The sequence below is a fragment of the Undibacterium sp. GW821-FHT07F11 genome (genome assembly GCF_059418665.1).
Map to the genome: position 1 here is coordinate 618,888 of NZ_JBWKQH010000003.1, position 57,671 is coordinate 676,558.

The following is a 57,671-nucleotide window of genomic DNA, read 5'->3' on the forward strand; positions in this document are numbered from 1 at the left end:
CCTCCGTGGGCACCACAATTTGAGAGCCCGCTGATGAAAATCAGCGGGCTTTTTCAATTCCACCTCAGATCTTCTCATTCATACTCGGTATCATATCTACATCATCACATTCCAGGCCAGCCTACGGGCCAGGGACAAGCAACAACCAGACACACAATAAAAAAACTGCCAGCAGCGCATACCAGCACTCCCCCAAAAAAAACGGAAGCAAATAGCTTCCGTTTTTAACCAGCAATTACGCTGCGCCCTTTTTCAACCAGGCATTCAACTGATGCGGCCTGATGCTGTCATATTCTTCGAAAGGCTGATGTATCCAGGGATTGTTCGCCAGATAGTCCAGATAGTAATCCGGAGCCACTGATGAACATGCCTTGTACCAGATCACAGCTGATTTTACTTCGGTCACAGCCGGGAAATTTTCGCGCAAATGCACGAGCACCTTTTCCAGGGTAACGCCAGAATCAACCAGATCGTCCACTACCAGCACTTTGCCCTGCAGTGCGCCCTTGGTCATGGAAATATACTTTCCTATGTCCAGAGTACCCTGCACTGTGCCCGACTCTTCGCGATATGAACTGGTCGACAAAATCGCCAGAGGCACATCAAAAATTCTGGAGAAAATATCACCAGGACGCAAGCCACCACGGGCGAGACACAGGACTTGATCAAACTTCCAGCCAGACTCATGCACTTTCAGTGCAAGCTGCTCGATGGAACGATGATAAGCCTCCCAGGAGACCCACAAGTCCTTGTCTGTAGATGCAGGCATATTCATATTTTTATTTTTCCTTCTTAGATAAACGGGTGCCTTAACACGATGGTTTCTTCGCGATCTGGCCCGGTGGAGACCATATCGACAGGAACACCAACCAGTTCCTGAATACGCATGATGTAATTGCGGGCGTTGACTGGCAGAGCATCCATGCTTTGCGCGCCAACTGTCGTCTCAGACCAGCCTGGCATTTCTTCATAAATAGCTTCGCAACGTGCCGCTTCTTCAGCGCCAACCGGGAAGATATCAACAACTTTGCCATCAACTTTATAACCCGTACACAACTTCAGCGTTTCCAGGCCATCCAGCACATCAAGCTTGGTCAGGCACATGCCTGATACGCCATTGATTTGCACAGAGCGCTTCAACAGGGCTGCATCAAACCAGCCACAACGACGGGCGCGGCCGGTGACTGTGCCAAATTCATGACCCACACTGGCCAGATGCTTGCCTACGCCTGCATCAGTTGGCAATTCAGACGGGAATGGCCCAGAGCCTACACGTGTCGTGTACGCCTTGGTAATACCCAGGATGTAATGCAACATGTTAGGACCAACACCAGAACCTGCCGCTGCATTGCCTGCCACACAATTACTGGAGGTAACGAAGGGATAAGTACCATGATCGACGTCCAGCAAACTGCCTTGCGCGCCTTCAAACAAGAGGCTGGCACCAGCTTTGTGCGCAGCATACAAGGCACTGGAAACGTCCGCCACCATAGGACGGATACGCGGTACATTGGCCAGCGTATCATCCAGAGTTTTCTGGAATTCGACTGCTGGAGCTTTCAGATATTTGGTCAACACAAAATTGTGGTAATCCAGATTTTCACGCAGCTTTTCAGCAAAACGCTCTTCATTGAGCAAATCAGCTACGCGGATTGCACGACGGGCAACTTTGTCTTCATATGCCGGGCCTATGCCTTTGCCAGTAGTACCTATCTTGGCGGCACCACGGGCAATTTCACGCGCCGCATCAAGTGCGGTGTGATAAGGCAAGATAACCGGGCAGGCTTCTGAAATCTTGAGGCGGGAAGCAACTTCCACCCCATTGGCTTGCAATTTGTCGATTTCACGCAAGAGATCAGGCACGGACAAGACCACGCCATTACCGATATAGCAAGCTGTACCCGCGCGCATGATGCCTGATGGTATCAGTTGCAAGGCAGTCTTCTGACCGCCAATAACCAGCGTATGGCCAGCATTGTGCCCGCCCTGAAAGCGCACGACGCCCTGAGCGTGGTCCGTCAACCAGTCAACGATTTTTCCTTTGCCTTCATCGCCCCACTGGGTACCGATTACGACTACGTTTTTTGCAATTTTAGTTTGTGTCATCACTCAACCTACATTTTGAAGAATCCATTTACCTGCATCGAAAATGAGTGCGCGATTGCAGTCAAATTCGTCTTGTTCGTTCTCGTGCCCCGGCAGGCTTTGAATTACGATCTCACCCTCGCCACGCAATGCAGCAATTTTTTCCCGCAACGCAGGATCACTACCCCAGGGAGCGCGAATTGCGTCTTTTCTCTCGGCGGAGGGCAACAGACGTGCCAGCTCACGCAAATCCAGAGAAAATCCGGTCGCCGGGCGTGAGCGGCCAAAAGCTTCACCCACATGATCATAGCGACCACCACGTGCAACCGCGTTTGGTAAACCAGGTACAAATACATTGAACATTACACCACTATGATAGTGGTAGCCGCGCAAATCAGCGAGGTCTATTGTGACATGGGCAGCACCCGTCAAACGCACCAGATGCTCAAGCTCGTCCAGCGCAGTCTGTATGCCTTCGAATGCCGGCAATACTGTACGTGCTTTTTGAATGATGGAGATGTCGCCATATAAACCTGGCAAAGCCATCAATGCAGCACGCACCTCTGGTGAAAAATTCTGACTGAGCTTGTCTATGCTAGGCAAATCCTTGGCCTCCAACAAGGCATACAGAGTATTTTCTTCAGCCTTGGCCAACGGGTCAGCGGCCAATAAGGCGCGCAAAACACCGACATGGCACATATCCAGTCTGACATCTTTGACATGCGCCAAAGCCAGACAAGCCAATACCAGCTCCTGGATTTCAGCGTCTGCTTCCAGTCCAGCATGACCGTAGATTTCTGCGCCGATTTGCAAAGGCTCACGCGTGGCATGCAAACCAGATGGCTTGGTATGCAAGACACTACCTGCATAGCACAGGCGGGTCACAGTACGGCGGTTTAACAGATGCGCATCGATACGGGCAACTTGCGTGGTCATGTCAGCACGCAGGCCCATGGTACGCCCAGAAAGCTGGTCTACCAGCTTGAAAGTACGCAAATCCATGTCCTGACCGGCACCGGTCAGCAAGGATTCTATGTATTCCAGCATGGGAGGCATGACTAGTTCATAGCCATACAATCTAAAATTGTCCAGCAATACACGGCGCAACTCTTCTATCTTGCGCGCTTCCGATGGCAAGATGTCAGCGATATTTTCAGGTAAAAGCCAATTCGGCATGAAGAACAATCAAAAAAAACAAGAAATTAATTTAGTCTATCCGACAAACAGCGATCTGCACAAAATTTGTGCAGATCGCTGTCGTCACTACAATCGTTACATATAGTATGGGTACTACTTACCCTTTACTGCTGGTACAGCACCACCTACTGAGGATGGGCCTTTAAAATATTTAAAGAACTCAGAATTTGGGTCTACTACCAAAATATCATTCTTGGTCTTGAATGAGGCAGTATACGCTTCCAGGCTACGATAAAACTTATAAAACTCAGGGCTTTGGCTATAGGCTTGCGCATAAATCTGCGATGCCTCTGCATCACCCGCACCGCGTATTTTTTGCGCGTCACGATTAGCTTCCGCCTTGATTACCAGCCTTTGCTTGTCGGCATCAGCCCGGATCTCTTCGGATTCTGCTGCACCGGTAGAACGCAAACCATTTGCCTCACGAGTGCGTTCTGCCTTCATACGATCGTAAACCGAGTTGTTGATCTGCTCTACATAATCTACACGCTTGAGACGCACATCAATAATTTCAACGCCTATGTGCCTGGTTTCATCAGAAACCTTCTTCTTGATGGCATCCATGACCTTGCCGCGCTGAGTAGATATCACCTCACCCACTTTGCGCTTGGTTATTTCATCATTCAAGGCTGCCTTGATGATTTGCGACATTCTATCCTGCGCCCTGCGCTCTTCACCATTAAAACTGACGTAATACAGACGCGGGTCTTTAATACTCCATTTGACATAAGAATCAACCAGAATATTTTTCTTTTCAGAAGTCACAAAACGATCTGCTGAATTGGTGTCAATGGTCAAAATACGCTTATCCAAAAACAACACATTTTGGAATGGTGGCGGCAACTTGAAATGCAAACCTGGCTCACTAATCACGGACTTGACTTCACCCAAAGCGAATACGATGGCATGTGAGCGCTGATCAACAACGAAAATAGTCGAATATGCAACTAAAATTGCTGCGCACAGTGCAATGATGAAGGTAGCTAACTTATTCATTATCTGCCCTCCCTGTCACGTGTGTCGCGATTATCTTTTGATCTTCCATCCTTGCCATAACGCATTTCCACAGTAGGAATCTGTTCGACAGCCGGAGCCACCTGTTGGGCTGGTGCAGCAGGCTTGGCTACAGATTGATCAGCTTGATTGATCATCTTATCCAAAGGCAAATAAATCATGTTATTGCCAGTCTTGGTGTCCACCATCACTTTACTGGTGCTGGAGAATATTTGCTGCATTGCCTCCATATACAACCTGTCCCTGGTAACTGCCGGTGCCTTTTGATATTCCGTCAGCACTTGCTGGAAACGTGATGCACTACCCTGAGCGTTGGCAACCACACTTGCTTTATAGCCTTCTGCCTCTTGTATCATACGAGAAGCTTCTCCGCGCGCCTTAGGAATCACATCATTGGCATAGGCTATACCTTCGTTTTTCAACCGCTCTTTATCTTGCTTGGCTTTTTGCGCATCTTCGAAAACGGCCTGAACTTGCTCAGGCGCCTGCACATTTTGCATAGTTACCTGAGCGACTTGCACGCCTGAACGATAAGCATCCAGAATTTTCTGCATGCCCGCATTCACATCCAAAGCGATTTTTTCACGGCCTTCGTACAACACAAAATCCATAGAGCTTTTGCCGACAATCTCACGTACAACGGCTTCAGCCACCTGGCGTATCATCTCTTCCTGATCGCGGTTGTTATACAACCAGTCAGCAGCATTATTCAATTTATATTGAACAGCAAATTGAATATCAACGATATTCTCGTCGTCAGTCAGCATCAAAGATTCGCGTTCCCTGGAGCCTTTTTTGTAGCCGATTTCCACTGTTCTGACTTGCGACAGATTGACTATCTCATGCCCCTGAACAGGATAAGGCCAACGCCAGTTAAAACCAGCAGCCGTCTGATGACTGAATTTGCCAAAAGTGGTAATGACAGCTGTCTGACCTTCTTGTACGATGAAAAAACCACTGGATAACCAGACCAGAGCAATCACAGCAACAATTAGAGAGGCACCGATTTTAGCGCCTGCTGAGTCTGGTGAAAAATTACCACCATTGCCGCCGTTATCACCGCCATTTTGCCCAAGCAAACGTCCTAGTTTTTGGGTAAAGTCCTTCCACAGCTGATCAAGATCAGGTGGGCCTTCAGGCGGTTTTTTATTGTCTGGTTTATTATTCTGGTTATTATTTTGCGAACCACGCCCCCATTGCGGATCATTTATGGACATGGTCAAACCAATTCTTTTGAGAAGTGAAACAAGCATTCTGTCGCTATCCAATGAATAGTGGGTTGGACTACTGAAAATCAAAGCGGGCATCAACTGCCTCTGGTGTTGCCGATTGCACAATACCAGACATTTTTGCCAATGCGAATTCGGCTATGGATTCGCGTAATAAACCTATACCTGCCCCAGTGCGAGCGCTCAAAAAAACCCTTTGGATTTTATCACACTCATCCGTCTCGACCGACGGTTCCAGACCGGCAAGGTCTATCTTATTCCACACCAGTACCTGTGGAATATGATCAGCACCAATTTCCTGCAGCACTTGATTAACTTGTTGAATCTGGTCAAAGCGCACAGGACTACTTGCGTCCACTACGTGCAATAGCAAGTCCGCGTGTATGGTTTCTTCCAACGTCGCCCGAAATGCGGCAACCAGTTGATGCGGCAATTCCCGAATGAAGCCTACCGTATCAGAGATCACGATATTACCTGCATCACCAAGATACAAGCGACGTGAGGTGGTATCCAGCGTTGCAAACAATTGATTGGCGGCATAAGCGCCCGCCTTGGTCATTGCATTGAACAAACTGGACTTACCAGCATTGGTGTAACCAACCAGCGAAACCGACAAGGTGTTGCTACGTCCACGTGAACGTCTCTGGGTTTCCCTCTGCTTATGTAACTTATCCAGCTTTTGCTTGAGCATCTTGACCCGATCTCCCAATAACCGGCGGTCAGTTTCAAGCTGAGTTTCACCTGGACCACGCAAACCTATACCGCCCTTTTGCCTTTCCAAATGCGTCCAGCCACGTATCAGACGTGTTGCCAAATGTTGCAATTGCGCCAACTCAACTTGCACTTTACCCTCATGGCTTTGGGCGCGCTGGGCAAAAATGTCCAGTATCAGACTGGTGCGGTCCACCACCCTGACCTTCAGGTGACGCTCCAGATTTCTTTGTTGCGCTGGAGAAAGTGCATGATTGAATATGACGATATCCAGCGCGCCATCGGCGACAGCATCAGCAATCTCATCGGCCTTGCCGCTACCGACAAAAAAAGCAGCATCAGGACTGGATCGTTTGCAAGTGATGGTTGTGACGGGCTCAGCCCCCGCAGATTGCGAGAGCAAAGATAGTTCTTCGAGACTGGCGGCGAAGTCGTCTTTACCGAAATCAACGCCGACTAAAGCGGCGCGCATAGACGACTTCTTTATTTCGGTACTCAAAAATTACTCTGCCTCTGGCTCAGTGTTGATGCTGACTGCGCGTGCAGGCACGACGGTGGAGATAGCATGCTTGTAAACCATTTGCGTCACAGTATTGCGCAGCAAAACCACATACTGATCGAAAGATTCGATATGGCCTTGTAACTTGATGCCATTGACCAGATAAATTGATACAGGAATATGTTCTTTACGCAAAGCGTTCAGAAATGGGTCTTGTAATAATTGCCCTTTATTGCTCATAACAGCTCCATTGTGTTGTTGTGATTAGGAGTTGGGGACTACTTATCAGAATACAAGTATTCCCAGAAGTTGATTACAAAGTAATGTAATCTATTTTTATCTTAATTGCATATCCCTTGCTTAAATTTCACTGCAAAAGGATATGAACCAAGCTTTTTTTACATTTTGATACTTGCCAGCAAATTTACTTGGACGACTTATCAAACGGATTCTTGCCGGAACGCATCTCAATTCTGAGTGGCGTTCCTGTCAGGGAGAACGTTTCACGGAAATGCTTTTCAAGATAACGCTTATACACATCACCCACAGCTTCAAGTGCATTGCCGTGAATGACAATGATAGGTGGATTTTGTCCACCCTGATGGGCATAACGCAACTTGGGACGGATGGATCCCTTGCGCTTGGGTTGTTGATGCTCTACCGCCTCAATCAAGGCACGCGTGAGTTTAGGTGTGGACAAGTTGACCATCGCAGCAGCATAAGCGGCGTCGATAGATTTCATCAACGGAGCTATGCCAGTCGATTTCAGTGCTGAAATGAAGTGGAATTTGGCAAATGTCAGGAAATTCAGCTTACGCTCAATGTCCAGCTTGATTTCATCACGCCTGTCGCTTTGCAAGCCATCCCATTTATTGACACCAACAACCAGGGCACGGCCAGACTCCAGGATAAACCCGGCGATATGCGCATCCTGCTCAGAAATATCTTGTTGCGCATCCAGAAGCAGAAGCACGACATTAGCTTCTGATACGGATTGCAGGGTTTTCACGACCGAAAACTTCTCTATCGCCTCAAACACCTTGCCGCGACGACGGATACCTGCGGTGTCTATCAGTGAATAATGCACGCCATCACGTTCGAACGGTATCTCTATGGAATCACGGGTAGTACCGGGCATATCAAAGGCAATCACCCTTTCTTCACCCAGCAAGGTATTGACCAAAGTCGATTTACCGACATTAGGGCGGCCAACGATGGCGATCTTGATACCTCTGACTTGAGATTCAGGTTCTTCCACTTCCGCCGGACGCTGGGCAAAAGCAATGTCGACCATTTCTTCGACCAGATCTGCCACACCATCACCATGAGCCGCAGAGATCACGTAAGGATCGCCCATGCCCAGCTCATAAAAGTCTGCAGTGACTGAGGTATATTTCATACCTTCAGCCTTATTCACGACCAGCATCACGGAACGACCTGATTTACGCAGAAAATCTGTGATGGTTTTATCATGTGGCGTCAGGCCTTGACGGCCATCGACAATAAACACAACGACATCTGCCTCAGCCACAGCCTGTTTAGTCTGTTTGGCCATTTCATGCATGATGCCTTCTTTGGCGACGGGCTCAAAACCGCCCGTATCGATCACCAGAAAAGGACGCTCACCAACACGACCTTCGCCGTAATGCCTGTCCCTGGTCAAACCAGGTAAATCTGCGACCAAAGCGTCGCGTGAACGGGTGAGCCGATTGAACAGCGTGGATTTGCCGACGTTAGGTCGGCCTATAAGTGCGATAACCGGCTTCATTATTATTACTCGGTTGCCAGAGCAACCACTGATCCTGATTTTGTTTGAACGATCAGTTTAGCATCGACCACTAACGGCGCTGCTAAAATCTGACTACCATCGGTAGTAACACGTCCGATGAAAGAACCATCTTCCCTGGAAAGGAAGTGGACATAACCTGCGAAATCACCAACCGCTACTGCGCGGTCATATGAAATTGGTGCGGAAAGACGACGATAGCTAAGTTTATCATTGCGCCAGGCACTCGCACCGCCATTACGCGCAAACGCGTTCACTGCACCTGCTACATCTGCCGCAAACACGAAGCGCTCGTCAACACTGACGCCCACTTCGCTGGACAATGCCTTACCCCAGCGCAAGGCACCAGTACCAACATCAAAACAGGCTACCCTGCCTTGATAAGAACTGGCGCAAATATCGCTGCCCATGATCACAGGAGCACCAGAAACGTCGGCAACACGCTCCAGTTCGGTAGCGCCCTTAGGCTCACCTACCGTTGCTTCCCAGCGCAAACCACCATTATTCAACGCCAATGCAGACATACGCCCACCAGGCATGGCAACAATTGCCTGCTGCTCATGTATCACAATGCCGGGAGCAAGACGCAAAGTCAACGGTGGCAATGGGCGCTCTATTGACCATTTGCGTTCACCCGTATTGAGGTCATAAGCGCTGACTTTGTTATCAATGCTGCGCACGACAACCAGACCCTGACCGACAGCCGGGGCAGACAAAATCTCATTCGTGCTTTGCACTTTCCAACGCAATTTACCATCAAGATCAAAGGCCAGCACCTGCCCTTTTTCACCTGCCACAGCAACTGTGCTGCCATCTACACCTACACCAGCAGTCAAACGCGTACCGGCATTGATACGCCAAACGGTGCGACCAGTCGCCACTTCTATACGCGCCAGTGTGCCATCAGCTGCTGCCACATAGACATTTTGCGCATATGCAGCAGGAGAGAAAACATAGTTACCTGCAGTACCAAGTGCAACAGTCCAGCTAGGCTTGATCGCCATCGTTGCCTTGATATCAGTCAAAACCGCTGGCTGATTTTTTGCATCAGATTTCGATGAAAACGGATTCAATGACGACAGCGTAGAACAGCCAGTCAAAGCCAGAAATGCAGATGATGCTACGAGCAGTTTGGCAGAAAATTGCATGTATGATTCCCCTTATTTACTGACAACTTTAGCATCTGCCACACCACCGATCACATCCAGCTTCATTTGCAAAGCCTGGCGACCTGGACTTTTATCCGACATTTTTTCAAGCGCTGACTTGTAAGCCGTACGCGCATCTTCGATCTTATTTTGCGCAACGTAAATATCACCTTTAGCATCGAGCACATCAGCATCGAATTGCTCAGGGAAAGTGCCTGACAATTGCTTCAAGGCTTCGTCATAAGCTTTTTCATCCAGAGAGATGCCTGCCAGACGTATTCTCGCCAGTGCCTTATATTCGTCAGCCTTGGAAGTATCAGCAACCCATTGCAACTGGCTCTTGGCTGCTTTCAAGTCACTTGCATCAAACGCACTTTTGGCAGCCACCAGTGCTGCCATAGGCGCATAAGAGGTAGAGGCAAATTTGGTTTTCAAATCCTCTGCCACTGCTTGTACTTTGACATTATTTTTGGCAACAACCGATTTCTGCATTTCCTCATATAACTGGGAAGCTTGCAATGCCTGGTTGTTTTGACGTGAGACCCATGCAGTCCAGCCCGCATAGGCTGCAAGGACGACAATCAGTCCCCAAGTTACCATATTGCCGTATTTCTTCCAGGTTGCCTTGAGATTATCTAACTGCTCTTGCTCTTCTAAATTGTATGCCATAGCGTCTTCGTTTATCTATGTTATTAATATGATCAATATGGATTAATGGTGCACATGGTGGTGATTCGGATCATCACAGCAATCCGCTTCGGCACTACCGGCGATTTGATCAACCAGATAATCCACTGCTGTATCAAAAGGGACGTTAACCTGGTTATTTTCAGCATCGCCAGCACGCAATTCCTTGATACTCACTGTATTATTGTTCGCCTCATCTTCACCAATGATGACAGCGTAAGCTGCCCCGCTGCCGTCAGCCTTCTTCATTTGTGACTTGAAGCTGCCTACACCATTAGCAGTTGCGCAATGTAACACAACATCCAGACCAGCATCACGCAAACGCTCACTTAATACCATCGCTTGCATTTGTGCTTCTGCCCCCTGATGCACGAGGTAGACGTCACACATTGCGGGTTGATGCACGTCGCCATTGGCTTTCATCAATTCCAGCAAACGCTCTATACCCATGGCAAAACCACAGGCTGGTGTTGGCTTACCACCAAAAATACCAAACAAGGCATCGTAACGGCCACCAGCGCACACCGTACCCTGAGACCCCAGATCGTCAGTAACCCATTCAAAGACCGTACGATTGTAATAATCAAGGCCGCGCACCAGACGGGGATTGATGGTGAATGGAATGCTGTTGTGACGCAAAATCTTTTGCACACCCTCAAAGTGTGCCAGGGATTCAGCGCCCAGATAGTCCAGCAATTTAGGTGCTGCGTTGACCATCTCTTGCATGGCCGGATTTTTTGTATCCAGAATACGCAAGGGGTTGGTCAACAAACGCCTTTTTGCTTCAGCATCGAGAATGTCCTGATGCTGTTCGAAATAAGCGATCAGCGCAGCCTTATGTTGATTCCTTTCCTCGGCATCACCAATGGAATTCAACTCCAGTCGCACATTCTGTAGCCCAAGGTCATCCCAGAAACGCTGACACATCATGATCAGTTCTGCATCGATATCAGGTCCGGTAAAACCCAGAGCCTCAGCACCTACCTGATGGAATTGACGATAACGGCCACGTTGTGGTTTTTCATGACGGAACATGGGACCGGTATACCACAAGCGCCTCGGGCCATCGTAAATGAGATTATGTTCAATCGCAGAACGCACTACACCAGCAGTGCCTTCAGGGCGCAAAGTCAGCTTGTCACCATTCATGGAATCTTCAAAGGAATACATCTCCTTTTCGACAACATCAGTTACCTCACCCAGACCACGCGCAAACAGGTTGGTAGGTTCAACAATAGGGGTACGGACTTGTTGAAAGCCATAACTCTTCAATACAGACTGCACAGTATTTTCAAACAATTCCCACAATGGGGCGTCATCCGGTAAAAGGTCATTCATCCCTTTCACACCAGCGATTTTTTCTGCTTTTTTTATTTCCGACATGCTTGCTACCTGATTTAATTATTTGTTACGCCATGCACAGGGGCATAGTGACTCTTGACATATTCCAGCACGATGTCCTGAAACTCTTCTGCGATACGGTCGCCACGCAAGGTAAGCGCCTTGGCACCATCAATAAAGACCGGGGCAGCGGGCGACTCACCGGTACCCGGCAAACTGATACCAATATTTGCGTGCTTGGATTCACCAGGACCATTGACGATGCAACCCATGACGGCGACGTTCATATTTTCAACGCCCGGATACTGGCTTTTCCAGACTGGCATCTGATTACGCAAGAAGCTCTGGATATCATCAGCCAGCTCCTGAAATACCGTCGAAGTGGTTCTGCCACAACCAGGGCAAGCGATGACCATGGGTGTGAATTTACGCAAGCCCATGGTTTGCAAAATTTCCTGGCCTACGATGACCTCTTTGCAGCGATCACCACCTGGCTCTGGCGTCAGGGATATGCGTATGGTGTCGCCTATGCCTTCCTGCATCAGCACCGACAGTGCCGCGGTCGAGGCAACAATACCTTTGCTACCCATGCCTGCCTCGGTCAGACCAAGATGCAAGGGGTAATCACAACGCGCAGCCAATTCACGGTAAACGGCGATCAAGTCCTGTACGCCAGATACCTTGCAAGACAAGACAATCTTGTCGCCAGCCAGACCCAGCTCCTCAGCCTTTTGCGCACTTTCAATGGCAGAGGTAATCAGGGCCTGATACATGACAGCCTGCACACTCCATGGCTCAGGACGTTTGGCATTGTCGTCCATGATACGGGCCAGCAAAGCCTGATCCAGGCTACCCCAGTTAACACCTATGCGTACTGGCTTATCGTAGCGGCAAGCCATTTCTATCATCTGGGCAAACTGGGTGTCGCGCTTGGCGCCTTTGCCCACATTGCCAGGATTGATCCTGTATTTGGATAAAGCTTTGGCACAATCAGGAAAATCGCTCAACAGCGTGTGACCATTGTAGTGAAAATCACCTACCAGTGGCACATCTATACCCATCCTGTCCAGCTGTTCACGTATCGCTGGCACTGCTGCAGCGGCTTCAGCATTATTGACTGTGATACGCACAAGCTCGGAACCGGCTCTTGCCAGTTCCTTGATCTGAATTGCCGTGCCGATTGCATCAGCCGTATCAGTATTTGTCATGGATTGCACGACGACAGGAGCACCGCCACCCACAAAAACTTCACGGGTGCCATATACCACCTTGGCAGAACGGGATGCGCGTCTAAGCTTGGGACCTGAACCGATTTCTGATAAAAAATCCGTCATCTTTACTTCACATTCAAATTAATGACATTACTATCCTTGCCCGGTGCAATTTCCATAGACTTGCCGCGCAACCAGCCATCCACACCAGCAGCATTACCTATCCTGAGTTGCAAAGCTTCTTTCATGTCAAACACTTCCTCAGTACCCGCTTTAGCCAGATGAGAAGTCAGAACGCTACCATTTTCACGTTTGACCTGTATCCAAGAATCCTGTCTGAATTTCAATTTCAGCTGATTATTAGCAGCATCCGTCACTGGCTGAGCAGTAACTGGAGTAACTGCAACTGGAGAAACTGCAACAGGAACAGGTGCTGGTGCAGAGACAGAGGCAGGAACTGCATTTTGCTGTACGGCCACTGGCACTGACACAACCTGCACTTCCTGATTCAATTTAGGCGGTGCAATAGCATCCTGAGTTTCAGGTTTTGCTTCATTAACCGTACCGAGTACGGTAGGAATAGTTGACGCAACCGGTTTTTCAGTTTCTGGCTTTACGGTCGCAGGCGAGGTATTTTCCAGTGGCTTCTCAAGTTCGGCATCTGTAGCTTTTTTTGCGGGCTGGGCAGATATCAAATTCTTGAAATAATCATTTTGCTCCAGCTTTTGCACGGCCAGGAAAATCAGAGCACAAACTGCCAGCACAACAGCGCCAATCACATACTTACGATTATTGTTGGAATCCTGGCGCCCCAAAAAAGGCGTACGCGACTCCATGAATGGCGTTGCCAGGGTAGGACGCAAATCCGCATCCAATCCGCCCAAACCTTTTTCTGCAGGCAGCGAATCGATAATTGGTGCCGGATCAAGCTTGAGAAGTTTTGCATAAGAGCGTACAAAACCACGCACTATCACCATCTTAGGTAAATCATCGAACTGATTATTTTCCAGCGCAAGTATTTGCCGCTGAGACAATTTGAGTTGATCTGCCACCTGCTGCAAACTCAAACCCAGTTGAACACGCGCGGCAGACAGTTGCGCACCGGCAGTCTGCACCACAGACAGGATAGCTTTGTTCTCAGATATCTCCGAGGTCAAAGGTTCTACAGGTAAATTCGCGCCCGCATCACTCATCAAACACTCCACGTTGATACAGAGAAAATTCTTTTGAATTTGGATGGCGGCGACGCAATTGCGTACCCAGACTATTCAGGGCCGCCTCATCACCCAGTTTTTTTTCAATTTTCATAGCCAGCCATAACACATCAGCGGCCAACACTTCAAACTTAAGTACACGGCCTATATAAAACCGTGCCTGCTTGTACTCACCACGCTTATACAACACGTCAGCAAGATTGGCATTGATCGCTGGATTGCCCGGATCTTCACGCAAACCTTGCATGAAATAGCGCTCAGCACCAATCGCATCTTTCATGCGCAAACTACACAAACCGGCATTATTCAATGCCTTGCCTGGTGCAGTATAAGCAGGATCCTTGATAGCGCTATCCAGATATACCAGCCCTTGCTTTTCGCGCCCATTCAGACACAAGAACCAACCGTAATTATTACCAATATCACTATTACCAGGTGCCAGCTTCAGCGCATGAAGAAAATTATCCTCAGACAGTTGCTTTTCACCCATATCCATGAAAATCAGTGCACGCAGGCTATAGGCATCCACCAGATCCGGGGCAATCACCAAGGCTTGACGTATTTCTTCCAGGGCGACTTTCAGTTGCCCCTGCTGATAATAGCCGACAGCCAATTGCATGCGTATGGACGCCCGTTTTTGCGCATCCTGTTTTTCCGCAGACATGTTTTGCTCCGGCCTGTCCCCCTCCAGGCGCTTGGATGCACATGCAGACAAGGAGAGCGCAATAACCAACAGCGCTCCAGTCAAAAAACATTGACGCATTTGAGAAATTTTCACTGAGTGATCTCCACGATCTTGCCAAAATTTTCGCCAAACTTCTTTTGATATTCCGCCATCTTTTGCATGCGCTCCTGCACACGCGTCCTGTCTTGCACTTCGCCAGCCAACTGACCACAAGCTGCATCAATATCATCGCCACGAGTTTTACGCGTCGTTGTTACCAAGCCTGCATCCAACAAAATCTGGGCAAAAGCTTTGATACGCGGATTGGCCGATCGCTTCAGACCAGATTCCGGAAAAGGATTAAAAGGAATCAGGTTAAACTTGCACGGCACATCACGTACCAACTCTATCAATTCTCTTGCATGCGCACCAGTGTCATTGACACCATCCAGCATGCAATACTCAAACGTCACAAAGTCGCGCGGCGCAAATTCCAGATAGCGCTTGCAAGCAGCCATCAACTCTTTTAAAGGATGCTTCTTGTTCAGTGGTATCAGGCTGTCACGCAAAGCATCATTCGATGCGTGCAGTGACACTGCCAGTGCCACCGGACATTCTTGTGACAGCTTATCTATCATGGGAACAACGCCACTGGTAGACAGCGTCACACGGCGACGAGACAAGCCATAAGCATTATCATCCAGCATGAGACGCAAAGCAGTCACAGTTGGTTCAAAATTCAGCAAAGGTTCGCCCATACCCATCATGACCACATTGGTGATCTGACGCTCACCCTTGGGCCCGGGAGCAATACCTTTGGTCTTGCGCAATTCAAATTCTGCCATCCAGAGCTGGCCGATAATTTCGCCCACAGTCAGGTTGCGGTTAAAACCCTGCTTGCCAGTAGAACAGAAACGGCAATTCACAGCACAGCCTGCCTGCGTAGAAATACACAGGGTGCCGCGATTTTCTTCAGGGATAAATACAGTTTCTACAGCATTACCCTGGCCGACATCAACCAGCCATTTTCTGGTGCCATCTGTAGAAGTATGGTCACTTATCACGGCGGGAGCGGCAATCATGGCTCGCGTAGCGAGCTTCTCGCGCAGGGATTTCGCGAGGTCGGTCATTTCATCAAACGAACTGGCACCAAACTGGTGTATCCAGCGCTGCAATTGCTTGGCACGAAACGGCTTCTCACCCAAGTCACCGCAATATGCGACGAGCTGTGCTGGATCCAGATCCAATAAATTTGTGAGTACCGTCATGATCTTCTCTTTCGCACCTCATACAGCACCAGACCGTATGAGGCGTATATCTTAATTCTTTATTCTGTTACATGCAGACAAAGTCTGAATTAACGGGAATAAACGTTCAACGCTGGGAAGTAGTAAGCGATTTCCACAGCAGCTGTTTCTGGAGCATCAGAACCGTGAACAGCATTTGCATCGATAGAATCAGCGAAATCAGCGCGGATTGTGCCTGCGTCTGCTTTCTTAGGATCTGTCGCGCCCATCAGGTCACGGTTTTTCAAAATTGCGCCTTCGCCTTCCAGAACCTGGATCATCACTGGACCGGAGATCATGAAATCAACCAGATCCTTGAAGAAAGGACGTGCGCTGTGAACAGCGTAGAAACCTTCAGCTTCAGCACGGGACAATTGCGCCATACGGGCAGCAACTACTTTCAGGCCAGCGCCTTCAAAGCGGCTGTAAATTTGACCGATGACGTTTTTTGCAACTGCATCAGGCTTAATAATAGACAATGTACGTTCGATAGCCATCTAAAAACTCCAATAAAAAGAAAGGGTTAAGAAAAATTTCGAGAATTCATCTAACCTTAGATTTTAACATGAAACCACCATCCCAGATATGTCTTTCAAGAAATACAATTGGTCGCAGACTGGATCAATTAGATTTTTATTATCTGAAATAAGGATTTCATTGCATCAAAGCAAATCCACCTTTCGTTGTTAGCTATAATTGCCAGCTATATTGATGGATTTGCCGCAACAAAAATCTAGATCAGATCAAAAACAGCCATGGATTCCACATGGGAAGTGTGCGGGAACATATTGACGACGCCCGCACTGCTAAGGCGATAACCAGCCTGATTGACCAGCATGCCTGCATCCCTGGCCAGAGTCGAAGGACTGCAAGAAACATAGACCAGGCGCTTAGGTTTTAATTCAGGAGCAATATCACCCAGATCAATCAGAGCCTGACAGACAGCCATGGCACCATCACGCGGCGGATCAATCAAAAAGCGGTCAAATTTACCCAATTTCACGAAATCTTGCGCCGTCACTTCGAACAGATTGCGGGTACTGAAGGATGTTTTATCAGCCAGACCATTGTGTCTGGCATTTTCCAAAGCGCGTTCAGTCAGGGTATCACTACCCTCAATACCAACCACCTCCCTCGCCAGGGTAGCGATAGGCAAAGTGAAATTGCCCAGTCCGCAGAACAGATCAGCTATGCGCTCATCTTTTTGCACATCCAGCATACGTAAAGCGCGCGCCACCAATACCCGGTTGATATGATGATTAACCTGAGTAAAGTCAGTGGGCTTGAAAGGCATTCTCACACCAAACTCTGGCAGCAAATAGTGCAAATCACTGGTCGCTGGATAATAAGGCTCAGCAGTATCGGGGCCTTTGGTCTGCAACCACCATTGCACTTGATACTGGTCTGCAAAAGCTTTCAGTTTGACTTCATCATCCTTGGTCAAAGGCGCCATGATGCGCAACACCATGGCAGTAACGCCCTCGCCTATTGCAAGTTCAATTTGTGGCAAAGCCTCAACAATAGACAAAGATGCGACCAAACCACGCAAGGGCATGAGCATCGCAGAGACATGCGCAGGCAATATCTCACAAGTCTCCATATTGGCGACATAACGCGATTTTTTCTCATGGAAACCAACCAGTACCGTGCCTTTCTTGATCACATGGCGCACCGACAGACGGGCACGGTAACGGTAACCCCATGTAGGGCCGATGATGGGGCGCAGCATGATTTCGGACCTGATCTTACTGATATGCCAGAGATTATCCTCCAGCACGCGCTGCTTCATGGCTACCTGGGCACTGGCATCCAGATGTTGCATGGAGCAGCCGCCACAAGTGCCAAAAAATTCACACTTAGGCACCACCCTTTGCGAAGATTCACGCACCAGGCTCATCATGGTCGCGGCTTCCCAACTGGCTTTCTTCTTGTAAGTACTGAACTCCACCAATTCGCCGGGCAGCGCGCCATCGACAAAAACTACCTTACCCGTGGTGCCATCTTCATTTAGCAAATTACCGACGCCACGCGCGTCCATATCTAAAGAGCGAATTTCTATTGTATTCATGGAAATTGGCGGCGCGAAACATATCACGCCAGCAGGAAGTGAGATTTAAAAGACGGAATTATAAGAGATGCGCGGATGCGCATCTCAAGAAATATTCGAATTGGCCAAGGAATGCGCTTTAAAGTACAGAATCACGCCCTACACCACGTGAAGCAAATGAGCGCTTGAGTTTGATGAGTGCCTCTTGCTGTATCTGACGCACGCGCTCGCGGGTAATCCCCATTTCATCAGCCAGTGTTTCCAAGGTTGCCGGATCATCATTATCCAGACCAAAGCGGCGGACTATGACGATACGTTGCTTATCAGGCAATTTCGACAACCAGTCCCTGACAAGGATGGTCATTTCATGTTGCTCTGCGCGTATGTCCGGTGCATCATCACTATCGCCAGGCAACATATCCATGAGACTGGATTGCGGATCATTGTCCAGCGGCGTATCAAGCGAAGTTGCGTGCTCAGACAAGGTCAGAATATCCTGCACCTCGTCTACAGGCCTGTCGACCAGTAGCGCAATATCTTCCAGCGCAGCATCTCTGCCATCACGTCTTTGCGATTCAAGATGATACTTTGCCCGCAAGATCTGGTTCAATTCACGCACCATGTGCACAGGCAAGCGTATGGTCCTGGCCTGATTCATGATGGCGCGTTCTATACTTTGGCGTATCCACCAGGTTGCATAAGTCGAGAAACGAAAACCACGTTCAGGCTCAAACTTGTCTATGGCATGCATCAGACCCAGATTGCCTTCTTCTATCATATCCAGCAAGGCAACACCACGATTGATATAGTGTTTGGCGATAGACACGACGAGGCGCAGGTTGTGCTCTATCATCTTTTGCCTGGCCTCAAAATTACCTTGCTTGGCCAGCGTTGCATAATGCAATTCTTCAGCAGAAGCAAACAAGGGCCGCGTACCTATCTGATTCAAATAGTATTGCGTGGTATCCGTAGAAAGTTCGGCAGCAAGAACATTTTTCAGCTCGTCTATAGGGGCAACAATCAGCGCAGCGGGGTCTTCACTTTGCTCGTCTTGCCCCTCTTGCGTCAGATCCACTGCATCATCCATATCCGCGGCATCAGAAGCAGGGTGCGCGTCTCCATCAGCAGCATCGGCAGACATGTCCGATTCATCGCTAGCGGCAGAATTTTCCAGCTTGTAGGTGCTTAAATTGTTATGCATGATCTGTGCGAGTTCGCGAGTCCGGTAAGTGAGTCTTGCTTGAACAAATTATTTCTAAAAATGCCAATATTAATTTACCAATACAGTTTTTTTGAAAATACCCTACACAAAAATTGTCAATTTACACAAAACATCTACACTTGCTGCATCTTCACAACAAACCAACGCAAAGACTTAGCACAATCAACTAGCGGGCTGGCAGATATCTAGCAGGATCAACCGGCTTGCCCTGCACCCGGATTTCAAAATGCAGCTTCACGGTATCACTGTCAGAATTTCCCATCTCAGCAATTTTTTGCCCTTTACCTATACTCTGCCCCTCTTTAACGAGTATGGACTTATTATGCGCATAAGCTGATAACAAGGTGCTGGTGTGTTTAATAATCACCAGATTACCATAACCACGAATACCACTACCTGCATATAAAACTTTGCCTGCGCCTGCCGACAGCACATCCTGTCCCATCTTGCCGGCAATATCGAAGCCCTTGTTCTTAACATCGTCAAATGTCGCCAGGACTTTACCGTCAGCTGGCCACATCCACTCAACATTTTCAGATTCAGCAGATACGGCCTCAGTTACCTTGGCGGGTGCACTGGTTTCTGGCTTGGTTTCAGATTTAATGACTGGCACTGCCGGCGTCACAGATGCTACTGTCGTTGCATCTGTTTTCTGCAATTCAGCAAGATTGGCTTCCGAAAACGGGCGTTTATCGCCGCGCGGACTTGTTTTATTATTGGCAGCATTCACCGGCAAAGGCTTGACCTCTATCCCAGTATTGGATGCCACTCCCGTCGTCTGCGCCCCCTGACTGCCGTCTGGCGGCGCTACCCGCAAAACCTGCCCCACCTTGATATCATTCGGGTTTTTTAAATCATTCCAGGCAACCAGATCGCTATAACTCTGACCATGATCAAGCGCGATTCTATACAGACCATCACCACGTTTGACCACATAAGTACCACGTGTATTATCAGGTGCCTTTACCATCGGTTTGACAACTTCAACAGGGGGAGGCTCAACAGGCCTAGGATCAAAGCCGCGCTCTACCACAGGCGCTTTATTCTGTATGCCGGTAGTACACGCAGCCATGGTCACAAGCACAGTTATTGCCAGACCAGTTTGTAATATTTGCTGTATTTTCTTCATTTCGTTTTTAATCTATCAAATTCATTGTCGCCGGGAGCAAAGCTAAATCACACCCGAATGCAAGGGTACAAAATGGCAAGATTCCAGCACAGAGCTAGTCCATTCGTAAGTGGATACACGCTCAATCAATTGCAATACCTGATTACGCCCACCCACCGGGGCAACCAGTCTGCCACCTACCCGTAACTGCTTTAGCAAGGTCTGCGGCACTTCCATTCCCGCTGCTGCCAATATGATACCGTCAAACGGTGCCTCACCCGGCAAACCCAGCATGCCGTCACCATATAAAAGTCTGATATTGGCGATGCGCATAGGGCGTAAATTGCTTTTTGCCAGCTCATGCAGAGCCTTGATGCGTTCTATTGAATACACCTCTTTGACCATGACAGACAAGACAGCTGCCTGGTAGCCACAACCAGTACCGATTTCGAGCACACGCTCAAGCTTGCCACCATTGCGCATTATTTCCAACATACGGGCAACAATATAGGGTTGCGAAATGGTTTGGTGATGACCTATAGGTAAAGAGGCATCAATATAGGCCTGACTGGCCATGCCAGTTTCTAAAAACAAATGTCTGGGCACCGCCTGCAAAGCCGCCAACACGGTCGCATCTTTGACGCCTTGTTGCGCAACGCGCGTAACCATGGCCCGCCTTACTCCCTCAGACACCAAGGGGCCGGACAACAGAGATGGTGACAAACCTGATGAAGACCCTGCAACGCCCTGCGGAACATGTAATTGCTGCGATTTTGCAGCTTTGGCTGCGGCAACGCCACTCAAATGATGTGCAGCATTACGCATGGCAGTTTGTGGCATCGCTGTATGCCGCACTGCTCCACCACTTGCTTTGTCTTTTTGGCTGACCACAGAAGACAAGGGTAAAGGGAAACGCTTATCCTTGGTCGTCATGCAAAATCCATATCCAGATCAGCCAGCTGACGGCTATTGGTTAAATCTATCTGCAAAGGGGTCACTGACACAAAATGCCTTGACGTCGTATCAAAGTCCGTTCCTGCACTGGCATCCCGAGCCGCACCTGGCGGACCTATCCAGTAAATATCCTTGCCATGCGGGTCTGTCATGTGGATGACAGGTTCAGATGTATGACGCTTACCCAGACGTGCCTTGCGCACGCCCTTGATTTCATCAAAGGGCAGATTCGGTATATTCACGTTCAGCAAGTATGGGCTAGCCAGTCCCGGAAAACCACGCTTCACTATGTCAAGCGCGATACGGGCAGCTGCATCCAGATGCGTCCAGGCTTTTTCAGTTTGTGAAAAAGCAATCGCAGGAATACCAAATAAAAACCCTTCTGTCGCTGCAGCAACAGTGCCTGAATACAAGGTATCGTCCCCCATATTCTGTCCCTGATTGATCCCGGAGACGATCAGGTCAGGTTTATCTTTCATGATGGCAGTCAGGGCAATGTGTACGCAATCAGAAGGAGTACCATTCACGAAGTAAAAACCATTACTGGCACGCTGCACACTCAATGGCCTGTCCAGGGTCAAGGCATTCGATGCCCCGGAACGATTGCTGTCGGGCGCTACTACGGTTACCTCGGCAATCGATGCCATGGCCTCAGCCAGCGCCACGATGCCTGGAGCCAGATAACCATCATCATTACTGATCAGAATTTTCATGCTTTGTATTCTACCTGATGCTGAAATATAAATTTCTACAGAGAACAGATTTTTACGGCATAATCACAAAATCAAACGGTCGTACTATTTTATGGAGACATTAAAATGAAAGCTGTTGTTTGCAAGGAATGGGGATTGCCAGACACTTTGGCGATAGTGGACTTACCAGATCTGGTACCAGCACCTGGCCAGGTTGCCATCAACGTGAAGGCGGCTGGTGTCAACTTCCCCGACGTGTTGATCATACAAAACAAGTACCAGTTCAAGCCTGAGCTGCCATTTACCCCAGGGAGTGAATTATCCGGCATCGTGTACGCCGTTGGTGAAGGTGTCAGCCATATCAAAGTTGGTGACAAGGTGATCGCCTTTATCGGCAATGGTGCGTTTGCACAACAGGTAGTTGCCCCTGCCAACGCCGTCATGCCGATGCCACCCGGCATGGATTTTGATATTGCTGCCGCGATTACCCTGACCTACGGTACTTCCCACCACGCAGTAGTTGATCGCGCCCAATTGAAAGCTGGAGAAACCATGCTGGTGCTTGGTGCTGCCGGTGGTGTCGGCCTGGCTGCCATAGAAATTGGCAAAGCCCTGGGCGCACGTGTCATTGCCGCTGCATCCACCGATGAAAAACTGGAAGTTTGCAAACAACATGGTGCCGATATCACCATCAATTACAGTAACCAGGATTTGCGCGAAGCCATTAAAGCAGCCACTGACGGCAAAGGCCCGGACGTCATTTATGACCCGGTTGGCGGGATTTATGCAGAGCCGGCTTTCCGTTCCATAGGCTGGCGCGGTCGCTATCTGGTGGTGGGTTTTGCCAACGGCGAAATACCAAAACTACCTTTAAATCTGACGTTGCTGAAAGGTGCTTCGCTGGTTGGGGTGTTCTGGGGTGAATTCGCCAAGCGCGAACCCAAAGCGAATCTGGCTGCCATGCGTGAATTGATGGGATGGCTGCATGAAGGAAAAATCAAGCCACATATTTCTGGCCGCTATGCACTAAAAGACACACCAGCAGCCTTGAATGACCTGGCAGCACGCAAGGTCACGGGCAAGATAGTCATACAGCCTGAAAAATGACGTAGTACAAAATAGCAAAAAATTTGCCAGACCTCACTTGACCGTGAGGTTTTTTTTACAAAAAACCTACTTATTAACGGGTATTGGCCGTATCACCCAACCAGTAGCGATTGATGTCCTTTATACCCCATTTGGCAGCATCTTCACGCGTAGCTATCTTGTCATTGCTTCCTAACCGGGACAAATCGATCAGCTCGGGCGTAATATAAGCCATGGATTTGGCAGAAAAAAAGACCCTTACTTTAGGTAGCAACAGCGACTTGCCCACTTGCTGCTCGACCACGACTGCCAAACGACCAGACTCCAGCTTTACCAGCGTACCTACGGGGAAAATACCTATGCTTTTGACGAAAGCCTGGAATATTTTTTCATCAAAATGCCCGCTACTCCATTCGGCCATTTTGCGCAAAGATTCTGCCGGACACCAGCCTTGCTTGTATGGACGATCGGAAGTAATCGCATCGTAGACATCGCAGACTGCCCCCATGCGGGCATACAAGCTTATTTCGTCACCCTTCAAGCGATTTGGGTAACCGGTGCCATCTATTTTTTCGTGATGATGCAGGCAAACATCAAGAGCGATAGCACTAACACCCTTGGCCTCTTTCAACATCTTGTAACCAGCCATGGGGTGCTCCCTGACTGAAACAAATTCAGCATCAGTCAACTTGCCAGGTTTATTCAAAATATCGGCAGCTACCATCATCTTGCCTATGTCATGTAGCAAACCTGCCAGGCCAGCTTCTCTGGTCGCTTCTTCAGACAAACCCAATTGCTTCGCCAACGCCACCATCAGAGCACATACAGCAATCGAATGCATATAAGTGTAATCGTCCTTGGTCTTCAATCTGGCCAAACCGATCAAAGCACCGGGATTGCGCATGACAGAATCAGCAATCTCTTCCACCATGGTTTGCGCATTGCCTACATCCACGGCCTTACCCATGCGGGCCTCATTGAACATGCTGAATACGGCTTGCTTGGATTTACTGACTATGGCTGAGGCACGTCCCAATTCATCATCCATTGAGACACTGCTAATTTGACGGGGAGGAGCTACTGAAACAGGCGGAGGTTCTGGAGTGGGTTCAGTTTGTGGTTTCGCTGGCGGTTTATCTGCTTCCGATAAAACATCCAGGCCCTTGCTGATATCGATCCAGGCATGACGAATCCTGGCTCCTTGAATTTTTTTTAATTCTTCTGCTTCTGCCAGGATAAAAGACTTTTGCCAGAATGGGGTGTCTATCCAGGAGCAGCATAGTTCCTGAACATACATGCCAACCCTCAGTTGAGCAATTTCAATTTTCTTCAACATAGGCAGGAAAAGTTATGAATTGGATAAACAAATAATACATCGAGATGTGCCTTCCAATTATTCGCCAAAGCTAGTTCACAAGCCAGTAGTTAAAGCAACATATTACAAAATTTTTCCTTCAGGCAATTTGCCCAACAAATTCATGGGCCGAAAAAAATCTTGCATAGTTTTATTGCTAATAAAACTCAGGTTATAGGGATGCTCCGCACAAATTTGCTCGTATAGCGCAGCCTCTGACATTGTCCGAAGTTGTTCTGCAATCTTCCCCCATAAGACTAGCACCGCTTGATTCATAATGCGTGCTTGCTGATGTTGATGTAGCTCAAATAAAACTGTTTGCAAAAATGGCTGCCATGCCTTCGCATCTTTTACAGGGGCAGTATCTTCACGAAACACCAGGCTGGCGTTCAATAACAAGAACCCCTGTGCGATGAGGTTTTGTTGTAAATCGTCCAGTGTCTGCACAAAACCACTCTCTGGCTTGCGCGCCAGGCTTGCGACAGCAGCCATGGCATCCCCTGTCGTTGCCTCTTGCTGCAAATGGGCAGAAGTCACCAACAACATCTTCATGAAATTGCGCAAGGACGTGGCACGATTAACTTTTTTAGATAAGCCACCACCCTCCTCATCTGACCACAGGCTTTTTACCGCACCATCCATAAAACAATAACCGGTTGCGCTATCAGCGCGTGGATACGGTCCTTCACCCATCAAGATATAACGCACATCATCCATGGGCATGGAAAAAGCGGCAAATAATCTGGCCTGATTGGGCAGATAAGCGGAAGTCGTCAAACCTGCGAAATAATTGGAATTTGCAATATGTACTTGCTGCAATCCCGCCTTTATCACAGGTTGCCAGGATGAGTGTGCCTGCCCAATAGCTAAACGCACATCTTCAGGACAGGCATCTTGCCAGGAACTCATTGCTGTCCACCCGGCATGGCAGATGGCAGAGAAGCAGTAGGCAGGCCTGGCGTCACCATCGGCGGTGGCGGGCTACTTATCGGACCACCCGGCACATCATTATGTCTGGCTGAAGGGAATGCTACTGGCGCCACTTGCGGCGGCACAGTATTTGCCTGATTCAACGGCGGTATCTGTACCGGCCCACGATTCATGTCTGGCATTTGCGGCATTTCAACCCGGCGCATGATTCCCGATTCAGAAACCATCACATATTGCTCATGCACTTCTTTCAAAATCACGCCAGGAGCGACTTCTTTATCCATGGCCACCGCGATTGCAGGTTTGCCATTGGCACTGATGATGGCAAGGCTCTTTTCAGCACGCTTCGCCAGAACAATACCTTTTAATTGATAGTTGGTAGCAGCAGCCTGCATTGCCTGGCTATTACCGAAAATGCCACCCCACTGCCCGGTTCCCGGCTCATAACTGTTTTGCTGGAATCCTGCGGCAACTGCCCTGGCCTGAGGCTTGAACAGACGCAGAGCCCAAAAGCTCAGGGACGCACAAAGTGCGATAAATATAATAAACGTCACAAGGACAGGTAAGCGTTTCATTTTTATCCTTTTAGCGTACCAATTGATTTATTTCTATGATCGGCATCAATACCGCGAGAACGATGAGCAAGACCACAATACCCATGGTCAAAATCAATACCGGTTCCAGCAAGCCTGCCATGGTCATCGCCCTGCGTTCCAGGTCTTGTTCCTGTGTATTTGAAGCCCGTTCCAGCATTGCCGGCAACTCGCCGGTCACTTCACCCGCGCGTATCATGTGTATCAGCATGGGTGGGAAATGCTTGTGCGCCGACAAGGCTCGCGCCAGGCTGACACCTTCCCTGACGCTGGCTGTCGCCTCCTCTACCTGGGCACGCATGGCTACATTTGATAGCGTTTCACGGCTGGTTTGCAAGGCTTGCAAGATAGGCACGCCGGACCCTGTCGTGATCGCCAGTGTACTGGCAAACCTGGCCGTGTTCAGGCTACGTTCAAATTTGCCGTACAAGGGCGCATTCAGTAACCAGCGGTGCCAGCGCATCTTGAAGTCGGGGTTACGCAGCGCGAGACGCCATAAAGAAAAAGCAGCTGCTGCGAGTATGGCTACTATCCAGCCATAAGCACGCACAAAGTCAGAAATCGCTAGCATCACCAACGTCAGGAAAGGCAGTTTCTGCTTGGTATTGGCAAATACGGAAACAATCTGCGGTACCACATAGGTAAGCAAGAAAATTACAATGGCAAAGGCCACCACGGTCACAATCGCCGGATAGGTAAACGCCAGCCTGACTTTTTGCACCAGTGCATTGCGTCTTTCTATGTAATCAGCCAGTCGTGACAATACACGCGACAAATGGCCAATGTGCTCACCCGAAGCCACCAACGCGCAATAGATGTCGGCAAAATCATTCGGGTGCTGCTTCAATGCATCCGACAATGAATTGCCAGCCATGACTTCAGATCGTATAGAACCTACCAGGTCCCGTACATAAGTGCGCTCCGATTGCTCCAACAAGGCTGACAATGACTGCTCCAATGGCAACCCAGCTTCCAGCAGGCTGGATAATTGCCTGGTAAACAAGGCATTTTCTACTGTTGAGAGGCGGTCAGCAAACAAGCTGGTCTTACGCTTGCCGCTGGCATCCATCTGGTTGGCGATAGATTCCACACTGACCGGCACCAGTCCCTGGGCACGCAAGTCACTGCGAGCCGATCTGGCACTATCGGCATTCAACACCCCTTTGCTGGTATGGCCTGCGGTATCAACAGCCTCATATCGAAATGCTGGCATGTACTTATTCCTTCGTCACGCGCAACAACTCTTCTGGTGTAGTCACACCAGTCTTCAGCCAGCGCTCACCGTCTTCGCGCATGGTTTTCATGCCGTCGGCCTGTGCTGCCTTGCGTACTTCTGCTTCCGCCGCTTCGTGATGTATCTGGGCGCGAATTGCATCTGTGGTTTGCAATAATTCATAAACGCCGACACGTCCCTGATAACCGGTATGGCCGCAATGCTCGCAACCGACTGCATGCCACGCACCTTCTTTTTCAACACGGCAATGCGTACACAGCTTACGCACCAGTCGCTGCGCAACGACACCAAGCAAGGATGAGGACAACAGGAAGGGTTCTATACCCATGTCCAGCAAACGTGTGACTGCCGCAGCAGAGTCGTTGGTATGCAGGGTTGCCAGCACCAGGTGACCTGTCAAGGATGCCTGCACTGCAATTTGCGCAGTTTCCAGATCACGTATCTCACCTATCATGATGACGTCTGGATCCTGCCGCAAAATTGCCCGCAATGCCTTGGCAAAAGTCATTTCGATTTTTGCATTGACCTGAGTCTGCCCTACACCAGCCAGCTCGTATTCAATAGGATCTTCCACCGTCAGAATATTGGTCGTACCAGCATTTACCCTGGACAGAGCGGCATACAAAGTGGTGGTTTTACCTGAGCCGGTTGGGCCCGTCACTAGCACAATGCCGTGCGGCTGAGCGATCAGTTTGTCGAATTGCGTCAACACATCGGCACTCATGCCCAGATGACTCAAATCCAGACGTCCTGCTTCTTTATCCAGCAAGCGAAGTACTGCGCGTTCACCATGGCCGGTTGGCAACGTGGATACCCGCACATCAACTGGCTTGCCACCTATGCGCAAGGTAATGCGGCCATCTTGTGGCAGGCGTTTTTCAGCAATGTCCAGTTGCGCCATGATCTTGATACGCGAAATCAGGGACGCGTGTATGGCTTTCTTGGGACGTACCACATCACGCAAGGCACCATCAACACGGAAACGGACCACAGAAATCTGCTCAAACGGCTCAATGTGTATATCCGATGCACCGTCACGCAACGCCTGTGTCAGCAAGGCATTGATCATGCGTATCACAGGCGCATCATCAGCTGATTCAAGCAAATCTTCGATGGCTGGCATATCCAGCATGAGCTTGGCCAGATCCAGATCAGACTCAACTTCACCCACCACATCGGCAGCATCCCCACCAGAACCGGCATAAGCCTTGGCTATCGCCTCAGACAACTCTGTATGAGGCAACATCACCAGTTTGACTTTGCCAAACTTGCGCCCGACTTCAGCTATTGCGGCAGAAGGTGTCATCTTGGAAATCTGTATCTCAACAACACCATTGACAACAGCATGGTCCCTGACGGCAAGCACAGAGAAATCCCTGGCAAAACCATAAGGCAATAAACGATGATCAAGCATGGCTTATTTGCCTTCCTGGCCTGCCGTTGATTTCTCAGGAGAGACTACCAGCGGCGTAGCCAATAACTTCCCTTTTTCTGGCGTAGGCAGCAAACCATCATTTGCTACGTCTTTGGATGGTGTGATCTGGGCACGCATATAATCGTAACGGTCTATGGACACGTTATTGCTTTGCTCGGCACTACGTATCACTGTAGGGCGCAAAAACACCATCAGGTTAGTCTTGGAGCGCTTGCTGGTCTGGTATTTGAACAGATTACCGATGAAGGGAAGATCACCCAGGCCAGGTACTTTTTCCCCACCATCCGTCGTACTATCTTCAATCAAGCCACCCAGCGCAATGATCTGGCCGTCATCGACCAGCACATTGGTGGTGATGGAGCGTTCCTTGGTAATGATACCTGCGGCGTTGGTTGTATCATCGACACTCGATACTTCCTGATAAATCGCCAGCTTGACTGTGCCACCTTCAGAAATTTGCGGCCTGATCTTCAGCTTTATACCCACTTGTTTGCGGTCTATGGTCTGGAAAGGATTAACGCCTGCCGTGCCACTGGACGCAGTCGTGAATTGGCCTGTAATCAATGGCACATTTTTACCAACGATAATGTTCGCCTCTTCATTATCCAGCGTGACGATATTTGGTATTGACAAAACATTGGCGTTGCCATCTGTCTGCAGCACACGCGCCAAAGCGCCCAGCCCCAACTGGCCATTGACTTGCTTGAATATACCCAGAGACAAGCCTGCACCAGGCAACACGGAGCCTACTGTGGCTGCATTGCCAGCAGCAAGATTAAGCAGGTTATTACCTTTGGTGGAGAATGAGGTGCCGCCGCCTACACGGTAATTACTAGTGCTGTCACCAGACAGCCCCATCCATTGCACACCCAGTTCATTCGACTTGTCGGCACTGATCTCGACTATCAGCGCTTCTACATACACCTGCGCACGACGGGCATCAAGTTGATCAATAACTGTACGCAGGTTGCGATAAACAGGTTCACTGGCAGTAATGATCAGGGTATTTGTAGCCGCATCAGCCTGGATATAACCAGCAGCGCCACCGCCACCACCAGAACTATTACTGGTGCTGCTATTGCTGAACGAAGGCATGCTGCTTTGCGTGCTACCCGCCGCATTTGCGGCCACAGGGGCATTCGTACCGCTGGCAGCGTTACCAGCATTGGAAATATTACTACTGGAACTGCGTGAAGAAGAGGTATCCCCCGTCACGATGGAGCGCAAGGTTTGCGCCAGCTTTTCAGCCTCCGCATTCTTTAAATAAACCACGTGTACATTGCCTGGCTGCGATGTAGGCTGATCAAGCTTGGCGATCAGGGACTTGATCTGGTTTGCCTTGGCAACTGAAGAGGCGCGCACAAGGATGGCATTGGAACGTGGGTCCGCCAGCAACACTGGTTTGGTAGGGTCAGCACCACTACCACCTGAGTCGACCACCTTGGAAACCATAGTAGCAATATCAGAAGCAATCGCATGCTTGATCAGGATAACATCCATATCTGTCGTCGCCGGCACATCCAGCGCGGCAATGATCTTGTTCAGGCGTTTGATGTTGTCTGCATAGTCGGTGATAACAACCGTATTATTGCTGGGGTTGCCGTTGATCGTGTTATTTGGTGAAATCAGCGGACGCAATATCGTCACGATATTGGCGGAAGATTCATAATTCAGCTTATAAATCTGAGTGACCACCTGATCGCCTTTGGCAGCTTCATTTCTTTCTGAACTGGTATTTTGGGTAGGGCCAGGCTGCAGCTTGGCATCTGATTCTGGCACCACCTTGGAATAACCATCCGCCGTCACTACTGAAAAACCCTGCAGGCGCAAAGTGGAAGTCAGTAATTTATAGGCCTGGTCCTTGGTCAAAGGCGTTTCAGAAACGAGGTTGATCTGCCCCTTGACCCGTGGATCAATGATGAAAGTCACACCAGTGTAATGGCCTATCGCCTTGATGGCTGACTCAATGTCCGCACCAACCAGATTGATGTCTACCGTATTTTTTGACGGGTCCTGGGCCATGGCCATGGGTGCCATTAAGAAACCAGCAGTCAATACTGCTGCACCAGTCAATGCAGACAATTGCTGGATAGGTTGGCGTAGCGAATTTCTTGTCATGGCGACCCTGTGCTTTAATGGAAATGTTTTCATTTGAACTCTAACGCAATTACATCTTTTTCACCGTCATTACGACGCTGCCCAAGCAAATTCAATAAATTTGCCAGCCTTGCTTCTTGCCCTGCCTCTGCCCATGCCTTGCCAGAAAACTGGAAACGACCATTCGTCATTTTTCCACTTCCTGCCAGCATCATAGGACCCTTCATCGTCAACAACTGCATGTCCGCCTCTGTGCCACGCAAATCAAAAGCCATCTGGTAACTTCCCAAAGGCTTGATAGGTGACAGACGCGAAGCCATTTCGGCCAATTCCAGTTGCATATGCCCTGTCATGCTCAGTTGCGCATTCTTGCGCGAAAACAGCAACTCATTCCAGGATAAATGCAATAAACCTGTAGGGCCTACGGTATTCAAAGGCGCACCCAGACCTTCAAGCCGTTCTGGCGGCAACAACAATACCGACGGACTGACTTGCCACTGACTAAAGTTGCCGGCAATCTTGACCGGCGCCGACAAAGCCGCAGAATTTTCCAGCTCCGCCTTGATTTGCCCCAGGATTAACAGAGGTGAAATACGCCACTGAAACCGCCCAGGGAACAAGGGTGTTACCGGCCCGCTTTTACCTGCAGCCACACCGATGAATGCTGACCCCTGCCAAAAACTACCCTGTACATCCCCCAGACTCAGTCTGCCCTGACTTTGCCTTTCGAGCACAAAGCCTAGCCAACTGGCAGGCAAAAACACCACTACGGTCAAGATGACACTGATAAGTGCAGCCATTATCCATGTCAAACGTCGGGTAATTAACATTGCTTTATTCCGGTCTCAGGAAGGGCTTCTTTGTTGTCGCAAAGTCAAAGTCGCACTTACCTGCCCGCTTTCCAGCAAAGAGACGAGTTTTGCTTCTTCCACCGTCAGTCTTGAGGCCTTTTGCATTTCCACCAGGCACTCCATCAAATTTGCATAAGAAGCACTGGGAATTTGCAAACGTACCAGATCATCACTGACAGCGATAGTTTGTACCTTGATGCCACGCCGTCCCAGTACAGCCTCTAATTGCTCACGAGTGACGGGCGCAACAAATTCAGACAAATTGGCGGTCAGACCGGCTTGTTGCTTACTCAGCTCGGTAATTTCTGCCAATTGCTGATTCAGGACTGGCAGTGCAATGTTTAACTGCTTGCGTCCATTCAAAGCAGGTGCCAGGAAAAAACCATAGGTAATTGCGGCAAGAATGAATGCCGCACAAATGAGCAGCATCTTGCGCTCACGCTCTACCCGGGCTTGCCAAAAGAAATTGAATTGCTCTCTAATTGCGCTGAACATCAGTCCTTACCTCCGGTGGAAACACGCAAAGCACCATCTGACGAGGTACTGATTTTCAGGGATTGTTCAGCCAGGGCCGAGCGCAATGCATCCATAGGCACCTGCACATTGGGTTTGATCCTGACGAACAGGGACCGGTCCTTATACTCTATCGACGCCACACCACCAGGTACCCCCACTCTGTCCCATATCTGGGAAAATTGTGCGGCAATCACAGCAAAATCATTAGCGGCAAATTGCCCGGCCGCACGCTTGGCTATATTGACCTTTTGCTGCATCTGTTTCAATGGGCTATCAGAAATAACTGTCTCTTTGGGATAAGCATTCCTGTACACCTGTAACAAGGCATTTTTCTGGTCTTTTTCTTCGCGCCTCAGGTTGAACCATTCAATATTCAGCGCCAGTAAATTGACAACCACCAAGGCAATCGCCAGGCGCACTGGCCAGCGCCATTTGCTCCAATCAAAACTGGCCATATGTTCTGCCGCTACACCTGTCATCAGGTCAGGCGTATCAGCATTGATACCGGCCACCCTGTTGACCCAGCTCACGGGCATGACTTCTATCTTGTCTTCCAGACCTTCTGTTTTCAATGCAAGCTGACAAGCTTCAACTGCGGTCGCAGGAACATAAGCAGCAATTTTGAGGCAGGCGCTTAATTGCGACAACATGGAAAGCGCATCGCTCATGCCAGCACTTTCCAGACTCAGGCCCAGGCCATGTTGAGCACCATCGCGCAGGCTCAGTTCGAGCCCATCATCTTTTTCTTCTATCAAGGCTGAGGCCGTTTGGCCCGCAGCATCAAAAGCCAGAGACAGTTGTGCCGGATAGGCAGAAAACTTTTTGCCCGGCCAGTCCTTTACCCGTTTGGCCAAACCTTCCAGCCAGGCTTTATCCGTGACAGCAACAATGATTTCGCCATCAACGACATCACCACTGACCAGCACCAGATCAGATGGATCGTTAATCAACTGGTCTTCCAGCAAATTGGGCAATGCCTGCTTCAACTTGGCGGCAGACATAGGTGGCACTTTGGTTTTAAGCAAACTGGTGTCGCTGGCTGCCAGGATAAAAGCAACCTGTTTTGCACCAATCGCCAGCGTTTTCAATTCAGCCAGGCTGGATTGCCCTTGCTGCTGCAAACGTCCCTCTGTCGATATCAAGGCGAAAGCCAGGGGTTGCGCTGACCAATCAGGCCTGTGTTGTGCCGCCACTCTGGAGGGCAAAGAGATATACAGTGTGCTTGCCATTTTTATTTAATTTTCCCGTACCCAAAGCACCGTTGTTGTCATCGCCGTTGATCCTATACTATCGGCACGTTCTATCAATGCGCTGACATCCAGCGCCGAGCGATTCATTTTGACCTTACCATTGACGATAAAATACTTGGTTGCCACGTCCACATCCTTGTCTGTCAATGTTTTCAACCGATCTTCAAAACGCGACTTGAATTCTCCCACCGTACGAAAGTAAGCGCGGTCGCGGCTGGCTATCATGGCTGCGGCATCTCCGACACTGAGGCCATCTATCCTGGCCGCCAGTACTTCGGCAAAGGTCGTATTCACATTAATACTGGTCTTGCCCGGCAACACCGTGACAAAAGCTTTTAGCCTCTCCATCATGTCCGGCGTAAATCCATTAATTGCCAGCAAATCATCTACTTGAGTAAAGCGCAAGAATTGTACTTCAGGTAGCGTGGAATCTGATGGGCTTTTTCCACCGCCGGTTTCAGCAGCCGAAGAACCTGGTGCAGCAATTGCCCGGGACTGTGTCCTGGCCACCATGTCTGCGACCGCTTCTGCCAGTTGCCCATCAAAACGCAAGTTCACCAGCAAGCGGCTGAATACAGCTACCTCACGCTGGTCCACATTGCCATCTGTTGCCAGATTATTCAGGTTATACATGGCTTGCGCGTCAATAACCTGACCTGACAACGTGGCATCGCTATCTTCATTATCTGTCTTGGCATTCTCCACATATTGATCCAGGCGGGTATCTGCCAGTTTGACTGCCCAAGGCTCACCAAGATGATCCACATTGGCAGACTGCTTGCCATCTTCCCGTAAAATCAGTCGCGCCCAATCTATCGCACCACGCAAAATCCATTTCTTTTGCAATTGCATACGCTGGTTTTCTATCGACCTGACCTGCACCTGCTGTTGCCAGAACAGGCTGGCAACAATCGTGATCGCCAGAGTCGTCAGTAGCAAGGCGGTAATGACAGCCACTCCGCGCTGCTGAGGAATATTGCCTGCCCTCATACCGCACCCAGCAAGAATACTTTGGTGACAGGCAACTCGCGGCCAGACAGCTGCACGGCAATTTCCAGACCTGTCAATTTACCGGCTCTGGTAGGAATACCAGGGGCTGCCGGTACAGGATTCGCCCCGGCAGCTTCACTACCGCCTGCACGCCAGCCGTTTTCACCCTCTTTCCAGGTGCGCATCTCAAAGCCTGTGACCTGGGTCTGCAGGGCAATCGCCGGGCTGGTTTCAGTATCCGATAAAGCGTCTTGCCAATCGTGTTCCAGTACAGCCAATTCTCGAGTGGGCAGCATTTCGCGCCGGCCAAGCACACCGCCGCGCACGCTATAGACGACGACCTGCAAACGTGAGGGCTGGTTTTCTTCAAACACACTACGCACCAACACCAGCCTGGGGCCTACCGCACTGAATACTTCCCGGCCTGGTAAATTGCTGGCGTCCACCATGTGGGCGCAGTCATTCTCCAACTGAGCAAAAGCCAGCTGTATACCACGCGTTTGCTCCATCTCTGCAGTGAGAGCCACACGAGCGCGGACTATGCTGTCAAGGCCACGCCAACCGAGCACGGCAATAATCGCCAGTATGGTGATCGCCACCAATAGTTCTATGAGAGTAAAACCGGATTGCGATGACTTGCCGGACCGGTTTTGGTGACCTGACTGAAGCTTAAAGTGCATTCGGCACCACCTGGGTCAGCTTGATGATGCGACGCTCAGGGCTATCTGCTTCATACACAAAAACTTCGACTCTTCTGAAAGAGGGGTTGGGAGTGGCAATGACATGCTCTTCACACATCAGGTGCAAATCCCCCTGCGGACAAGCAAAGGTACGTTCGCCGAAGGCTGGCCATTCATGCGCCAGCCGTATTTGCGCCAGACGATTTTCAGCAGACCAGGTCGCCATCATGGAAGCGCGCAAGCTGCTGCTGTTTTGCGTCAGGCTGCCAACCGCACGCAAACTGGCGCCCAGGGCAGTACCGACGATGACCAGCGCCACCAGCACTTCCAGCAAGGTAAACCCGGATTGTGAGCGTAACTGTCGCATCTTATTCCACTGAAAAGTGACCAATACCATCTGCCCGTACACTGACACGTTTGTCATTGGACTTAAGAGTGAGCACAAAGGGTTTATCGACGGGTTCGCGGCCAAACAGGATGCGTATGACCGAAGTATCAGCCGCCTGCGGTTGCAGGGATAACTCTACTGGCGCAGTCTGAAAAAAACGTTCGCGCAGCATGTCATCCTTGATAGGTGACCAGATTCTGTCTTCCCTGACCAGAAAACGATAACCGTTCTGGTCCACCTCAAAAGCCACGGGTAAATTGCGCACGATGGCTTCATCACGGGCAAGTTGCAAAAGCAGGGAAATGCGCTTGGCATCATTTTCCAGGCGCTGCTGCTCGCCCGGCATGGCGTTAATACTGATGGCACCCAGAATGAGACCAAAAATGACTAACACCACCAATAATTCCAGCAAGGTAAAACCCTGCTGCCCATGCTTCATCTTCATGTGCACTTCTTATAAATCCCAGGATCCTATATCTGCATCTTCACCGCTGCCACCAGGTTGACCATCGGCACCCAGCGAAAACACATCGACATCGCCCCTGATACCAGGCGAAAGATATTGATATGGTTTGCCCCAGGGGTCATTGCGCAATTTTTCTATGTAGCCACCAGTTGCCCAGGCATTTGCCGCCGGGCCTGATGTCGGCTTTTCTATCAGAGCTTGCAAACCTTGCTCTGTAGTCGGGTAACGCTGGTTATGCAAACGGTACATCTTCAGTGCACCCATGATGGTGGAAATATCCTGTTTGGCTGCTGTCACCCTGGCTTCATGGGTAAAACCTGTCAACCTGGGCACCATAAAGGCACCGAGAATGGCGATGATGGTCACAACGACCATGATCTCGATCAGGGTAAAGCCGCGCTCGGAATTCCGGGCCTTGCCTGCACACAATGGAACTGAAGGAACTGAAAAATTAAGCATGGCGTAATTCTAAAAAATGAAAACTCTAAAAATAAAAAAAATGCGTGGCGCGCATACTATCAGCACGCTGACGCAGTATAAATCCTGAGATTATCCCTGGGGCCACTTTCTGTATCGAATAGTAACAAAAAATGCCTTGAAGACAATATTTAAACACAAAATTGGAAATTAATATGTATGAATTCTGTTGAATTGCATCCCATACTACCACCAGTATGTGTCAACTCAATTTCAAGGGCAGGCTGCGCAAGCGCTTGCCGGTCAGGGTAAATATGGCATTGGCAACTGCCGGGGCGATGGGTGGCACGCCTGGCTCACCTATGCCCTGGGGCGGTTCTGCACTTTTGATAATGACAGTTTCAACCTCAGGTGCCTCGTTAATGCGCAAAACCTGATAGTCGTTAAAGTTGCTCTGCATGACCTTGCCATCCTTGATAGTAATCTCACCATACAAGGCAGCACTCAGGCCAAAGACCACCGCAGACTCCATTTGCTGGGCAATGATGTTGGGATTTACCGCGATACCGCAATCCACAGCGCAAGTTACCTTGTGCACCCGGATTTGCCCGTCCTGCACTGAGACTTCAGCTATTTGTGCCACGATACTGCCAAAAGATTCATGCAACGCCAGGCCATGCGCCCTGCCTTCTGCCGGCTTGCCTGCTTTTTGTACCGCTGCGTCCAGCACAGCAAGATGGCGTGGATGATCTTTCAGTAAACCACGGCGGAATGTCAAATTATCCTGATTTGCTGCATGGGCAATTTCATCGATAAAACTCTCTTTGAAAAAGGCATTATGCGAATGGCCGACTGAGCGCCAGAACCCAAGTGCCACCGGACTAGGTGCAATGACATGCCTGATACGCTGGTGCGGAATTTCATAAGGCATGTCAAACTCGCCTTCAGCCGTGGTCTTGTCCGGGCCAGCCCCGGCAAGGCCAAATGTGCGCTTCAAGACTTGATGTGTAATCGAACCTGAAACGGACTTATTGTCGTAAGCCAGCAATTTGCCAACGCTATCCAGCCCCGCCTTGAAGCGTGCCAAAGCCGCTGGCCGGTACATATCATGTGCAGTATCCTCTTCGCGACTCCAGATAAGTTTGACGGGTGCACCCTTGGTTTCCATGGCAATACGCGCCGCTTGTGCGACCATGTCCACCTCGAGCCTGCGACCAAAACCGCCACCCAGATAGGCCATGTGCAAAGTGACATCTTCAGATTTAATCTTGGCGACTTTGGCAGCGACATCTGCAGCAACGCCGGGTACCTGGGTAGAAACCCAGATTTGCAGCTTGCCACCCTTGAATTGTGCCGTGCAATTGATGGGCTCCATCGCGGCATGCGCCAGAAACGGTGCGCGGTACTCTGCCTCTAAGGTTTTGGCTACTTCCTTGCCAGTCAGTGCAGTCTCAACGTCCCCAGCCTTGTGATAAGCAAAACCAGATTCGCTATCGAGCTTGCTGGCAAAGTCCTTGAAAATGCCTTCAGTCGAAAGTTGCGCATGCTCACCCGCATCCCAGATGATGGGTAATTTATCCATGGCCTGCCTGGCTTGCCAATAAGACTGAGCGACCACAGCAACACCTGCCACAGCCTCTTCCATGGAAAAATCAATGACCTGCATGACACCCGGCATGGACTTGACTGCAGCAGCATCAAAAGACTTGATACGACCGCCTATCGTCGGGCTTTGTTTGAGGGCGGCATAGACCATGCCTTCTGGTCTGGCATCAATACCAAACTGCGCACTGCCATCCCCTTTTGGGGCGGCATCAGTACGTGGCTGCGGCTGGCCTATGATTTTGAAATCTTGCGGACGCTTGAGTTGTATCTCACCAGGTTTGCTATTGACCGCATCGGCAGCCAGCTCACCATAGCTGGCACGCTTGCCAGATGAATGGCTTACTACACCATCTTTGGTCCCACATTCTGTAGCGGCTACATTCCATTTTTTTGCTGCTGCGGCAATCAGCATGGCACGGGCCGTAGCACCTGCTTCACGCATGGGTTGCCAGGCATCTTTGACGCTGGATGAGCCACCCGTCATTTGCAAACCCAGTTCGCGGGCGAATTTCAGCGTCACCCATTGAGCGACGCGCTTCACGCTACCATGATCATCCGGATGAAACGGCAAGCCGTCAGCCAGTGCGGCCATGCTGCCATAAATTTTATCTGCGGGCACATACATGGGCTTGACCATGTTCATGGGCACATCCAGCTCTTCGGCCACCAGCATCTGCAAGGCAGTGTGTATGCCTTGCCCCATCTCACTCCTGTGCATGGCAACACTTACGGTGCCATCTTGCGCAATCTTGATCCAGCCATTCATGGCGACTTCGCCATTGAATACTGGCAAGGGCGTACTGGTATTCAAACGCTGACGTGGCGGCATGATGCCCCACCCCACCAATAATGCCCCCGTCAAGCCCAAGCCACCCAGGATGAAGCGGCGGCGTCCTGATTTTTTAAGCTGTGACATGTGCTGTCTCCCTTATTTTTGCCGCCTTTTTACATGGCGTGCTTATGTATTTCGTCTTGGATAACCTTCTGCCAATATCCTGGTCCAGACGATTTCCTTTTGTTCTGCCGTCATGAACACCCACTCTGCCACCTCAGCCACAGTGCGGCCACAGCCACGACAAACATCATCAAATGTTGTTGAGCAAACGGCAACACAAGGTGTATCCGGGCGTTCTTTGTTTTCCATTTTTATTACTGACATATATGTACTCTTGTTCTCAGGAAAATCTTGCCAGAGAGCTTGGCGCTCTTATAATGAAACGAGCGTTCGCATTTTCCCCGGCTAATAGTAAATGTTTTTTTGTTTACTGCGTTGGTGTCTGCACTCTATTTTTCCAGAAATAGAGGGACTTTGTTGACAGCCTACAGGCTTCAGCGGGAAAATTGGCTGCTTTCTGTCTATCCCTCACAAATATAAAGGTACATCATGAAAGTAGCCGTCGTTCTTTCCGGTTGTGGCGTCTTCGATGGCGCTGAAATTCACGAGAGTGTCCTGACCATGCTGGCACTCGTCAGAGCTGGCGCAGAACCAGAATTCCTGGCACCTGATATCCCTCAAGCCCATGTTGTCAATCATCTTAGCGGCCAGGTCGCTGAAGGTGAAAGCCGTAATGTATTGGTAGAGTCTGCCCGTATCGCTCGTGGCAAAATCAAGGACATCGCACTGGCCGATGCCGATGATTATGCCGCAGTATTTTTTCCTGGTGGTTTTGGTGCCGCCAAAAACCTGTCTGACTTTGCCAGCAAAGGGGCTGACTGCCAGATACAGCCTGATGTCTTGCGATTCGCCAAAGCCATCGCCGACGCAGGCAAACCAGCCTGCTATATCTGCATAGCCCCTGCCATGCTGCCACTGGTATATGGCAGCGGCATTGCTGTCACCATAGGCAATGACGAAGGCACAGCTGCTGCTGTCACTGCCATGGGTGGCCAGCACATCAATTGCCCGGTCAAAGAGTTTGTCGTCGACAAAGAGAGAAAAGTCGTCAGCACACCCGCATATATGCTGGCGGAAAATATTGCTGAAGCAGCGACAGGGATAGAAGCTGCCGTCAAAGCGACGCTGGCATTAATCTGAAACCCGCAAGCTCCAGGTATCATTTTTAAAACAAGGTCTTCATGACTCAAGATTTTTTTCAATCCCTGATGTTGCTGATACTGGTCACCGACCCGTTTGGCAACGTCCCCATCTTTGTCAGCGCCCTGTCCCATGTCGCACCTGAGCGGCGCTGGCGCGTCGTCGTACGCGAATGCGCGATAGCCTTTGGCCTGCTTTTGCTGTTCATGTTCTTTGGCAAGCACTTCCTGACCGCACTGCAATTGACTGAAGTATCCTTGCGCATAGGTGGCGGAGTGATTCTGTTCCTGATTGCCTTGCGCATGGTCTTCCCGCAGGAAGGTGGTATTTTTGGGGATGTGGAAGATGGTCATGAACCCTTTATCGTTCCACTGGCGATACCAGCGCTGGCTGGACCGTCTGCGCTGGCGACTGTGCTGCTGTTTTCATCTGATAGTCGTCAGGACATGGTGGTGCATCTGGCAGCATTGACTGCCGTTGCCGTGGTCTGGCTGGTAGTATTATTGAGTGCGGAACGCATGCAAAAAGTCCTGGGCATACGTGCCATGACCGCATTTGAGCGCCTGATGGGTCTGATACTTACAGCGATGTCGGTAGAAATGCTGCTGGCGGGGATCAGGGATTATCTGAAAACTTTGAACTGATCAAAGTATGGCTGACCAGGTATTGAGGGCTTGGTCAACCATTTCAAAGTTTTAGTGATTGAAGGTGAAATAGCCCAGCAGGAACAGCGCCAGAGCAATCAGGAATTGTTTAAGCATCTGACGATTCATAGCACCCTTAAATTATTCTAGTTAAATTATCTTGTCTGCGGTCATTTGCGCAATGTCGGCATCACTATAACCCAGTGCACTCAACACTTCCTGATTATGTTGCCCCAGGCGTGGACCCAGCCATTGGGTCTGACCGGGAGTTTCTGACATCTTCGGCGTAATGGCAGGCAGCTTGACTGGTGTGCCATCTTCAAAAGCATGCTGTTCAAACATCTGGCGCGCCAGGAATTGCGGATCGCTCATCATATCGCGTACAGAGTAAATTTTACCTACCGGCACATCGGCAGCCTTGAGTATTTGCAAGGCTGTTTCTATATCACGGCCTGAGCACCATGTTTGAATTGCCGTATCAATTTCTGCCGTGCGCGGGACACGGCCATCATTGCGCACCAGGCCTGGGTCTTGTGCAAGGTCATCCCGGTCTATAGCTTTCATGAGTCTGTGAAAAATCGCATCACCATTACCAGCAATGACAATATTTTCACCCTCTGCCGTAGTGTAAGTATTCGAGGGCACGATGCCCGGCAAGGCACCACCAGTACGTTCACGCACGACGCCGGCATGATCAAATTCTGGCACCAGCGATTCCATCAAGTTGAATACCGACTCATATAAAGCCACATCCACCATTTGCCCCTGACCAGCGACACATGCCTCGCCCTGCTTGCCATTCCAGCGTCCGCCCGTGACATCACGATGGCGCAGCGCCATCATTGCACCAATGACACCATGCAAGGCAGCGACAGAATCCCCTATCGATATGCCTACGCGCACAGGTGGGCGATCAGCATGACCAGAGACATAACGCAAACCACCCATGGATTCGCCTATGGCACCAAAACCGGGCAGATCTTTCAACGGCCCGGTCTGGCCGTAACCAGACAAACGAACCATGATGGTGGCAGGGTTGATCGCTTTTAAATCTTCAAATCCCAGCTCCCATTTTTCCAGTACACCGGGGCGATAATTTTCTATGATGATGTCGGCATCCAGCGCCAGACGCCTGGCAATCTCACGCGCGTGCTCCTGCTTCATATTCAGGGTGATGCTTTTCTTGTTGCGTGCCTGCACACTCCACCACAGGGAAGTACCATCTTTCAGCACACGCCACTGGCGCAGCGGGTCACCACCATCGGGAGACTCTACCTTGATTACTTCAGCACCAAACTCAGCCAGCATGCGCGAGCAAAATGGCCCCGCAATCAGCGTACCCAATTCCAGAACCTTGATGCCCGCCAAAGGGCCGTGTGCTTTAGCTTGTGACTGCATAAGAGTAAAAATCCGTCCAGATGAGGGTTACAGGATCAGCTCAGACAAAAGTGAGTTTCTTGATTTCCCATGCGATATTGGCGCGCGCCTGTGCATCAAATTGCGCAGCCATGATGGGATGAAAATATAAATGTTCGCGGTCAGCAAAGCGCTTCAGCACTTTTAAGCGCCCCGCTCTGTAAGCTGGCGCTTCCAGCCAGCGAAATTCATTGCGTATGGCCCGGCTATATTGCTGATAAACGTCCTTGGGTGCACCGAGGATAGTCAATGCAATATCTAGAAACAAGGGAATATCAGCCGCACGGTTTTTAAAATCAGCCACTTCATGCCTGGCCGTGGCAAGTATGCATTGCTGCACATGCATGATGACGGTGGGATTGATTTCCATACGCATCATCAATTCACCTGCCAGCTCAGCACTTTTCAGTTCATTATTATTGGCATGGGTGTCATACACCATGTCATGAAACCAGATGGCCAGTGACACGACAGAGAAATTTTGTATGTCCGCCCGCCGCTCTTCAGCATGCTTGAGCATGGACTGGATATGCGAGAGGTTATGAAAACTGCGCTGTGGCTCTGAGTAATGTTTGTCCAGCAAAGTCCAGACTTCCATTGCATGTCTGGAACTCCCGGCCAAGCCCCTAATCAGGTCTGACCATTGCAAGTGCAATTTGCTTTTTTGTTCGGCGGGGATCAGGAACATGATGGCAATATTTAAGTAGTCCGTCTATCCAGCATGGCGCGGGCGATGGTGCCTGCATCCACATATTCGAGTTCACCACCAACTGGCACACCACGGGCCAGGCGGCTGACCCGCAAGCCGCGCGCCTTCAATGTCTCACTGATGTAATGCGCGGTTGCCTCACCTTCATTAGTGAAATTGGTGGCCAGCACCACCTCCTGCACTTTACCGTCGGTGGCCCTGGCGACGAGTTTTTCCAGATGGATGTCTTTCGGGCCTATGCCATCAAGTGGTGAGAGCCGCCCCATGAGGACAAAGTACAGGCCCTTGTAAGTCATGGTCTGCTCTATCATCATCTGGTCTGAGGGCGTTTCCACCACGCATAGCAGACTGGTATCGCGCACTGCATCCAGACAGGTTTCGCAGACTTCGCTCTCGCTGAAGGTATTACAGGATGCGCAATGCTGTATGCGCTCAACCGCATGGGTCAAGGCCATGCCAAGGATGGCGGCACCTTCCCTGTCATGTTGTAGCAAGTGATAAGCCATGCGCTGAGCAGACTTTGGCCCGACGCCGGGCAAGCGGCGCAGCGCCTCAGACAAGGCTTCCAGACTACCGAGTTTTTTCACACTCAGAATGGCATCTTGAAGCCGGGTGGCAAAGGCATGCCAGCTGTCAGTGCAGACATTTTTTCTTGTGAAGTGGCTTCTGCCTTGCGTACTGCATCATTGAATGCGGCAGCAACCAGGTCTTCCAGCATGTCTTTGTCATCAGCCAGCAAAGACGGATCAATAGTAACGCGCTTGACATCGTTCTTGCAGGTCATGACAACCTTGACCAGACCGGCACCAGCCTGACCTTCTACTTCTACCAGACCCAATTGATCCTGGGCTTTTTTCATATTGTCCTGCATGGCCTGTGCTTGCTTCATCAGACCGGCTAGTTGATTCTTCATCATAAAAATTTCTCCGAAAATAAAAATGGAATATTGGTTAAAAAATGGTCACGTATATTTGCATGTTTGCACGTATTCTTACATACCACCGGTATCAGACCGGCCGTATGCTACCCGTGACGATAGTGGCACCAAATTCGCGCATTAAAGTCTGCACGAAATTGTCGCCTTGTATGGATTTTTCTGCCTGTTGCTGACGCACTTCGCGATCAGCCACAGCCTGTGCGTTGGCAGTATGCTCAACGGCACCGATCTCTGTTTCTACCCGTATGGTTTTTTCAAAACGCTCGGACAGTGCGGCACTGAGTTTCTCAACACTACCAGCAGACAGAAGCGTCGCCAAAGGCAGGCGCAGGCGGAATACATGAGCATTACCATCCTGCTTGCAACTGACCAGTTCACTTTGCTGCGTCATTTGCTGCGCTACGCCGCGTACTGGCAAGCTGGCTGCAAGCGCAGGCCAATGGCCATCCCAGTTCAACTCAGGGACTGGCGCATTCGCTATCAGGCGGTCAGCATTCAGGGTGATCGATTCTCTGGGCTTGATCACTTCTGCAGCAGCTTGCGGTTCCTGATCAGCAGTTGCTGCAGTGTCAGCAAGCACGGCCACTTCAACTGGCGCGACCTGCTCGTGCTGCACAATGGGTGCAGGAGCCATCACTCGTGGTGGCATCGCCGGTTTTGCAGGCTCTGCATCGAAGAACATTTCCTCATCCCAGGGCGGCGGCATATCGTCCATACCCATGGATTGCATGTCCTGTTCGGCAATCAAAGGTGCGGGTGCAGACACAGACTGGGCAGGCCTGACTACCGGCTGCGCCGATGGCGGCGCTACTTTGACTGACGGTGTTGCAACAGGAGCAACGGGCCTGACCGGAGCTACAGGTGAGACTGGGGCCACAGGGGTCACAGGTGCAATTGCAGCTTTGTCTACTGGTGTAACTTCGGCAGCAGGTTTTCCAGCTGGCGTGCCATTCTTGGTATTTGCGCGTGCCGCAGCCAGGGCTGCCAGTACCGGGCTGACACGTGTGCCAGCCGCAGGTGCGCTGGCGGGTGTCTCGGTATTATCCAGTACAGCCGGTTTCGGCACTTCTGCCGGAGCGCGTGCAGGCATCGCTACCTGCACTGTATTTACTACAGGTGCAGCACTAGCAGCACTGCTGGAAGCTGCGGGACTAGAAACAGGGCCTGAACGCGCAGGACTTTGTGCAGATGGCGCATTGTTCACAGTATTAACTGGCAATGCAGGTCGTCCACCAGCCGGTGGTGTACTGGCAGGCGGCTGCGCCCATTGTTCACCACTGACAGGCTTGAAGGCCAGCATACGCAACAGCGTCATGCTGAAGCCTGCATATTCATCAGGTGCCAGTGCGAGTTCGTTACGGCCATGCACGGCAATTTGATAAAACAGTTGCACTTCTTCTTTGGCAAAGCTTTGTGCCAGGCGCAATACCTGTTCACGCTCAGGAATATCCTCTGCCACTGCAGCAGGCACCATTTGCGCCACGGCGATCTGGTGCAGCAAACTGCCCAGGTCTTGCAGGGCAGCTTTGTAAGACAAGCTGCGCGCTGCCATTTCATCGGCAACATCGAGCAAGGCCTTGCCATCCTGGGCCAGCAAGGCATCCAGCAGGCGTATCAGATAAGACTGGTCCAGCGCACCCAACATGCCTTGCACGGCATCGAGGCTGACTTTGCCAGCAGCATAGGCAATTGCCTGGTCAGTCAGCGACAAGGCATCGCGCATGGAGCCATGGGCACCCTGTGCCAGCAAACGCAAGGCAGGCAATTCAAATTCGATTTGCTCTTGCCCCAGGATGTTTTCCAGATGACCAATGATATGGCCAGGTGGCATTTGCTTGAGATTGAATTGCAGGCAGCGTGACAAGACGGTGACCGGGATTTTTTGCGGATCTGTCGTTGCCAGAATGAATTTGACATGCTCAGGCGGCTCTTCCAGCGTTTTCAACATGGCGTTGAAAGCGTGGTTGGTCAACATGTGCACCTCGTCTATCATATAGACTTTAAAGCGCGCATTGGACGGGGCATAAATCGCCTGCTCCAGCAGCGAAGCCATTTCATCGACGCCACGGTTAGAGGCGGCATCCATTTCTATATAGTCAACAAAGCGTCCGGCATCAATCGCCGTACAGGCTTCGCAAACACCGCAAGGATGGGCAGTGATGCCGGTCTCGCAGTTAAAGGATTTGGCCAGTATGCGTGACAGCGTCGTCTTGCCGACACCGCGGGTACCGGTAAACAAATAGGCGTGATGCAGCCGCTGCTGCTCTAGCGCATGCGATAAGGCACGGACCACGTGCTCTTGCCCCACCAGAGTTTCAAAACTCTTGGGGCGATATTTTCGGGCGAGGACTTGATAGGACATCCCGCGATTTTACCTTATTCGGGCGCTCTGATCAGTGATTTGCAGATATCCCAACACCAAGTTTTTCATCTGAGCAAGAAATTCAGGCTCTTGCAAGCTTTGTGGGGATAACATCAGGGTCTGGTACAAGACACCGTAGACAGCCGCATGGACTATGGCCGGGCTGGCACTTGGGTAAGCTGCACGGTCTGAGCTTGCCGCAAAAGCAGACTCCCAGATATCAACAACCTGCCCGTACAGCGCACTGTAGGCTTCCATATTAGAAATCTGCCGCTCAAGGAAAATCAGGGCAGACCACTCCTCGGTCTTGTCGGCATGCAAAAGAATGATGCGCTCCAGCAGATCTGTCACGATGTCCTGCAAAGGCTGACCATGTTGCAACTCTACCCAGATGCGCATCTGCGCACCGATATTCTTCATGCGCTCATGGATGCAATGAGCCGCTATCGACTTCTTGCCAGGGAAGTATTCATACAAGGTACCCAGACCGACGCCTGCGACCAGGGCGATATCGCGCATGGTCAGATCGGCATAGCTTTTTTCGACCAAAAGCCGAACAAAGGCATCGAGGATTGCCAGTTGTGTCATTTTAGAGCGTTGCTGCACTGGCTTGCGGCGTAATTTCAAAGGGCTGGCAGTCTCGCTCATGGTGTTTCTTGTTTTATAAGTTCAGGTACTTGGGGGGACGCTAAAAGGCGAACATCTTGATTACTTCATCAGACTACACTATCCACTTAATTACTTCTTTAGAGGCTGTTGCAAAATTAAGCTGGCCAGGCGTTGCCGACGCAGACAGTACTTTAGTACCGGGTCTTAGATCCGGGAGGCACAACAACGCCAGGTTAATTTTTCAACGACCTCGTCGCTTACCCATATCAATGAGGCACATATGCAGTGGCAAACCCATGAAATAAGCAATCAGGTCGCAGACCTGCAAGATTACAATATTTTCACTAGTGATGCCGTTCTAATGACCAGTCTGGCGCAGTATCAGGCTGACTGGTATCAAAACACGCTGACAGAATCCGGACAAGAGTTGGGCAGCAGCGCTGTGCTGGAAGCTGCTGCGCTGGCCAATACGCATTTGCCCCAGCTGCATACTCATGACAGACAAGGCAAGCGCATAGACAGGGTAGATTTCCATCCAAGCTGGCATCAGTTATTGGGAATATTGCGCAAGCAAGGCTTGCATGCCAGCCCCTGGAGTCAGCCGCGCATGGGTGCACATGTTGCCCGTGCAGCCGGTTATTTCATGCAGTCACAGGTGGAGTCTGGTTCCTTATGTCCCAGCACCATGACTTTTGCCTCCATCCCCGTGCTGCAAAATGAAGTTACCCTGTTTGCTGAGCTCAAAGACAAGTTGTATTCGCTGGAACACGATCCGCGCGACTTGCCGATAGCTCAGAAAAAATCCATCCTGATAGGCATGGGTATGACGGAAAAACAGGGCGGCTCGGATGTACGCACCAATACTACCAAGGCCGTGGCGCTGGGTGTTGAGGGACGAGGCCAGGCCTACGCACTGACCGGCCACAAATGGTTTTTCTCGGCCCCCATGTGCGATGCCCATCTGGTCCTGGCCAAAACCGAAACCGGCTTGTCATGCTTTTTCGTGCCACGCTGGCGTCCTGATGGCAGCAAGAATGCGATCCTGGTACAAAGGCTGAAAGACAAGCTGGGTAATAAATCCAACTCCAGCAGCGAAGTTGAATTCCAGAATGCCTATGGTGTCATGGTAGGCAATGAAGGCCGGGGCATACCAACCATCATAGAAATGGCCAACCTGACCCGGCTTGATTGCGTCATCGGTAGCGCTGGCCTGATGCGACAGGCGCTGGTGCAAGCCATCCATCATGCACGCCACCGCACGGCTTTCGGCAAAAAGCTGGCAGATCAGCCTCTGATGCGCAATGTACTGGCTGACCTGGCACTGGAAAGTGAAGCAGCAACCCGCCTCATGCTGCACCTGGCAGCGGCACTGGATGCACCAGATGACGCCTTGCAACGCGCCTGGAAACGCATCATGACGCCTGCTGCGAAATTCTGGATATGCAAGCGTGCACTGGAATTTACCGGTGAATGCATGGAAGTCTGGGGTGGTAATGGCTATGTTGAGACGGGCCCCATGGCGAGGTTATACCGCGAAGCACCCGTCAACTCCATCTGGGAGGGCTCAGGCAATGTCATGTGCCTGGACGTCTTGCGCGCCATGGAAAGAGACCCGGAAGGCTTGCAATTGCTGTTGCAATTATGGAGCAATTCAGCATCTGACCAAGTCAGGCAAATGGTGCAGGAATTACAGCCAGACCTGGCATCAACAGAATTCAGGGAAATGAATGCCCGCCGCATTACCCAGAAATTGGTACTGACGGCACAGGCTTTTCTGATGGCTGAATATGCTGAAGGAGATATCGCTCTCGCCTTTATACAAAGCCGCACAGATGCTGAATGTGGTCGTGTATATGGAAGCTTGCATGGACAGGCAACGAACACTTTGCTGGAGCGTATTATCACCCGCTCATTCATTTACTAAAAAAATCAATTCACCTGCAGGCCGCCAGACATTACTCAGTTTGTGCGGTCTGCTTCGGCTCCCTTGTTTTTTCCCTCTCCAGGAAAAGACGATCCCGGCTACGCAACTCTTCCCTGAGCGCGGCCACTTCTCTACTCAAGTGGCGTATATCAGCATGCAATTGTTTTTCCAAATTTGCCTCTTCTTCCTCCACAAACAAGGCGGCAATATTGGCCGTTACGATGGAAAACATGGCATAACCAAGCAAAACGATGAAGACGGCAAATATCTTGGACGCGGGTGTAGATGGAACGATGTCCCCATAACCCACTGTGGCTATCGTCGTAAAAGCCAGCCAGACACCATTTGCATAGCTATGCACATTGGGTTCCAGCCAGTAAAACCCGGCACCTGCAGAACTTAGCATCAGCAAGGCCAGCACTATCATCTGCACCAGATGACTGGGTTTCATGTGCTGTAAAACCAGGGTGGCAAGACGCAGCAGAATGACTGCTACCAGCGCCAGGCGCAGCAGCCATTCCAGCGTACCCCACGCCTCTCCGGCAAAAATGACGCTCAGCAGGCAACCAGCGATAATCACGCCATCCAGTGCCAGCTTGCCACTACGCCTTTTTTGACTCCTGTTCTTTTGCCATTGCAGGCCAGTATCAACCAGCATTAACAATGCTGACGCCGCATACAGGCTGCGCCCTGCCAGCTCAGTCATGTCAGTAGTACCACCCAGCACCAGATAAAATGCCGGAATGGTCAACAGCAAACCCGCCAATAACAAGGGACGGGTAAGCCAGGTCCAGAAGCGTTGGGTCACTGGAAATTTCATTGTATTTTCACCAAAAATCTCATCAAGACGAACACGCGACAGCATCTGTGGAGCCTGAATCCTGCTTTATCGCTTTTTGGCAATCATCATTGGAAAAAATTGAGTGCATCTTGCGATGGCGCAAGTTTTATAGAAAATCGAAGAATAAGCGGAAGAAATTGCGGTAAAAAAATCAGGCAGGCAAGTAAAGCCATGCCATAAAATAAAAGCCGCTTGCCTTAAAGGCAAAGCGGCTTTTATGGTTTTACAAGCAGCTTGGAATGCTGCGATTTTAGAAAGCAGCGATTCCAGTCTGAGCACGGCCCAGTATCAGCGCGTGGATATCGTGCGTGCCTTCATAGGTATTGACGACTTCCAGGTTCACCAGATGACGGGCAATGCCAAACTCATCAGAAATACCATTACCACCCAGCATATCGCGCGCAGTGCGGGCGATATCCAGGGACTTGCCGCAAGAATTACGCTTCATGATGGACGTGATTTCAACTGCTGCCGTACCTTCATCCTTCATGCGGCCCAGACGCAAACAACCTTGCAACGCCAGCGTGATTTCTGTCTGCATGTCCGCCAGTTTTTTCTGTACCAGCTGATTTGCTGCCAGTGGGCGGCCAAATTGCAGGCGGTCCATGGTGTATTGGCGTGCCGTATGCCAGCAGAATTCTGCCGCACCCAAAGCACCCCAGGCGATACCGTAGCGGGCGGAGTTCAGGCAAGTGAACGGGCCTTTCAGGCCTTCTACATTCGGCATCAGGTTTTCTTCCGGCACGAATACTTCATCCATGACGATTTCACCAGTGATGGAAGCACGCAGGCCTACCTTGCCATGAATGGCCGGCGCAGTCAGTCCTTTCCAGCCTTTTTCCAGAATAAAGCCACGGATACGGCCATCATCTGTTTTTGCCCAAACCACAAAGACATCAGCAATAGGACTATTGGTGATCCACATCTTCGCGCCACTGAGGGAATAACCACCTGGCACAGTCTTGGCACGGGTAACCATGCTACCTGGGTCAGAACCATGGTTAGGTTCAGTCAGGCCAAAGCAGCCTATCCATTCACCCGTCGCAAGCTTGGGCAGGTATTTTTGTTTTTGTGCTTCACTGCCAAATTCATTGATAGGCACCATGACCAGTGAGCTTTGTACGCTCATCATGGAACGGTAACCAGAATCAACGCGCTCCACTTCACGCGCCACCAGGCCATAGCAGACATAGTTCAAACCAGCGCCGCCGTATTGCGTAGGAATCATGGAACCCAGCAAACCAAGCTCACCCATCTCACGGAAAATGGCTGGATCAGTTTTTTCATGACGGAAAGCTTCCAGTACCCGCGGTGTCAGCTTTTCTTCGCAATAGACACGTGCGGCATCCTGCACCATGCGTTCTTCATCGCTGAGTTGCGAGGACAATAACAAGGGATCTTCCCAACTAAATACAGCCTTGGCCATCTGTTTCTCCTGATTTGAATATGTACCGTTATATATTTATTTACATGCCACTTTTCTACATTAAGAAGTGACATGTCTGGTTTTATGCAACTTTATCCTGTTACCTGATGTGGCAAATGCAGCAAGGACAAACCCAGTTGCGCCCTGCGTACCAGCCAGGGGCTGGGGCGATAGCGCGGGTCACCAGTACTGGCATACAAGTTCCGCAAAACCAATAGTATACGCGAAGTGCCGAGTTTGTCGCCCCAAGCCAGAGGGCCTGCCGGATAAGCAAGGCCTAATACCACTGCCTTGTCGAGATCTTGCGGGCTGCAAATACCCTGCTGGGCTATGTCACTAGCGATATTGATGATGGTCGCCAAAATGCGCTGAACCACGAAACCGGCACTATCTTGTATCAGGCTGACACCCTGCCCGCTTTTTTGCAGCAGGGACTGGCATTGTGCTGCCAGGTTTGCATCTGTAGCGGGATTCATCATCAGGCTCAAATGCCCCTGGCAAGCAGTCAGTGCATCTATGCCAAGAGTACGGCGGGCATCCAGCCCCGTTCTTGCTACACAGGTGCTGACATCTTCGCCATAAGGGCTGACTATGCACAGTGCATCTGCAGATGGCTGCCCACCATTTTCAACCATAGCGCCGCAACGCTCAAACAAGGCAAGCAGTGCTGGCACCGCATCCGCGTTTTCCTGGCTGATCCATACTGCCCCAACCCAGGCAGGCAGTTGCTCAGGAACAGGTGGTACATCCTGGTTGCCACTATAAGTATAAAAACCGCGTCCAGTCTTGCGACCCAGCACACCTGCATGTACACGCTGCGCAGTGATGACACTAGGGCGATAGCGTGGCTCTTCATAATACTGATGATAAATCGCTTCCATGACCGGATGCGATACATCCAATCCAGTCAGGTCCAGCAATTCAAACGGCCCCAGCTTGAAACCTGCCGCTTCACGCATGATCTGGTCTATCTGGCGGAAGCTGGCGACATTCTCTTGCAATATCCGTAGTGCTTCCGTGCCATAACCGCGGCCTGCATGATTGACGATAAAGCCAGGTGTATCCTTGGCACGCACGGGCAAATGGCCGGTTTGTGTGGAAAATGCCATGAGCTGCTCTGCGACTGCAGCATCGGTCAGCAAACCATCGATGACCTCAACCACCTTCATCAAGGGGACAGGATTAAAGAAATGCAGCCCCGCGACACGCTCAGGTATTTTTGTACCAGCCGCAATGGCGGTCACTGACAAAGACGAAGTATTGGTCGCCAGTATGCAAGCGTCGCTGACGATGGCATCAAGTTGCTGGAACAAAGCACGTTTAACATCCAGCTTTTCAACAATTGCCTCTACCACCAGATCGCATTTGGCCAGTTCCTGCACGCTATTGACAACTCGCAGGTTTTCTACAGCGTGCTGATATTGTTCTGCGCCAAGTTTTTCCTTATTCAGCATTTTTTGCCATTGTTCGGCAATCAACTGGCTGGCTTTGCTGGCGGCATCTGCCTGCACATCAAACAAGAGCACACAAAAACCTGCCTGTGCCGCAATTTGGGCGATGCCGCGCCCCATGGCGCCAGCACCGACAATACCAACAACAGCAATACTGGTCTTCATATTTACTCCGGTACGATGGCGGTAACTTCTATCTCTACCCTGGCTCTGTCTTCTATCAAGCCAGCCACCTGCACGGCAGTCATGGTTGGGTAATGGCGGCCTATGATATCGCGATAGGCTTCGCCAACTTCTTTATAAGCGCCTACATATTCTTTTTTATCGATGACATACCAGGTCATGCGCACGATATGCTCGGGTTTCGCATTTGCCTCCGTCAACACTTCAACGATATTTTGCAAGGCTTGCCTTACCTGGCCTGCAAAATCGTCGGTCTGAAAGGTGCATTGAGCATCCCAGCCCACCATACCGCTGACGCACACAGTGCGACCAGTGGCAGAAATGCCATTCGAATAGCCACGTGGCCTGGCCCAGCCTGGGGGTTGCAAAATGTCCATCATCTATCCTTTCATTGATGACTTTTCACAGCCTTAAGCTTGAAAAGTCCATTATGTATATATCTTATATATCGCAATACTTCAGCATGGCGTTACGCAATTCATCGGGTATCACTACCGCCTTGCGCAATTTCAAATCCATCATGACCAGCACCAACTTCGCTTTCAGGCGCATATCCTGTTGCGGTCCGCTAAAGCAAATTTCCAGTTCGACTGAAGTCTTACCCAGTTTCGTTACAACTAATTCTGCCAGCAAGCTTTCACCCAGTTCTGCTGGTTTGATGAAATCGGTTTCCAGATGCACGGTCGGCAAACCTATGCCACGCGCAATATGCATTTCATGGAAACTACAAGCCAGGCCCTGCGTGCACCAGTCTTCGACGACGCCATTTATCATTTCAAAATAGCGCGGATAAAACACGATGCCCGCCGGGTCGCAATGGGCAAAGCGTATAGCTAATTCAGCGGTAAAAATCATAATTAAAGCTCATGATGCGGCAAACTCTTTCAGCAATTCACGACCTATGATCAGTTGCTGCACTTCTGTCGCCCCTTCATAAATACGCAGGGAACGGATTTCACGGTACAGGCGCTCTACCGGCACTTCGCTGACGACACCCAGGCCGCCAAACATCTGTACCGCTGCATCTATCACTTGCTGCGCACCTTCTGTCGCAGTCAGTTTGGCCATGGCGGCTTCTTTGGTGACCTTCCGCCTCTGGTCTCTTTGCCAGGCAGCGCGGTAAATCAACAGGGCTGAGCTGTCTATGGTCGTAGCCATCTGCGCCAGCTTGGTCTGGGTCAGTTGAAAATCTGCCAGGGTCTGGCCAAACATTTTGCGTGTCGTCACTCTGTGCATGGCTTCATCCATGGCACGACGGGCAAAGCCCAAAGCTGCTCCTGCTACGGATGTACGGAAGATATCCAGCGTCGCCATCGCTACCTTGAAGCCCTGCCCTGCCTCGCCCAGACGCTTTGTTGCCGGGATGCGACAATTAGTGAACTTCAGGCGTGCCAGCGGATGTGGAGCAATCACATCGATACGGTTGGCAATTTCAAAGCCTGGCAGACCAGCATCAACGATAAAGGCAGTGATGCCACGTGCACCCGGTGCTTCGCCAGTGCGGGCAAACAATACATAAAAGTCAGCGATACCACCATTGGAAATCCAGGTTTTTTCGCCATTCAAGACATAGTGACCGCCATCTGCATCAGCGACAAATTCCGCAGCACATTGCATGGCCGCCACATCAGAACCGGCTTCAGGCTCGGACAGGGCAAAAGCAGCTATCGCCTCGCCTTTGGCGACCTTGCTCAGATAATTTTGCTTTTGCACTTCCGTACCATGCAAGCTGATAGCACCAGAACCGAGCCCTTGCATGGCAAAGGCAAAATCTGCCAGGCCAGAATGACGGGCCAGGGTTTCGCGTATCAGGCAAATGGCGCGGGTATCGATGACATCAGCATTGCCGCCATAAGCACTGCCACCTATGGCATTCCTGAGCCAGCCAGCCGCGCCCAGTTGTTTGACAAGATCGCGACAAGCCTGATCTACATCCGCAGAATGATGATCGGGCAGGCTTTCCGCAGACCAGGCATCCAGCGTGCGTTGCAACTCTCGGTGCTTGTCTTCAAAGAAGGGCCAGTCCAGGTAGCTGGTGTCAGACATCATATGCGTCATGCTCAATCCCCTTCAAAGACAGGTTTTTGCTTGGCAACGAAAGCATGATAGGCACGATGAAAATCGTTAGTCATCATGCATATGGCCTGGGCCTGTGCTTCGGCTTCTATGGCTTCATCAACACCCATATTCCATTCTTGCTGTAGCATTTTCTTGGTCATGCCGTGCGCAAAATTCGGACCTTCGGCCAGATTTTTTGCATAGGTCTGCGCTTCTGCCAGCACGTCTTCTGGTGTCGCCAGGCGATTGAAGAAGCCCCAGCGTTCTGCTTCTTCGCCAGACATTGAGCGTCCGGTATACAGCAAATCCGAAGCCCGCCCCTGCCCTATGATGCGTGGCAAAATAGAACAGGCACCCATGTCACAGCCAGCCAGACCTACGCGGGTGAACAGGAAAGCAGTCTTGCTACGTGCCGTGCCTATGCGTATATCAGAAGCCAGCGCCAGGATAGCACCTGCGCCAGCGCAGACGCCATCAATCGCCGCGATAATCGGTTGTGGACAAGCGCGCATGGCTTTGACCAAGTCACCCGTCATGCGGGTAAAGCTCAGCAAGCCCGGCATGTCAAGTTTGGTCAACGGGCCGATGATTTCATGCACATCACCACCAGAACAAAAATTCTCGCCTGCACCAGTAATGACAATGGCCTTGACATCGTCGCCATACGCCAAAGTGCGGAACAGGTCACGCAACTCAGCATAAGAATCAAAGGTCAGCGGGTTTTTGCGTTCTGGGCGGTTCAGGGTGATGGTGGCAACGCCAGCATCTACGGCATAGGTAAAATGCTGTGCTGCATAGTTTGCCAGTTGCTGGCGATTGCCAGGTAAATCCTGCGGATGTCCGGGTAGGTATTTCATATAGCTTGTTCCTGCTCAGGGTTATTGTCCACGTTGTTGTCCAGACTGTTATCGACGCCAGGTTCGTGCAAATGCGTTTTCACTTGAGACAACAATTCAAATAATTTGCTTTTCTGTTCTGCCTGCAAGCCAGAAAACATATCGGCTATCCATGCCTCATGGACAGCCGCCATACGTTTGAAGGCACGGCGGCCAGCGGGCGTCAGCTTGACGCTGTAAGCACGTCTGTCTTTGAGATCGGCGACACGGGTCACCAGTTTTTCCTGTTCCAGTTGATCAGTAATGCCGGTGATATTGCCGCCAGTGACCATCATACGCTTGGATAACTCACCCATGCGCAGACCTTCTGGATGCCGTTCAAGTTGCGCCATCAAATCAAAGCGTGGCAAGGTGATCCCGAATTCGCTGCGCAGACGGCTACGGATTTCACCTTCTATCATCACGGTGCAAGACAGCATGCGTAACCACAGACGCAAGGACTGATGGTCATCTTGCGTCAAGCGGGTTTCCATGTCGAACACGGGGTTACTGTCTTCTTTCATACCTGATCTTGTCTGCTCTTCAGATTTCATCACATCACTTCGCCACCAGCCACTGCAATGGATTGCCCATTCATTGCCGACGCACCGTCCATGCATAGCCACAACACCGCATCCGCGACCTCTTGCGGTTGCACCAGGCGCTTTTGCGGGTTACCTGCAGCGAGTTCAGCTTTCGCCTGTTCTTCAGTTCTACCGGTTTTGGCAACGATATTGGCAATGGCTTCCTTGACGATATCGGTTTCGGTATAACCAGGACAAACCGCATTCACCGTCACGCCTTTGGCTGCAACCTCCAACGCCACTGCCCGCGTCAGACCTATCACGCCATGTTTGGCAGCGCAATAGGCAGAAACATAGGCATAGCCCTTCAAGCCTGCCGTACTGACTACATTGACGATACGGCCCCAACCCGCTTCCAGCATGGCGGGTAAGGCTTGTTGCATGCAAATGAAGCTGCCATTCAGGTTCACGTCCAGCATGCTTTGCCACAATCTGGCATCGGTTTTCAGGAAAGAAGCTGAACTGGCTTGCCCTGCATTATTGATGAGGATGTCGATACGCCCATCTCTGGTCTGCGCTAGCTGGAAAGCTGCTTGTACCGATTCCACATCGCTGACATCCATGACTACATACTGCACTTTGGCATTGGCCAAAGACGCCACTGCTTCTTGCAAGGTCGTTTCACTGCGCCCTGCCAGTGTCACTATCGCCCCTTCGTTGAGCAAAGCTTGTGCTATGGTCAGGCCTATACCCTTGCCACCACCCGTGACCAGCGCATGCCTGCCTTGTAATTTCTCCTGATGCACAACCATGCTCATCCTTCCAGCAACTTGGCGGCAACTTGCTGCGGTGTCAGGCCAGCACTGGCTGCAGCGACTTGTCGGTCACGTTCAAGATTACGTTCCAGCTGCATTTTTCCGGCTACATATTGCTTGGGCCAGGGCATATCATTGAAGCCCAGTTTGGCTGCTTCATGCAAAGTCCAGGCTGGATCAGCCAAGTGTGGTCTGGCGATGGCGCACAGGTCAGCACGACCTGCGGCGATGATACTGTTTGCATGATCCGCTTCAAAAATCGCACCAACAGCGATGGTGGGTATTTGCGCTTCATTGCGTATTCGGTCAGCAAACGGCGTCTGGAACATGCGTCCATACACAGGCTTTTCCTGCTTGCTGACCTGGCCGGACGAGCAATCTATCATGTCGGCACCTGCTGCCTTGAACAGCCTGGCGATGGTGACTGCATCATCTGGCGTAATGCCGCCCTCCACCCAGTCATGCGCAGAGATACGTACGGAGATCGGTTTATCTGCAGGCCAGACAGCGCGTATAGCGGCGAACATTTCAAGCGGATAACGGCAACGGTTTTCCAGTGAACCACCGTATTCATCTTCACGCTGATTGGTCAGTGGCGAAATGAAACTTGATAAGAGGTAACCATGGGCGCAATGCAGTTCCAGCCAGTCAAAACCCGCTTCTGCTGCTGCCCTGGTCGCCTGGACAAAATCATTTTGTATGCGTTGCATGTCTGTTGTCGTGGCCGCACGCGCCATTTGCGAAATTCCGGGCAGGTATTGCTGCTCTGACGCTGACACCAGCGGCCAGTTAGCTTCTTTCAATGGCTGGTCTGTCCCTTCCCAGGCCACGCAGGTAGATCCTTTGGCCCCGGCATGGCCCAGCTGCACGGCAAT

The 57,671-nt window shown here is 50.6% G+C and carries 58 protein-coding genes (1 of these 58 only partly in view); 4 read left to right on the forward strand and 54 right to left on the reverse strand.

The genetic code is table 11. From position 1 onward, the window contains the following. Positions 1 to 235: 235 nt before the first annotated feature. The 21 genes from AC07OI_RS10110 to surE all read right to left on the reverse strand — a co-directional run bounded on the left by AC07OI_RS10110 (position 236) and on the right by surE (position 22,116). Entirely contained in the window at positions 236 to 769 is a 534-nt protein-coding gene (locus tag AC07OI_RS10110) for a phosphoribosyltransferase (protein ID WP_110254186.1), read from the reverse strand. 23 nt (positions 770 to 792) lie between these two features. Continuing rightward, positions 793 to 2,106, reverse strand: coding sequence for an adenylosuccinate synthase (locus tag AC07OI_RS10115; protein WP_495257117.1), 1,314 nt, complete (start codon positions 2,104 to 2,106; stop codon positions 793 to 795). 3 nt (positions 2,107 to 2,109) lie between these two features. Next, the gene (locus AC07OI_RS10120; RefSeq protein ID WP_495257118.1) at positions 2,110 to 3,261 is read right to left on the reverse strand and encodes an ATP phosphoribosyltransferase regulatory subunit; all 1,152 of its coding nucleotides are present in this window, start codon (positions 3,259 to 3,261) and stop codon (positions 2,110 to 2,112) included. Between the two features lie 114 nt (positions 3,262 to 3,375). Next, positions 3,376 to 4,278 (reverse strand): protease modulator HflC, encoded by a 903-nt coding sequence (hflC, locus tag AC07OI_RS10125; RefSeq protein ID WP_492706181.1) that lies wholly within the window; start codon positions 4,276 to 4,278, stop codon positions 3,376 to 3,378. Then, positions 4,278 to 5,549: an FtsH protease activity modulator HflK gene (gene hflK, locus AC07OI_RS10130; RefSeq protein ID WP_492706179.1), complete on the reverse strand. Its 1,272-nt coding sequence runs from the start codon at positions 5,547 to 5,549 to the stop codon at positions 4,278 to 4,280. The genes hflC and hflK overlap by 1 nt, the downstream gene beginning before the upstream one ends. 31 nt (positions 5,550 to 5,580) lie before the next feature. Continuing rightward, positions 5,581 to 6,708, reverse strand: coding sequence for a GTPase HflX (gene hflX / locus AC07OI_RS10135; protein ID WP_495257119.1), 1,128 nt, complete (start codon positions 6,706 to 6,708; stop codon positions 5,581 to 5,583). Between the two features lie 30 nt (positions 6,709 to 6,738). Further along, positions 6,739 to 6,975: an RNA chaperone Hfq gene (gene hfq / locus AC07OI_RS10140; RefSeq protein ID WP_162041076.1), complete on the reverse strand. Its 237-nt coding sequence runs from the start codon at positions 6,973 to 6,975 to the stop codon at positions 6,739 to 6,741. Between the two features lie 184 nt (positions 6,976 to 7,159). After that, the gene (gene der / locus AC07OI_RS10145; RefSeq protein WP_492706177.1) at positions 7,160 to 8,503 is read right to left on the reverse strand and encodes a ribosome biogenesis GTPase Der; all 1,344 of its coding nucleotides are present in this window, start codon (positions 8,501 to 8,503) and stop codon (positions 7,160 to 7,162) included. A gap of 5 nt (positions 8,504 to 8,508) precedes the next feature. Continuing rightward, positions 8,509 to 9,669, reverse strand: coding sequence for an outer membrane protein assembly factor BamB (bamB, locus tag AC07OI_RS10150; protein WP_492706176.1), 1,161 nt, complete (start codon positions 9,667 to 9,669; stop codon positions 8,509 to 8,511). 12 nt (positions 9,670 to 9,681) lie between these two features. Next, on the reverse strand, positions 9,682 to 10,338 hold the full coding sequence (locus tag AC07OI_RS10155; protein ID WP_495257120.1) for a YfgM family protein: 657 nt from the start codon (positions 10,336 to 10,338) through the stop codon (positions 9,682 to 9,684). A gap of 42 nt (positions 10,339 to 10,380) precedes the next feature. After that, positions 10,381 to 11,739 carry a histidine--tRNA ligase gene (gene hisS, locus AC07OI_RS10160; protein WP_495257121.1) on the reverse strand — a complete coding sequence of 453 codons (1,359 nt, stop codon included), beginning with the start codon at positions 11,737 to 11,739 and terminating at the stop codon, positions 10,381 to 10,383. Positions 11,740 to 11,753: 14 nt separating this feature from the next. Next, the gene (gene ispG, locus AC07OI_RS10165; protein WP_495257122.1) at positions 11,754 to 13,031 is read right to left on the reverse strand and encodes a flavodoxin-dependent (E)-4-hydroxy-3-methylbut-2-enyl-diphosphate synthase; all 1,278 of its coding nucleotides are present in this window, start codon (positions 13,029 to 13,031) and stop codon (positions 11,754 to 11,756) included. 2 nt (positions 13,032 to 13,033) lie between these two features. Beyond that, a complete protein-coding gene (locus AC07OI_RS10170; RefSeq protein WP_495257123.1) occupies positions 13,034 to 14,101 on the reverse strand; it encodes a RodZ domain-containing protein in 1,068 nt (355 codons plus the stop codon). Then, complete coding sequence (pilW, locus tag AC07OI_RS10175) at positions 14,094 to 14,885, reverse strand: type IV pilus biogenesis/stability protein PilW (protein ID WP_492706288.1); 792 nt, start codon at positions 14,883 to 14,885, stop codon at positions 14,094 to 14,096. The genes AC07OI_RS10170 and pilW overlap by 8 nt, the downstream gene beginning before the upstream one ends. An 11-nt stretch (positions 14,886 to 14,896) precedes the next feature. Then, on the reverse strand, positions 14,897 to 16,057 hold the full coding sequence (gene rlmN / locus AC07OI_RS10180) for a dual-specificity RNA methyltransferase RlmN (RefSeq protein WP_495257180.1): 1,161 nt from the start codon (positions 16,055 to 16,057) through the stop codon (positions 14,897 to 14,899). 86 nt (positions 16,058 to 16,143) lie between these two features. Further along, complete coding sequence (gene ndk, locus AC07OI_RS10185; protein ID WP_110253161.1) at positions 16,144 to 16,569, reverse strand: nucleoside-diphosphate kinase; 426 nt, start codon at positions 16,567 to 16,569, stop codon at positions 16,144 to 16,146. Positions 16,570 to 16,805: 236 nt separating this feature from the next. Further along, a complete protein-coding gene (gene rlmD, locus AC07OI_RS10190; protein WP_495257124.1) occupies positions 16,806 to 18,140 on the reverse strand; it encodes a 23S rRNA (uracil(1939)-C(5))-methyltransferase RlmD in 1,335 nt (444 codons plus the stop codon). Between the two features lie 118 nt (positions 18,141 to 18,258). Beyond that, positions 18,259 to 19,320: an RNA polymerase sigma factor RpoS gene (gene rpoS / locus AC07OI_RS10195; RefSeq protein WP_492706164.1), complete on the reverse strand. Its 1,062-nt coding sequence runs from the start codon at positions 19,318 to 19,320 to the stop codon at positions 18,259 to 18,261. Positions 19,321 to 19,507: 187 nt separating this feature from the next. After that, positions 19,508 to 20,470: a peptidoglycan DD-metalloendopeptidase family protein gene (locus AC07OI_RS10200; RefSeq protein ID WP_495257125.1), complete on the reverse strand. Its 963-nt coding sequence runs from the start codon at positions 20,468 to 20,470 to the stop codon at positions 19,508 to 19,510. Positions 20,471 to 20,512: 42 nt separating this feature from the next. Further along, a complete protein-coding gene (locus AC07OI_RS10205) occupies positions 20,513 to 21,382 on the reverse strand; it encodes a protein-L-isoaspartate(D-aspartate) O-methyltransferase (RefSeq protein WP_492706160.1) in 870 nt (289 codons plus the stop codon). Continuing rightward, positions 21,379 to 22,116 (reverse strand): 5'/3'-nucleotidase SurE, encoded by a 738-nt coding sequence (gene surE / locus AC07OI_RS10210; RefSeq protein WP_495257126.1) that lies wholly within the window; start codon positions 22,114 to 22,116, stop codon positions 21,379 to 21,381. The genes AC07OI_RS10205 and surE overlap by 4 nt, the downstream gene beginning before the upstream one ends. Before the next feature lie 105 nt (positions 22,117 to 22,221). Here surE and AC07OI_RS10215 point away from each other — a divergent pair, with 105 nt between their 5' ends. Further along, positions 22,222 to 23,202, forward strand: a complete 981-nt coding sequence (locus AC07OI_RS10215; RefSeq protein ID WP_495257127.1) for an NADPH:quinone oxidoreductase family protein — start codon at positions 22,222 to 22,224, stop codon at positions 23,200 to 23,202. Between the two features lie 73 nt (positions 23,203 to 23,275). Here AC07OI_RS10215 and AC07OI_RS10220 read toward each other — a convergent pair whose 3' ends face one another. From AC07OI_RS10220 to AC07OI_RS10295, 16 genes are all read right to left on the reverse strand, one after another. Then, a complete protein-coding gene (locus AC07OI_RS10220; RefSeq protein ID WP_492706154.1) occupies positions 23,276 to 24,517 on the reverse strand; it encodes a cyclic di-GMP phosphodiesterase in 1,242 nt (413 codons plus the stop codon). A 102-nt stretch (positions 24,518 to 24,619) separates the two neighbouring features. Further along, a complete protein-coding gene (locus AC07OI_RS10225; protein ID WP_495257128.1) occupies positions 24,620 to 25,252 on the reverse strand; it encodes a uracil-DNA glycosylase family protein in 633 nt (210 codons plus the stop codon). Between the two features lie 188 nt (positions 25,253 to 25,440). Beyond that, a complete protein-coding gene (locus AC07OI_RS10230; RefSeq protein ID WP_492706150.1) occupies positions 25,441 to 26,040 on the reverse strand; it encodes a type II secretion system protein N in 600 nt (199 codons plus the stop codon). Between the two features lie 10 nt (positions 26,041 to 26,050). Further along, entirely contained in the window at positions 26,051 to 27,271 is a 1,221-nt protein-coding gene (gene gspF, locus AC07OI_RS10235; protein ID WP_492706148.1) for a type II secretion system inner membrane protein GspF, read from the reverse strand. A gap of 4 nt (positions 27,272 to 27,275) precedes the next feature. Then, positions 27,276 to 28,706: a type II secretion system ATPase GspE gene (gene gspE, locus AC07OI_RS10240; RefSeq protein WP_492706146.1), complete on the reverse strand. Its 1,431-nt coding sequence runs from the start codon at positions 28,704 to 28,706 to the stop codon at positions 27,276 to 27,278. 3 nt (positions 28,707 to 28,709) lie between these two features. Next, positions 28,710 to 30,878 carry a type II secretion system secretin GspD gene (gene gspD / locus AC07OI_RS10245; protein ID WP_495257129.1) on the reverse strand — a complete coding sequence of 723 codons (2,169 nt, stop codon included), beginning with the start codon at positions 30,876 to 30,878 and terminating at the stop codon, positions 28,710 to 28,712. After that, positions 30,875 to 31,624, reverse strand: a complete 750-nt coding sequence (gspN, locus tag AC07OI_RS10250; protein ID WP_492706142.1) for a type II secretion system protein N — start codon at positions 31,622 to 31,624, stop codon at positions 30,875 to 30,877. Before gspN ends, gspD begins: the two co-directional genes overlap by 4 nt. Positions 31,625 to 31,669: 45 nt before the next feature. Continuing rightward, entirely contained in the window at positions 31,670 to 32,170 is a 501-nt protein-coding gene (locus AC07OI_RS10255) for a type II secretion system protein M (RefSeq protein ID WP_492706140.1), read from the reverse strand. After that, positions 32,170 to 33,420 (reverse strand): type II secretion system protein GspL, encoded by a 1,251-nt coding sequence (gene gspL, locus AC07OI_RS10260; protein ID WP_495257130.1) that lies wholly within the window; start codon positions 33,418 to 33,420, stop codon positions 32,170 to 32,172. Before gspL ends, AC07OI_RS10255 begins: the two co-directional genes overlap by 1 nt. A 6-nt stretch (positions 33,421 to 33,426) precedes the next feature. Then, entirely contained in the window at positions 33,427 to 34,398 is a 972-nt protein-coding gene (gspK, locus tag AC07OI_RS10265) for a type II secretion system minor pseudopilin GspK (protein WP_492706136.1), read from the reverse strand. A gap of 29 nt (positions 34,399 to 34,427) precedes the next feature. Continuing rightward, positions 34,428 to 35,111: a PulJ/GspJ family protein gene (locus tag AC07OI_RS10270; RefSeq protein WP_492706134.1), complete on the reverse strand. Its 684-nt coding sequence runs from the start codon at positions 35,109 to 35,111 to the stop codon at positions 34,428 to 34,430. Beyond that, complete coding sequence (gene gspI / locus AC07OI_RS10275; RefSeq protein WP_492706132.1) at positions 35,101 to 35,478, reverse strand: type II secretion system minor pseudopilin GspI; 378 nt, start codon at positions 35,476 to 35,478, stop codon at positions 35,101 to 35,103. The genes AC07OI_RS10270 and gspI overlap by 11 nt, the downstream gene beginning before the upstream one ends. Position 35,479: 1 nt before the next feature. Then, complete coding sequence (gspH, locus tag AC07OI_RS10280; RefSeq protein ID WP_495257131.1) at positions 35,480 to 35,944, reverse strand: type II secretion system minor pseudopilin GspH; 465 nt, start codon at positions 35,942 to 35,944, stop codon at positions 35,480 to 35,482. Between the two features lie 9 nt (positions 35,945 to 35,953). After that, positions 35,954 to 36,424 carry a type II secretion system major pseudopilin GspG gene (gene gspG / locus AC07OI_RS10285; protein WP_492706128.1) on the reverse strand — a complete coding sequence of 157 codons (471 nt, stop codon included), beginning with the start codon at positions 36,422 to 36,424 and terminating at the stop codon, positions 35,954 to 35,956. 220 nt (positions 36,425 to 36,644) lie between these two features. Beyond that, complete coding sequence (locus AC07OI_RS10290; RefSeq protein WP_495257132.1) at positions 36,645 to 38,903, reverse strand: xanthine dehydrogenase family protein molybdopterin-binding subunit; 2,259 nt, start codon at positions 38,901 to 38,903, stop codon at positions 36,645 to 36,647. A gap of 42 nt (positions 38,904 to 38,945) precedes the next feature. Beyond that, positions 38,946 to 39,146, reverse strand: a complete 201-nt coding sequence (locus AC07OI_RS10295) for a DUF1289 domain-containing protein (protein ID WP_492706123.1) — start codon at positions 39,144 to 39,146, stop codon at positions 38,946 to 38,948. Between the two features lie 225 nt (positions 39,147 to 39,371). Between AC07OI_RS10295 and elbB the strand changes: the two genes are divergently transcribed. Together elbB and AC07OI_RS10305 are read left to right on the forward strand one after the other, a co-directional pair. After that, a complete protein-coding gene (gene elbB, locus AC07OI_RS10300) occupies positions 39,372 to 40,022 on the forward strand; it encodes an isoprenoid biosynthesis glyoxalase ElbB (protein WP_495257133.1) in 651 nt (216 codons plus the stop codon). A 41-nt stretch (positions 40,023 to 40,063) separates the two neighbouring features. Beyond that, positions 40,064 to 40,666, forward strand: coding sequence for a MarC family protein (locus AC07OI_RS10305; protein ID WP_492706119.1), 603 nt, complete (start codon positions 40,064 to 40,066; stop codon positions 40,664 to 40,666). 150 nt (positions 40,667 to 40,816) lie between these two features. Here AC07OI_RS10305 and AC07OI_RS10310 read toward each other — a convergent pair whose 3' ends face one another. From AC07OI_RS10310 to AC07OI_RS10335, 6 genes are all read right to left on the reverse strand, one after another. Further along, positions 40,817 to 42,064 (reverse strand): CaiB/BaiF CoA transferase family protein, encoded by a 1,248-nt coding sequence (locus tag AC07OI_RS10310; RefSeq protein ID WP_495257134.1) that lies wholly within the window; start codon positions 42,062 to 42,064, stop codon positions 40,817 to 40,819. Positions 42,065 to 42,104: 40 nt separating this feature from the next. Then, entirely contained in the window at positions 42,105 to 42,680 is a 576-nt protein-coding gene (locus AC07OI_RS10315; protein WP_492706115.1) for an HD domain-containing protein, read from the reverse strand. 101 nt (positions 42,681 to 42,781) lie between these two features. Next, a complete protein-coding gene (gene recR / locus AC07OI_RS10320) occupies positions 42,782 to 43,378 on the reverse strand; it encodes a recombination mediator RecR (protein ID WP_492706113.1) in 597 nt (198 codons plus the stop codon). A 2-nt stretch (positions 43,379 to 43,380) separates the two neighbouring features. Next, a complete protein-coding gene (locus AC07OI_RS10325) occupies positions 43,381 to 43,707 on the reverse strand; it encodes a YbaB/EbfC family nucleoid-associated protein (RefSeq protein WP_423011043.1) in 327 nt (108 codons plus the stop codon). 91 nt (positions 43,708 to 43,798) lie between these two features. Continuing rightward, positions 43,799 to 46,090 carry a DNA polymerase III subunit gamma/tau gene (locus AC07OI_RS10330; RefSeq protein ID WP_495257135.1) on the reverse strand — a complete coding sequence of 764 codons (2,292 nt, stop codon included), beginning with the start codon at positions 46,088 to 46,090 and terminating at the stop codon, positions 43,799 to 43,801. 9 nt (positions 46,091 to 46,099) lie between these two features. Beyond that, positions 46,100 to 46,738, reverse strand: a complete 639-nt coding sequence (locus tag AC07OI_RS10335) for a TetR/AcrR family transcriptional regulator (RefSeq protein WP_492706109.1) — start codon at positions 46,736 to 46,738, stop codon at positions 46,100 to 46,102. Positions 46,739 to 46,979: 241 nt separating this feature from the next. Between AC07OI_RS10335 and AC07OI_RS10340 the strand changes: the two genes are divergently transcribed. Next, positions 46,980 to 48,623: an isovaleryl-CoA dehydrogenase gene (locus AC07OI_RS10340; RefSeq protein ID WP_495257136.1), complete on the forward strand. Its 1,644-nt coding sequence runs from the start codon at positions 46,980 to 46,982 to the stop codon at positions 48,621 to 48,623. Positions 48,624 to 48,654: 31 nt separating this feature from the next. Here the strand turns inward: AC07OI_RS10340 and AC07OI_RS10345 are convergent, their stop codons facing one another. The 11 genes from AC07OI_RS10345 to AC07OI_RS10395 form a co-directional block, all read right to left on the reverse strand. Then, positions 48,655 to 49,443, reverse strand: a complete 789-nt coding sequence (locus AC07OI_RS10345) for a potassium channel family protein (RefSeq protein WP_495257137.1) — start codon at positions 49,441 to 49,443, stop codon at positions 48,655 to 48,657. A 66-nt stretch (positions 49,444 to 49,509) separates the two neighbouring features. After that, entirely contained in the window at positions 49,510 to 49,743 is a 234-nt protein-coding gene (locus tag AC07OI_RS10350) for a hypothetical protein (protein ID WP_495257138.1), read from the reverse strand. Beyond that, on the reverse strand, positions 49,715 to 50,890 hold the full coding sequence (locus AC07OI_RS10355; protein ID WP_162058695.1) for an acyl-CoA dehydrogenase: 1,176 nt from the start codon (positions 50,888 to 50,890) through the stop codon (positions 49,715 to 49,717). Before AC07OI_RS10355 ends, AC07OI_RS10350 begins: the two co-directional genes overlap by 29 nt. A gap of 92 nt (positions 50,891 to 50,982) precedes the next feature. Continuing rightward, the gene (locus tag AC07OI_RS10360; RefSeq protein WP_495257139.1) at positions 50,983 to 52,506 is read right to left on the reverse strand and encodes a 3-hydroxyacyl-CoA dehydrogenase; all 1,524 of its coding nucleotides are present in this window, start codon (positions 52,504 to 52,506) and stop codon (positions 50,983 to 50,985) included. A 2-nt stretch (positions 52,507 to 52,508) separates the two neighbouring features. Further along, complete coding sequence (locus AC07OI_RS10365; RefSeq protein ID WP_495257181.1) at positions 52,509 to 52,901, reverse strand: RidA family protein; 393 nt, start codon at positions 52,899 to 52,901, stop codon at positions 52,509 to 52,511. 64 nt (positions 52,902 to 52,965) lie between these two features. Further along, positions 52,966 to 53,379, reverse strand: a complete 414-nt coding sequence (locus AC07OI_RS10370) for an acyl-CoA thioesterase (protein ID WP_495257140.1) — start codon at positions 53,377 to 53,379, stop codon at positions 52,966 to 52,968. 9 nt (positions 53,380 to 53,388) lie between these two features. After that, positions 53,389 to 54,570 carry an acyl-CoA dehydrogenase family protein gene (locus AC07OI_RS10375; protein WP_495257182.1) on the reverse strand — a complete coding sequence of 394 codons (1,182 nt, stop codon included), beginning with the start codon at positions 54,568 to 54,570 and terminating at the stop codon, positions 53,389 to 53,391. 14 nt (positions 54,571 to 54,584) lie between these two features. Continuing rightward, complete coding sequence (locus AC07OI_RS10380; RefSeq protein WP_495257141.1) at positions 54,585 to 55,439, reverse strand: enoyl-CoA hydratase family protein; 855 nt, start codon at positions 55,437 to 55,439, stop codon at positions 54,585 to 54,587. Further along, a complete protein-coding gene (locus tag AC07OI_RS10385) occupies positions 55,436 to 56,011 on the reverse strand; it encodes a MarR family winged helix-turn-helix transcriptional regulator (RefSeq protein ID WP_492706280.1) in 576 nt (191 codons plus the stop codon). The genes AC07OI_RS10380 and AC07OI_RS10385 overlap by 4 nt, the downstream gene beginning before the upstream one ends. Next, on the reverse strand, positions 56,011 to 56,799 hold the full coding sequence (locus AC07OI_RS10390) for an SDR family NAD(P)-dependent oxidoreductase (RefSeq protein ID WP_495257143.1): 789 nt from the start codon (positions 56,797 to 56,799) through the stop codon (positions 56,011 to 56,013). Before AC07OI_RS10390 ends, AC07OI_RS10385 begins: the two co-directional genes overlap by 1 nt. Further along, a protein-coding gene (locus tag AC07OI_RS10395; protein ID WP_495257144.1) for a bifunctional salicylyl-CoA 5-hydroxylase/oxidoreductase crosses the window boundary here: on the reverse strand, positions 56,796 to 57,671 show its 3' end. It continues 1,518 nt past the right edge of the window; 876 of the gene's 2,394 nt are visible here — the last part of the coding sequence; the start codon falls outside the window, past its right edge — the gene reads right to left on this strand; its stop codon occupies positions 56,796 to 56,798. The genes AC07OI_RS10390 and AC07OI_RS10395 overlap by 4 nt, the downstream gene beginning before the upstream one ends.

Excerpts from the sequence above, each read along its gene's own strand:
- AC07OI_RS10305 (WP_492706119.1), top strand. The coding sequence starts at position 40,064 with ATGACTCAAGATTTTTTTCAATCCCTGATGTTGCTGATACTGGTCACC.
- gspH (WP_495257131.1), bottom strand. The coding sequence starts at position 35,944 with ATGAAGATGAAGCATGGGCAGCAGGGTTTTACCTTGCTGGAATTATTG.
- gspD (WP_495257129.1), bottom strand. The coding sequence starts at position 30,878 with ATGAAAACATTTCCATTAAAGCACAGGGTCGCCATGACAAGAAATTCG.
- hfq (WP_162041076.1), bottom strand. The coding sequence starts at position 6,975 with ATGAGCAATAAAGGGCAATTATTACAAGACCCATTTCTGAACGCTTTG.
- gspN (WP_492706142.1), bottom strand. The coding sequence starts at position 31,624 with ATGGCTGCACTTATCAGTGTCATCTTGACCGTAGTGGTGTTTTTGCCT.
- gspL (WP_495257130.1), bottom strand. The coding sequence starts at position 33,420 with ATGGCAAGCACACTGTATATCTCTTTGCCCTCCAGAGTGGCGGCACAA.
- AC07OI_RS10390 (WP_495257143.1), bottom strand. The coding sequence starts at position 56,799 with ATGAGCATGGTTGTGCATCAGGAGAAATTACAAGGCAGGCATGCGCTG.
- AC07OI_RS10385 (WP_492706280.1), bottom strand. The coding sequence starts at position 56,011 with ATGAAATCTGAAGAGCAGACAAGATCAGGTATGAAAGAAGACAGTAAC.
- AC07OI_RS10315 (WP_492706115.1), bottom strand. The coding sequence starts at position 42,680 with ATGGAAGTCTGGACTTTGCTGGACAAACATTACTCAGAGCCACAGCGC.
- AC07OI_RS10120 (WP_495257118.1), bottom strand. The coding sequence starts at position 3,261 with ATGCCGAATTGGCTTTTACCTGAAAATATCGCTGACATCTTGCCATCG.
- AC07OI_RS10360 (WP_495257139.1), bottom strand. The coding sequence starts at position 52,506 with ATGAAGACCAGTATTGCTGTTGTTGGTATTGTCGGTGCTGGCGCCATG.
- AC07OI_RS10340 (WP_495257136.1), top strand. The coding sequence starts at position 46,980 with ATGCAGTGGCAAACCCATGAAATAAGCAATCAGGTCGCAGACCTGCAA.
- rpoS (WP_492706164.1), bottom strand. The coding sequence starts at position 19,320 with ATGCATAACAATTTAAGCACCTACAAGCTGGAAAATTCTGCCGCTAGC.
- AC07OI_RS10270 (WP_492706134.1), bottom strand. The coding sequence starts at position 35,111 with ATGCACTTTAAGCTTCAGTCAGGTCACCAAAACCGGTCCGGCAAGTCA.
- rlmD (WP_495257124.1), bottom strand. The coding sequence starts at position 18,140 with ATGAATACAATAGAAATTCGCTCTTTAGATATGGACGCGCGTGGCGTC.
- AC07OI_RS10115 (WP_495257117.1), bottom strand. The coding sequence starts at position 2,106 with ATGACACAAACTAAAATTGCAAAAAACGTAGTCGTAATCGGTACCCAG.
- gspE (WP_492706146.1), bottom strand. The coding sequence starts at position 28,706 with ATGCTTGATCATCGTTTATTGCCTTATGGTTTTGCCAGGGATTTCTCT.
- gspI (WP_492706132.1), bottom strand. The coding sequence starts at position 35,478 with ATGCGACAGTTACGCTCACAATCCGGGTTTACCTTGCTGGAAGTGCTG.
- AC07OI_RS10290 (WP_495257132.1), bottom strand. The coding sequence starts at position 38,903 with ATGTCACAGCTTAAAAAATCAGGACGCCGCCGCTTCATCCTGGGTGGC.
- AC07OI_RS10345 (WP_495257137.1), bottom strand. The coding sequence starts at position 49,443 with ATGAAATTTCCAGTGACCCAACGCTTCTGGACCTGGCTTACCCGTCCC.
- hisS (WP_495257121.1), bottom strand. The coding sequence starts at position 11,739 with ATGTCGGAAATAAAAAAAGCAGAAAAAATCGCTGGTGTGAAAGGGATG.
- AC07OI_RS10170 (WP_495257123.1), bottom strand. The coding sequence starts at position 14,101 with ATGAGTGATGCGGGCGCGAATTTACCTGTAGAACCTTTGACCTCGGAG.
- elbB (WP_495257133.1), top strand. The coding sequence starts at position 39,372 with ATGAAAGTAGCCGTCGTTCTTTCCGGTTGTGGCGTCTTCGATGGCGCT.
- AC07OI_RS10310 (WP_495257134.1), bottom strand. The coding sequence starts at position 42,064 with ATGCAGTCACAAGCTAAAGCACACGGCCCTTTGGCGGGCATCAAGGTT.
- AC07OI_RS10155 (WP_495257120.1), bottom strand. The coding sequence starts at position 10,338 with ATGGCATACAATTTAGAAGAGCAAGAGCAGTTAGATAATCTCAAGGCA.
- ndk (WP_110253161.1), bottom strand. The coding sequence starts at position 16,569 with ATGGCTATCGAACGTACATTGTCTATTATTAAGCCTGATGCAGTTGCA.
- AC07OI_RS10205 (WP_492706160.1), bottom strand. The coding sequence starts at position 21,382 with ATGACGACCAAGGATAAGCGTTTCCCTTTACCCTTGTCTTCTGTGGTC.
- ispG (WP_495257122.1), bottom strand. The coding sequence starts at position 13,031 with ATGACGGATTTTTTATCAGAAATCGGTTCAGGTCCCAAGCTTAGACGC.
- AC07OI_RS10220 (WP_492706154.1), bottom strand. The coding sequence starts at position 24,517 with ATGTTGAAGAAAATTGAAATTGCTCAACTGAGGGTTGGCATGTATGTT.
- der (WP_492706177.1), bottom strand. The coding sequence starts at position 8,503 with ATGAAGCCGGTTATCGCACTTATAGGCCGACCTAACGTCGGCAAATCC.
- gspG (WP_492706128.1), bottom strand. The coding sequence starts at position 36,424 with ATGCTTAATTTTTCAGTTCCTTCAGTTCCATTGTGTGCAGGCAAGGCC.
- AC07OI_RS10370 (WP_495257140.1), bottom strand. The coding sequence starts at position 53,379 with ATGATTTTTACCGCTGAATTAGCTATACGCTTTGCCCATTGCGACCCG.
- AC07OI_RS10255 (WP_492706140.1), bottom strand. The coding sequence starts at position 32,170 with ATGTTCAGCGCAATTAGAGAGCAATTCAATTTCTTTTGGCAAGCCCGG.
- AC07OI_RS10380 (WP_495257141.1), bottom strand. The coding sequence starts at position 55,439 with ATGAAATACCTACCCGGACATCCGCAGGATTTACCTGGCAATCGCCAG.
- AC07OI_RS10375 (WP_495257182.1), bottom strand. The coding sequence starts at position 54,570 with ATGTCTGACACCAGCTACCTGGACTGGCCCTTCTTTGAAGACAAGCAC.
- AC07OI_RS10365 (WP_495257181.1), bottom strand. The coding sequence starts at position 52,901 with ATGGACATTTTGCAACCCCCAGGCTGGGCCAGGCCACGTGGCTATTCG.
- AC07OI_RS10355 (WP_162058695.1), bottom strand. The coding sequence starts at position 50,890 with ATGGCCAAGGCTGTATTTAGTTGGGAAGATCCCTTGTTATTGTCCTCG.
- AC07OI_RS10225 (WP_495257128.1), bottom strand. The coding sequence starts at position 25,252 with ATGGATGATGTGCGTTATATCTTGATGGGTGAAGGACCGTATCCACGC.
- AC07OI_RS10200 (WP_495257125.1), bottom strand. The coding sequence starts at position 20,470 with ATGAAGAAAATACAGCAAATATTACAAACTGGTCTGGCAATAACTGTG.
- surE (WP_495257126.1), bottom strand. The coding sequence starts at position 22,116 with ATGAAAATTCTGATCAGTAATGATGATGGTTATCTGGCTCCAGGCATC.
- bamB (WP_492706176.1), bottom strand. The coding sequence starts at position 9,669 with ATGCAATTTTCTGCCAAACTGCTCGTAGCATCATCTGCATTTCTGGCT.
- AC07OI_RS10230 (WP_492706150.1), bottom strand. The coding sequence starts at position 26,040 with ATGAAACGCTTACCTGTCCTTGTGACGTTTATTATATTTATCGCACTT.
- gspF (WP_492706148.1), bottom strand. The coding sequence starts at position 27,271 with ATGCCAGCATTTCGATATGAGGCTGTTGATACCGCAGGCCATACCAGC.
- hflX (WP_495257119.1), bottom strand. The coding sequence starts at position 6,708 with ATGCGCGCCGCTTTAGTCGGCGTTGATTTCGGTAAAGACGACTTCGCC.
- AC07OI_RS10325 (WP_423011043.1), bottom strand. The coding sequence starts at position 43,707 with ATGATGAAGAATCAACTAGCCGGTCTGATGAAGCAAGCACAGGCCATG.
- AC07OI_RS10215 (WP_495257127.1), top strand. The coding sequence starts at position 22,222 with ATGAAAGCTGTTGTTTGCAAGGAATGGGGATTGCCAGACACTTTGGCG.
- AC07OI_RS10335 (WP_492706109.1), bottom strand. The coding sequence starts at position 46,738 with ATGAGCGAGACTGCCAGCCCTTTGAAATTACGCCGCAAGCCAGTGCAG.
- pilW (WP_492706288.1), bottom strand. The coding sequence starts at position 14,885 with ATGCGTCAATGTTTTTTGACTGGAGCGCTGTTGGTTATTGCGCTCTCC.
- hflC (WP_492706181.1), bottom strand. The coding sequence starts at position 4,278 with ATGAATAAGTTAGCTACCTTCATCATTGCACTGTGCGCAGCAATTTTA.
- AC07OI_RS10330 (WP_495257135.1), bottom strand. The coding sequence starts at position 46,090 with ATGTCCTATCAAGTCCTCGCCCGAAAATATCGCCCCAAGAGTTTTGAA.
- AC07OI_RS10110 (WP_110254186.1), bottom strand. The coding sequence starts at position 769 with ATGCCTGCATCTACAGACAAGGACTTGTGGGTCTCCTGGGAGGCTTAT.
- AC07OI_RS10295 (WP_492706123.1), bottom strand. The coding sequence starts at position 39,146 with ATGTCAGTAATAAAAATGGAAAACAAAGAACGCCCGGATACACCTTGT.
- hflK (WP_492706179.1), bottom strand. The coding sequence starts at position 5,549 with ATGCTTGTTTCACTTCTCAAAAGAATTGGTTTGACCATGTCCATAAAT.